This is a genomic window from Psychrobacter urativorans (genome assembly GCF_001298525.1).
Taxonomy (GTDB): domain Bacteria; phylum Pseudomonadota; class Gammaproteobacteria; order Pseudomonadales; family Moraxellaceae; genus Psychrobacter; species Psychrobacter urativorans_A.
In genome coordinates this window covers 749,730-807,400 of sequence record NZ_CP012678.1, presented here as the reverse complement: position 1 = coordinate 807,400, position 57,671 = coordinate 749,730, and the positions used below count along the sequence as shown (strand labels likewise).

Below are 57,671 nucleotides of genomic sequence, written 5' to 3'. Positions count from 1 at the left end.
GAAATAACGCTTGAGCAATATTGCTGGTCGCACCATGCATACAGTCAATGACAATCGTGATATTGAGCTTAGATAAAGGTTGAATACCATGGGTTATTTGCGTATCACTGTTTCGCGTATTACTGTGCTGATGAATACAAGAAAACACTTCTGCAATCGCTTCAATATAAGCACCCACAACCCTTGTAGTAGGTAAGTGATTAATACGGTTGGCAGATATAGTAAGTGGTTGTGAGGAGCTTTTTAGACCGTGGTTATTTTCAGAGCTATTATTAGAATGAGTATTGATTGAGAGACTGTTTTGAAAGTAGTTGGCTTTGGCATCATAAATAGCTAATAATTTCTGATACAAATTTTGAATGTCTTGGCTACTGGGAGAAGCGTTAGCTACTAACCATTTGACCCCTAAGGTATTTTTTTCTGAGTGGCTAGCGGTGACCATAATGCCATGACCGCCATATTGCTCAGCCCAAAATGCCATCATCGGTGTGGTAATGAGACCTAAATTAATCACGGTCAATGCGTGACTACTTAAAATATTGGCAAGCGTGTGCGCAATCGTATCACTATTACAGCGCACGTCGTAGCCAATAACGACAGTATTGTTACGTCTAGCGGGTGGCGTAGAATGACGGTTAGGAGCTGGCTGATGATTCTCTATATGAGTGTTTTTTAAGCGTTTATCTTCTATACCGCAACTTTGTATCTGATAAAGCTGGGCGAAGGATTTACCCAGTGCTTGTATAAATTCAGAGGTAAAAAGCTGCCGCGCACCGCGCACATCATAGGCACGAAATAAGGATTGCTGCGCAGAAAAATGCGTCATTACTTTATTCTCCTTATCAGCGCTATGAATGGTCGTTAAATGAGTTTACGCGACCGCATTTTTTGTAAATATAGATAGATAAACTTGGGTTACTGACGACCTGAATGACCAAATCCACCTGCACCGCGCGCGCTTTCGTCACTGAATTCATCAACGATTTCAAACTCAGGGCGGGCAATCGGTACGACAATATACTGTGCCATACGTTCGGCAGGATTAAGCACGAAATCTTCTGTGCTGCGATTCCAAATACTGACCATCAGCTCACCTTGGTAGTCAGCATCGATGAGTCCGACCAAATTACCCAGTACAATGCCATGCTTATGCCCAAGCCCTGAGCGTGGTAAAATCATACCCGCATAATTAGGGTCTTGAATATAAACGGCTAAACCTGTTTTTACCAAATGCGTTGCACCCGCTTTGACTATCAAAGGCTCATCAATACAAGCCCGCAAGTCAATACCTGCTGAGCCATCAGTGGCACGTGTGGGTAGAGAGAATGCTGCATCTTGAGTAATTTTAGGGTTTAAGACTTTAACTTGTACCGCTTGCATAACAGGCTCACTTAATGATTTGGCTATTTTTATTGATAGCTTTTTATATAGAAAAGAGGAATGTAATCACAACATCTTAATACGTGCCGTTTTACATTTAAAGCTGCATTTAAAAATTTATACTGCGCACATTCTAAAGCAACAGGATACTTGCCAGTCCGAGAAACGACATAAAACCTACAATATCAGTCACGGTAGTTAAAATCACGGAGGCGGATAGTGCTGGGTCAATATTCATGTTTTTTAACATCAATGGGATGGTAATGCCCGCGACATTTGCAGCTGTCATATTAATCGCAATAGCACAGCCAATCACCATACTAATCTTAGCATCATGAAACCACATTTGTGCAATTATTGCCATAATTATCGCCCAAACGATACCGTTTATCGCGCCAACCCACAGCTCTTTGTTAAATAACCACCAGCGGTTAGACCCACCGATTTGTCCCATCGCCATACCACGAATCACCACAGTCAGTGTTTGTGAGCCTGCAATACCGCCCATACTTGCCACCACCGGCATCAGAATGGCAAGCGCCACTACTTTTGCGAGCACCGCTGCGAACTGACCAATGACGATGGCGGCTAAGAGTGCAGTACATAAATTAATACCGAGCCAAATACTACGGCTTTTAGCACTGGTTAAAATAGGCGCGAACAGCTCTTCGTCTTGACTGACACCGGCTAGATTTTTCATGGTGCTGTCGATATCGTCTTGGATAATTTCCATGATATCTTCCCCATTTAACTGTCCAACCAGCTCACCGTGACTATTAATGACCGGCGCAAAGCGGATATCTTCTGAACGAAAAATCGCAGCGGCATCTTGAATATCTAGGCGGTCGTTAATAGTAATGGCGTTATCAATAAAGCTCGATACTAACGAATGTTGGTCGTGTTTAATTAAATCAACGAGACTCAGCAGTCCTAATAATTGCTGGCTTTTATCAACCACCAACAGCTCTTGGCTTTGGTCATCCAGTAAATCAACATGACTGCGCAGCCATTCTTGTACTTCTAGCAGACTGATATCGTCATGTACCTGAATAATATCCGGATCCATATAGCTGCCAACTTCCCAATCGGCATACGTATCAAGCTTATTCACTTGGATACGAATATCTTCATCGAGCGTTGCCATGACCGAAGTACGCACCGTTTCAGTAACGGTATCTAAAATCTCTGAGATATCCTGCGCATCAAGGTCTTGGGTAAATACAGAAACTTCTGTTGATGAGAAGTTTTCCATTAATGGCTGGCGCGTATCAAATTCTAGCTCAGCTAGCACTCGACCTTTAATAGGTTCGGCAACTTGCGCCCAAATCAGCAGTCGATCTTGATTAGGAAATGACTCCAGCAAATTAGCAATTTCGTATTCAGACTGCTTGGCTAAAAATTCAGCAATGGCAACCGTTGCCTTATCCGCCACCAAATCCTGCAAATACAGCAGCTTATATTCAGCCGTATATTCTAGCGGATTATAGTCTCCCAGCTTGAAAGAGCGTTCAGAGCTAGGCGTGGCGGTGGGCATAAGCATTCCAAAATGAGGGCAAAGTTAATATTAAGTAAATGTTAAAAGAGGATGTAATAAAAATACTCTTTCATTGATAAAAGGTAGTAATTTAAGTCTATTTTTTTAAAAAGTTGCATTAAAATTGAAAAAACTGCATTAAAAAAAGCGGTACTAATGTTTGCCTAATAACGCGCGAATATTGGCTAAATACTCATCAGCAACAGCTTCTGGATCTTTTATCGCTTTTTTCTTTTTCGCTTTGGCGGGCCAATCAATATGATCTTCAGGCAGTTCTTCTAAAAATCGCGATTCTGAAGTCACGCGCATCTGACCTCCTGAGCGTCGCTGCGTTGCCAGTGTTAACGTCAGCTCACGACGCGCACGGGTAATGCCCACATACATCAGACGGCGTTCTTCTTCGACCGTTTCACTCATAATGGAGTTACGATGTGGCAGCATTTCTTCTTCTAGCCCCATGATATAAACGTAGTTAAACTCCAAACCTTTGGCAGCATGTAACGTCATGAGGTTCACTTTATTGGTATTTTCTTCTTCTTGCTGCTGCTCAAGCATATCGAGTAATACCAGTTTGCGAATAATAGTATCAATAGTACGATCTTCATCTTCTTCTGCGCGATTAATAAGCGACTGAATACTGGTATATAGCACCTCAATATTATCAATACGATTTTTTTCTTGCTGTGGCGTTTTAGCATCCTCGCGCACAAAATCAATATAGCCAGTCTCATCAATCATTTGGCGCACGATAGGCACGGGGTCAGGATGCTGATCCAACTCGCGCGTGTAATGCTCAATAAAATCACCAAACGCTTTTAAAGTACCGTACGCTTTCGACGGTAAAACATGAGCAAGACCCGCATGGGTACACGAGGCAAGCAGCGAGATGCTATGTTCTTGTGAAAATAGACCAAGTTTTTCAAGGGTTGCCGGACCCATTCCGCGCTTGGGCGTATTGATAATACGTAAAAAAGCACTGTCATCTTCAGGATTTAATATTAAACGCAAATAGCTCATGATGTCTTTGATTTCACTACGCGCAAAAAAGGACTGACCACCGGATAATTTATAAGGTACTTGTAATTGTCGCAGCTGCGCCTCTAACATTCGCGCCTGAAAGTTACTGCGATACAGTACGGCATAATCTTCCCATTCATTACCAAACCGCAGTTTATGGGTAACAATTTCTTTAGCAACGCGCTCCGCTTCATCATCGTCATTACGACAATTAATAATACGAATTTTTTCGCCTTGACCTTTATCTGACCACAGTTTCTTTTCAAATAAATGCTCATTATTGGTAATCACCGCATTTGCCGAGGTCAAAATACGACTGGTTGAGCGGTAATTTTGTTCCAGCATCACAATTTTTAATTTAGGGAAATCCTCTTTTAATAATCCCATATTCTCAGGTTTCGCCCCACGCCATGCATAGATGGATTGGTCATCATCACCAACCACCGTAAAGCGCCCTTGTGGACCTACCAGATATTTAATCATCTCATACTGCGCGGTATTGGTGTCTTGATATTCATCGACGAGCAAGTAACGAATACGATTTTGCCATTTATCCCGCAGCTCCGTATTATCACGTAATATTTTGGTTGGCAGGACAATTAAATCATCAAAATCAACGGCATTATAAGCGCGTAAATTACGCTCATACAGGGCATAAAGCGTCGCAAAAATCATATCTTCGGGATCGTCTAAGGTATCCATTGCCTTATCGGGATCAATCAGATCATTTTTCCAATCGGAGATAAATTTCATTGCTTTACCGACCAGTTCACGACTCTCAGCGCCACTTAAGTTATCGCGCATCATCAATTCCATCAATAGGCGCTTGCTGTCCTCGCCATCCATAATAGAAAAGTTGCCTTTGAGTGGCGTATGTATCAGCTCATAGCGTAAAAATTGTAAGCCAAATTGGTGAAAGGTCGAAACGGTCAGTCCACGTGTTTTTTCACTGGGTAGTAATTTACTCACCCGCGCTTTCATTTCACGCGCCGCTTTATTGGTGAATGTTACCGCTGTGATACGTTCGGCTGGCATGTTACATTCTTCAATAAGATAGGCAATCTTACGCGTGATAACCGACGTCTTGCCTGAGCCTGCGCCCGCCAATACCAGTAGCGGACCTGATACATAGAGCATGGCTTCTTGTTGTTTGGGATTAAGTTGACTCATAATATGACCTGTCAGGCAAAAGCAAAAAAGAGGGGTGACGCTGTGATGCCATTATAAAGAACAAGGCATCATCATAAATGCAGAAAAACGTATCAGATAGGGTGATTAGGCGTAGGAAATTAGGTGCACTATTATAAAGCAAAATGCGCATTATTGGGGAGGAGATAGCGGTAGGTTCAAATACAGATTAATCTATAAAACTTAAATGATTATTTCCTTGCTATCATTCTAATGAGACAGAAACCAAAAAATCATCAATATATCAGGAATATAAATCTATGAGAGTTCACTTAGTCTTTAGTTTAATCATAACAATGGTAGTTCCAGTCATAGCAAGGGCTCAGCCCTCTAACCTTGAAGCTGGATTATTAAAATCAATGACCATTAAGCTTGATAATGAAGGTGATATCGAGCGAGATGAAAGTTCAGGAGTAGCCATTAGAAACTACAAGAGAAATAATTATATAAAAGCAGCACCTGATTTTCGCTATGATTATATTGATAATTATTTACTACTTAAACCTGCAACTTTCTTAGGGCATGATTTGAAAGTAATTGAAGAAGAGTATATGTCAGCATATATTGGTTGCTGTGTGAGTCCGGGCGTAGGTGTTATCATTAAGCAAAAAGGCAGTCTAAATAACGTAAAGGATTTTGCAAGAAAAAATAGATGTTCAATTGAGCCAATCAATTTTAATGCTCATCTCAGAGAACTTGGTATCAAAAAACCGCAAGCACCGACAGGCAACTATTATGCATTGAGCTGTCGTGAAAGAGATATAGAGAGACACGAGTAACTGTGAGAAAACGGCTGTTTTAACTGCTAGCAAGATATTAGTAATACAGCCGTTTAAGGTAATTAAAATTCAGTCAGCTAAGTTTTAATTACCATAAATTTAATCAATAATTTTAAGCATTAATTTTAAGCATTGTTTAACTGACGCGCAGCTTCTAACGCAAAATAGGTCAAAATGCCATCGGCACCAGCACGGCGGAAGCCAATTAGGGACTCTAAAATTACCGCATCCGTTAACCAGCCATTTTGAATAGCTGCCATATGCATGGCATATTCACCAGAGACTTGATACGCAAACGTTGGCACCCCAAAGGTATTTTTAACTTCACGAATCAAATCTAAATACGGTTGACCGGGCTTAATCATCACCATATCCGCGCCCTCGGCAATATCCATCGCCACTTCATGCAATGCTTCTGCGCGATTACCAAAGTCCATCTGATATTGTTTTTTATGACCGCCTTTTAAGTTGCCCGCACTACCAACGGCATCACGGAAGGGACCATAATAAGCAGAGGCATATTTTGCCGAATATGCCATGATAGCGGTATTGACAAAACCTTCGGACTCCAAAGCGTCGCGCATCGCTTTAATGCGACCGTCCATCATATCGCTCGGTGAGATAATATCCGCACCTGCTCTAGCATGTACCAATACTTGCTTGACCAAGACCTCAACAGTCTCATCATTAACGACATAACCATTGTCATCGAGCAGACCATCTTGTCCATGAGAGGTGTAAGGGTCTAAGGCAACATCCGTCATCACGACCATTTCTGGCACCGCGTCTTTAACGGCTTTAACGGCACGGGCACTTAATCCGTTTTCGTCATAAGCAGCGCTACCGTTCGCAGTTTTTAAAGCGTTATCAATCACCGGAAAGATATCGATGGTGGTTACGCCTTCTGCTAATAACGCTTTGGCATGCTTGATCAGCAGGTCAATCGATAAACGCTCAACCCCTGGCATACTGTGGATAGCTTCGCGTTGGTTCTGACCTTCTAATACGAATACCGGCGCAATAAAATGCTTAGGATGCAGCTCAACTTCACGAATCATCGCGCGTACATTATCGTTATAGCGCAAGCGGCGCAGGCGCGTAGCAGGGAATTGGCGATTGAAGGTGTAAGTCATTATTATTCCTTATGGTTTACGAGATAGATAGTGATATCAGTGTGGGTTATAAAAATCGCTTTTTAAAAATTAGTGCGCTATACCGTATGACTACTATAACCAAAGTTAGTCTCTAAAAGCAAAAAGCCCCACCAATTTGGCAGGGCTGATTGTAGGCTAGTCATTGATTATTTAAACGCTAAACTAAAGCTTAACGTTTAATAATTGGCGTAACTGGCACTTGTTCAACCGGTGTTTCTTCAGTAACAATACCGACGGTCGCGTCTATTTTGCCATCTTTATTCACATCAACGACTGCCGTTGGGTTGAATTTAGCCGTTGCTGGTGTTTTTGATTGTTTAATCGTGACCGCTTCTTGCACAGTAGCTACTCGTGCAGAGCTGGCAGCATCGATAGCATAAGCTGCTTTTCCTTCGGCGCTACTATTACTGGCTTTATTACCAAGTTGCGCCACATTCGTATATTGCGGTACAGGAATAATGGCTGGCACGTCAAGATTTGCACCGCCACCAAGCGCTTGATAGAGCTCAATTTGGCTAATGATTTTTTGTAGCTCTAAGTCAAGAATACCTTGCTGAGTTGAGAACAACGAGCGCTGCGCATCTAGAACGTCTAAATAATTGGAGATACCCGCTTTGAAACGCGCATCGGCAATTTGATAGGTTTGCTCAAAGTTATCTTGCAGACGATATTGTGACAGGAGCTGATCACCAAGCGTGGCACGCGTTGCTAACACATCTGAGACTTCACGGAACGCGGTTTGGATAGATTTCTCATAACCTGCTAGCGTTTGCTGACGTGCAATCTTCGCCACATCATAATTAGCATCTAAAAGTCCACCATCAAAGATGGGTACACTCACACTAGGTCCAAAGGACCAACCCACTGCGCCACCTTTAAACAAGTCGTTCAAGCTGCTACTGCCAAGACCGATACTACTGGCAAGACTGATAGAAGGAAAGTAAGACGCCCGTGCTACTTCAATATTCGCGCCTGCTGCCTTTAGGTTATATTCTGCTTGTAAAATATCAGGACGGTAACGTAATAATTCGCTTGGTAGACCGGCACTAAAGATTTGATGGGTAGTAATATTACTGACGGCAGGCGTTGGCTCTAGACCACTTGGAATAGGTGCACCGACCAAAAATTGCAGCGCATTACGTGACTTTAAGATACTGCTTTGGGCACGTAATACCGCAAGTTTGGCACTTTCTAATGAGGCACTGGCTTGTAGGGAAGGTAGTTTTGGATCAATACCTGCCTCAAAGCGCTTATTGGCAATAAACAGCGATTTATTACGACTTTCAACGGTTGCTTCCGCCAGTTTCAGCTGCGCCAAGCTATAGCTTAAATTGGCATAGCTTTGCGCAATATTACTGATTAAGCTGATTTGGGTGGCATCTTTTGCCGCAGTCGTTGATAAAAAATTCTGCAATGCTTGGTCTTTTAGACTGGAAATTTTGCCCCAAAAGTCGAGCTCATAATTGGCTAGACCTAAGTTTACATTATAGTTATCGCCCGTTTGATTCGCCCGACGTTGACGAGCATAGCCCGCTGTACCATTAATACTTGGTAAGTCACGAATATCGGTAATTTGATATTGCGCACGCGCTTTTTCAATGGCTAAGCGCGCATTTTCAAAGTCTTTGTTATTTTCAAGACCGAGGGCAATAAGACCTTTTAAACGCTCGTCGCTATAGAAATTCTGCCAGCGTTGACTGGCAAGGCTTTGTTGTTGGGCGCTACTCACAGTCTCTTTGTCAAAAGCACCGTAAGCTTGCTCAATCGGTAAATTAGGTTCAGCAAGTACCGGACGCATATCCGCTTTAGGGATGGTATTACATGCTGCCATGCTCATGGCTAATGCCGTTAAGCCTAGCAAGCGCCCTGATTTACCAGCTCTTGAAGTTGCGGTAAATAGTGCCGTTGTCAGCATTGTGCTTGTATTTGGGCGTATGCTAGCAGTAGAGCAGTCTACTGCTTTGATGGCTGAGTTAGGGGTAAAAAAGGAACGAAAACTCATTGTATATTATCTCCAAAGCTTACAGGCTGATAACTCTCAGAGGGAGTTGTGTTCTGTCGCTCATTGGTTGGCATATTTGGTGTGTCATTAGGATCAGTCGGTTCATTGCCGTCATCTTTATTAGGCGGATTCTTACCATCGTTACCTTTATAAGGGAACATACTACGCACCCAAATATAAAACATGGGAATAAAGAAAATCCCTAATAAAGTGGCACTGACAACGCCACCAAGAACACTGGTACCGATTGCGTTTTGGCTACCAGATCCGGCACCGGTTGCTATGAATAATGGCACAACACCAAGACCAAAGGCAAGTGAGGTCATGACAATAGGACGCAAACGTTGCCGCGCTGCGAGCATGACTGCCTCTTTTAAGGTATAACCTTCCTCTTGGTGATCCCTCGCAAATTCGATAATTAAGATGGCATTTTTGGCAGAAAGTCCCACTACCGTGAGTAGACCCACTTGTAAGTATATATCATTGGAGAAGTCTCGGAACCAAGTGAATAGCGCCGCTCCCAAAACACCCAGTGGAATAACCAATAATACTGAGAATGGAATCGACCAACTTTCATACAAAGCAGCAAGACATAAGAATACTACTAAAATAGAGATGGCATAGAGCATTGGCGCTTGAGCACCTGATTTTTGCTCCTCTAATGACAGACCTGTCCATTCATAACCGATGCCTTCCGGTAGTTTTTTGACCATCGCTTCCATGGCACTCATTGCTTCACCCGTACTTAGACCAGGTGCGGCGCTACCTTGAATATTCATTGACGCTAAACTGTTATAGCGCGTGAGACCCGGTGAACCGGTTTCCCATTTACTACTAGAGAAAGCATCAAATGAGATCATCTCGTTGCTGTCATTACGGACATACCATTTACCGATATCACTAGGGTTAGTACGGCTACTTGGCTCACCTTGTAAGAACACACGCTTGATACGACCACGATCTACGAAGTCATTGACATAACTTGAGCCCCATGCGGTTGAGATGACGCTATTAATATTTGCCAACGATAAACCATAAGCAGCGGCTTGTTCTTGGTTGATATCCACTTTCAGCTGCGGTGCATCTTCTTGTCCGTTTGGACGCACACCGGCTACTTGATCATTTTGAGCCGCCATACCGAGCAGCATATTACGTGCTTCTAGTAGGCCTTCATGACCAACGTTACCAGTATCTTGGAGCATCAAGTCAAAGCCACTCGAGTTACCAAGTCCACTAATGGCTGGTGGGATAATATTAAAAACAGTTGCTTCGTTAATTTGGGTAAAGAAGTAACCTTGTGCCCGATCAGATACTGCTCGCGCTGTGTTTTCTTTACCTTTACGATCCGCCCAGTCATTTAATTTTACGAAGGCGATACCGACGTTTTGTCCTTGTCCCACAAAACTAAAGCCTGCGATGGTAAACGCTGACGCCACATTATCTGGTTCTTGGCTACTATAATAAGCGCTCACTTTATCAAGTACTGCTTGCGTCTCATTCAGGGTCGAACCAGCCGGCAGCTGTACTGCGGTAAACATAATACCCTGATCTTCTTCTGGTAAAAATGAGCCGGGAATACGTAAGAAAACTATTGCCATAATACCGATAATGGCGACATAAACGATGAAGTATACCCATTTAAGACGGAAGCTTTTACCAACGAAGTTTTCATACGAACGACTGGTTTTGGCAAAAGAGCGATTAAACCAACCAAAGAAACCTTTTTGATGCTCGCTATTGCCTTTTTCATGGCTCTTGCTACGTTTGAGCAAGGTCACACAAAGGGCAGGGGTAAAAATAAGGGCAACTAGAGCCGACAGCACCATGCTAGTGATAAGCGTGATTGCAAACTGACGATAAATCACCCCAGTTGAGCCACCGAAGAATGCCATCGGTACGAATACCGCTGATAAGATAAGCGCGATACCCACAACGATTTTACTAATCTCACCCATTGATTGGATCGTGGCATCTTTAATAGAGATATGAGGGTCTTCTTCCAAAATCCGCTCAACGTTCTCTACTACCACAATGGCATCATCCACCAGTAGACCAATGGATAATACCATCGCAAACATGGTCAGTACGTTAATACTAAACCCTGCCGCATATAGAACTGCAAAAGTACCAAGCAATACAACGGGTACGGCAAGTGTTGGAATAATCGTCGCGCGCCAGTTCTGTAGAAAGACGAACATGACGATAAATACTAATATAATCGCTTCAATTAAAGTCTTAACGACTTGTTCAATAGACAAGCGTACAAATGGAGTAGTGTCGTAAGGAATGACTGATTTTAGACCGACAGGGAAGTTGGCTTCTAGCTCGGCGACTCGAGCACCGACCAATTCGCGGGTTTCAAGCGCGTTCGCACCACCTGCTAGTGAAACAGCAAGACCAGCGGCTTCTTTACCATTAAATAATGAAATAGTACTATAGTTTTCACTACCAATTTCAACCTTGGCAACATCGCCTAGACGGACTTGCGCGCCTGAAACATCGGTTTTTAATAGAATATTTCTGAATTCGTCAGGGGTTTTTAGATAGCTTTGTACGGTAACGGTCGCATTAATAACTTGTTCATCGACATTAGCGGGTGCTTCGCCGAGTTGACCTGCGGATACTTGTGCGTTTTGCGCGCGTATGGCATTGGCAACATCAGAGGGCACCAAGTTATAACCACGTAAACGTTCAGGATCGAGCCAAATACGCATGGCGTACGCGGCACCGAATGCTTGTACTTGACCAACGCCTTCAACACGGCTGAGCTGATCGACGACATTAGAGTTGATATAATCACCGATATCGGCACGATCCATACTGCCATCTTCGGAGACAAAACCTATAACAACCAAAAAGCCATCAGAGGCTTTATTAACGTTGACACCTTGACGCTGCACTTGCTCAGGTAATGAGCTCATTGCCGCCTGTAATTTGTTCTGAACTTGAACTTGCGCTGTATCGGCATTTGTACCGTTCTCAAAGTAAAGCTGTACTGAAGCGCTACCGTTTGAAGCACTCGATGACTTCATATACATCAAGCCATCAAGCCCTTTCATACGCTGTTCAATAATCTGTACCACTGAGTTTTCAACGGTTTCAGCGTTAGCACCAGGGTAGCTGGCGCTGACCGAAATGGTTGGCGGCGCAATCGCTGGATACTGCTCAATCGGTAAGTTGATAACAGATATTATCCCGATGAGCATGACTAAGATAGCCATCACCCATGCAAAAATAGGGCGATCAATAAAAAAACGTGACATAGTAAATCCCTAAGTCTTCCTAGCTTTGAATGGAATTATTTGGCGGCTGATTGTGCAGCTTGCTGCGGTGTTTTGGCAGCAGCATTAGCAGTAGGTTTAGCAGGAGTACCTTGGTCAGAAGGTGCTGCATTTGGATTTTCCAAAGGCTTAGCGACCACTTCTTGTTCAGGTTTCACTTTTGCACCACCGATAACCACCACTTTATCACCACTCTTTAGACCGTCAGTGACCACCCACTGGCCTTTATAAGTACCATTAATAGTGACAGGGCGTACCTGAATCTTATTCTTTTCATCAACGATATAAACTTGTGTTTCGCTTTTGGTCGAGCGCATCACTGCACTTTGTGGGACTAAAGCGGCATTAGTAATGACGCTTTGAGTCAAGCGTGCGCTGACATACATACCCGGTAGTAATATATCACTGTTATTTGGGAATACCGCGCGCAGGGTAACCGCGCCTGTAGATTCGTCCACTTTAGCTTCTGCCAAGGCGAGTTGTCCGCGTACTGGATACACAGAACCATCTTCTAATACGAGCTCAACACTATTCATGCCAGCTTGGGCTTTACCTTCAGTAATTTGTTGACGCAGCTTAAGTAGCTCAGATGATGATTGACTGATATCGACATAAATAGGGTCTAAGCGTGAAATGGTCACTAGAGGCGTTGGTTGACCGGAACTGACCAACGTACCGGCGGTGACGCTTGATCGATCACTACGACCTGAGATTGGTGCGCGCACAATCGTACGATTGAAATCTAAGGTGCTGGCTTGTAACCCTGCTTTTGCGGTTTGAATACCGGCTTTTGCACTTTCAATACCGGCTTGTGATTGACCGATAGCTGCATTGGCACTTTCGACTGCTGCTTGTGCTGTACGAACAGCTGTTTGGGCTTGGTCATATTGCTGCTTAGAGATAGCATTAATAGCCACCAGACCTTGCAGACGTTGTAAGTCATTTTGTGCTTGAGCTAGTGATGCTTGGCGACTGACCAGCTCAGCTTTAGCATTGGCATTATTAGCAACCGCTGTCTGATAGTTGGCTTCCGCCTGTTGGATAGCTGCTTGACCACTGGTGATAGAGCTGGCGTAGTTATCAGTATTGATACGATATAAAGGCTGACCCTTTTTCACGCTGCTGCCTTCACGGAATAGCACTTCGTCAATAATGCCATTGACCTGTGGGCGCACGTCTGCAGTTTCATAAGCCGTTGTACGTCCAGAGAACGTCTGCTCTTGAGGTACAGTCTCAAGAGTTACCGTTTGGACGTTGACGACGGCAGGCGGCATCTGCTGCTGTGCGGCTTGCTCACCAGCGGCGTCCTCTTTTTTGTCACAGCCAACCAGTACAGCTCCAGATAGTACAGATGCTATTACAATCGCAAGATAAGAGTGCTTCATCAATGTCCTCGGTAATAATATAATAGTGATACAATATAAAAAGTATGGTGATAAATTTGAGCGTGATAGATATAAAAAATAGTATTCATTCATGATGGCAAACAGCTGACAGCAGCTGGATGTGCATCAATAGAATAAATAAATTAATTTAATCACATATTATAAACTATAGGGTCTACCCCACAGTCAAGCGCCAAAAAGCCTATGTAGTGCTACTGAACCTACTTTTGATGTTTATGATGTGTAAAAAACACCGACAACACAAGCGTTACATGAAGAAACGTATAAGAAACTATACAATAACTTATGAGTGAGAAGATTGTTAAATTTTGTTGTATAGATGAGTTTGAAGAAAACTAAATAAGAAATGACGTATAAATACGATAAAAAGGTGAGTGATGCAGAAAATTAGGGCTTTGGCAATAATTAAGTAGAAACATTGATTTTGCAACGCTTATAGGTTGTAGGTCATGAAGAGTGGTTTAAAAAATGATGTCTTCTAAAGTGCTTGTTTTAAAAGTGACTGTTTTAATAGCCTTTAACTTTTAATCACAGTCGTCAATCACAGTCGTCAATCACAGTCGTCAATCACAGTCGTCAATAACAAGTGAATAAAGCAAGCAAAAAGGGAGGTGGCTTTGTACCGACCTATCTTCTTTGCTTGCGTCCCAAACTTCGTTTTTGTATTTTCCTGTTTACATAGAACATTAACTATTCTGTTGAGAACCTGAAGTCGTAAGCATTTACAACGTCAAATGGGTTCGCTCACATTATATTAAGCGGGCGCTGGCAAGCTCAGTCAATTGGTATAATCCTTGACGATAGCGGTTGTCGGGTAGGGTGCTTAGCGCCTGCTGGGCAAGCTTGGTTTCTTCTAAAGCACGACGCTTGCAATATTCAAGTGAACCAGAATCGCGCACTAGCTCAATCAGTTGTTCCGCATTTGGCGTTTTGCCCGTTTGTATGGCAATACGTAGCTTGTCATAACCTTCTTTATCGGTATCTTTTAGCAGTTCAAGCGCTTTAATGGTAGGTAGCGTAGGCTTACCTTCGGCAAGATCATCGCCCAAGTTTTTGCCCATAATTTCGCTATCACCACTATAATCGAGCACGTCATCAATAATCTGAAAGGCATTACCAAAATGCTGCCCGAAATCTGCTAACGCCTGTAAATATTGCGTTTGTTCCTGCAAGATAGCCGCGCCTTGGGTTGCCATCATAAACAGTCGTGAAGTTTTACCATCAATAATATTTAAATAATCATTTTCTGTCGCTGCTGGATTGTGCTGATGTTGCAGTTGCAACACTTCACCTTCAGCAATATCGCACGTACCGTCTGAGAACAGTTGTAATAAAGGCAAACTTTGAAAGCCAACCAACAAGTTAAAAGCGCGAGCAATCAGATAATCCCCGACTAATACCGCAGTCGCATTGTCCCATGTGGCATTCGCCGTTGGTTTGCCACGGCGCTGATTGGACTCATCAATCACATCATCATGCACCAAGGTTGCGGTATGCAGCATTTCAGTAATCGCTGCTAAATGCATCGCTTGCTCTGATGGGGCATCATTTAACATCCGCGCACATAACAAAGTAATGAGTGGGCGCATACGTTTGCCACCAGCATTGATAACATGCTGTGAAACGCTCATTACTAACTGCACTTTTGAATCCAGACTGCCAAATACTTGCTTATCCATAATGTCAAAATCAGTAGCGACAATACTTTGGATATCGGCGTAGTTTAGCGTAGAGGATAATGAGTTCGCAGCGTTAGACAAAGGAGTACTGGTCATAGTAAATAGTCGTATTTTAGATGAGAGTAGGAGAAAGGGCTTTATAGTTAACCGTGATAAGGTCGTTAATACCCTTATAATAGCATAGCTTATCATGCAAATCGGCGATTAAAGCGTGACAGCAGACAGGCGGTGCTATTTTAGATTTAAAATTTTGCCTCAAAAACATCATGCAAAAATTACTCATGAAATTGGTAAGGATGGAAACGCATTGATAAAACATTGTAAGTTGCTGATTGCATAAGCTATAATAACGTGGCTTAAATACAGACTTATTAGTATTACTATCTTTTATAAACTGGATGAGCGGCTTGCTTTTATAGGCAAAAAGCCGTAAAATCTTGCCTTTAATTTTTCCCTGTCGTGTTCGTTGACGAAGCGTTGGTATGATGCCAGCCACGGCACACGGGTTAAGCGGAGTTAGACAATGTACGCAGTAATCAAAACTGGTGGTAAACAGCACCGTGTAGTCGTCGATGAATTGCTTAAAGTTGAACTACTAAAAGCAGAACAAGGCGAAACCATCACATTTAACGACGTATTGATGGTTGTTGACGGCGAAACCGTTAAAATCGGTCAGCCTGTTGTTGATGGCGCAAGCGTAGAAGTCGAAGTGATTGAACATGGTCGCGGCGAAAAAATCCGTATCGTCAAGCACAACCGTCGTAAGCATTATCACAAAGAGCAAGGTCACCGCCAATGGTACACCTTGTTAAAAATCAAAGCCATTAATGCATAATTAACGATTATCAGTTTATTGATAATTAATAACGCACTAAATGCTTAAGAGTTATCGCATTAGCGATAAGTCACATTAACAAGGAGATTTTCTCATGGCACATAAAAAAGCTGCCGGTTCAAGCCGTAATGGTCGTGATTCAAACCCAAAAATGCTCGGCGTAAAAATCTTTGGCGGTCAAGCCATCGTTGCTGGTAACATCATCGTTCGTCAACGTGGTACAGAATTCCACGCTGGCGCAGGTGTTGGCATGGGTCGTGACCATACTTTATTTGCACTAAATGACGGTGTAGTGAAGTTTGCGACCAAAGGTAAATTTAACCGTCGCTACGTGATGGTTGAAGAAGCATAAATACTGCGTTGCTACTGACTTAAAGTATATAAATTTATTTAATACTCATTAAGACAGTCTAGCCAGTATCGAAACCCCCATTACTCATTGGTAATGGGGGTTTTTTTGTGCTTGTCTTTTATTAGCTATATGACTGTAATTAAAGAAAAAAATTAACATTAGCTATCAGGTTTTTGAATTATAGAAATAAAGAAGGGTAAATGTAATGGTTACAAGCGTGTATGGCAGCCGTAGTATTGATTGCAATTCATGACTAGGCGCGTAATAAAAAAACTGGCACACTGTGCTCATCAGTCAATAGCACTGTAATAAAGCAGCACTGTAATAAATAAATACGCCGCCTTTATATTACTGATTTAGGCAATAGACGTAAAATAAGTAGACGTAAAATAAATAAGAATAATATTTAGCCTTAATGAAGATATGGCTTATTTGAAAAACATATCCATTAGAAAATAGACTTATTAATTGTTATTCTATTTTTATACTAAAATTTTTATACTGAGAGGAAATATAATGACTTTATCAATACGAGTAAAACCAACCCCTACTGTAAAACAAAAGATGATGAGTAGCGCGTTAACTGGTATCTTAATGACCACGCTTGGCGTCGCTGCACCGATGGTAGCATTGACGCAAACTGCTCAAGCTGCACCTGCAACAAATATAGTCGCCGCCCAACGTTTAAATAAACTGTTAGCCAATACCAAAAGTATGACCGCTAATTTCACTCAAACAACCACGGGTGCCAGTAGTGGCACGTTTAAAGGTGTGATGAGTGTACAGCGTCCAAATAATTTCCGTTGGGAGACCAAGTCACCATCAGAACAGCTGATTGTGGCGAATGGTAGCTCGCTATGGATTTTTGATAAAGATTTAGAGCAAGCCACGAAGCAGAATGTTGATAACCAAGTGGGTAATACGCCAGCGCTATTATTATCTGGTGATCCGAGTAAAATCGATAAGAATTTCAAGATTACTCAGCCTTACAGCACTAAGAACTACTATGTACTCTATCCTAAATCCAGTAGTGCCAGTTTCAAAAGCTTATCAATGAGCTTTAATGGCGGCAAGCCAGTGATGATGGTGCTGAACGATACTTTAGGTCAGACCACTACGATTAAGTACGATAATATTAAGTTGAATCCAAGCATTAATAGCAGCCAGTTTAAGTTTACGCCGCCAAAGGGTGTGGACGTTATTAATCAGTAATTATTAATGAGCAAGTGGATTTATAAGTGCTAGCACGATGTTAAGTCTAAATGAGCAATAAAAAAGGCAAGCCGAGATCTCGGCTTGCCTTTTTTATTGCTCACTATTATGGAGTGAGGGCAGACTATTATTATTTGTTGCAAGTAGTCACAGTGATAGGTTGCAATTAGCCATATTTGGTTTACAATATGCGCTAATTTACCGCGTGTATTATAAGTAAGCGTCGTTAACCCTTATTTTGAATGGCTCATAGACTATTTGGGTATTTTCAATGGTTAGCGATATGCTTATAGGTTGTAAAGTCAGCGATAACTTAGGGCTCGTGCTATAGCGCAGTTGTTAGCTTCATATATATGTTTTTTAATATATATAAATCTCTCAATATCGTTGAGAACTGGCTTTTAACCCTTGATAAGCGTATAGTAAATAACCTGTTTATGCCAGTTATTATGATATTATTGACCACGTATAATGAGTTATTAAATCAATTAAATGATTGAGTATAATATTGATTTAATAAGTTTATTTTTCGTTGCAAAAAGATAAGATTAATGACCAGCCACTAGCTAAGCCACCTTTATTTTATACTGATGACGTATCATGAGCTACTCGGTCTGTAGGTTCTAAATTTACCTTTAGAGCGCTCATACTATATTAGTAACCTCGCGCGTTTAGATAAAGTGATGGTTAGTGTCGTATTACACTATCTTTCTTCAATAATCTTGATAATTGGTCATTACCAACACAAATTTTTGTGTTTTCGTCTGCGTCAGTTACGCCGCTATGCTATCACACGATAATGATTGATAGTCAAGCGATGCTTATGACACTCGATTGGGTGAGGAGCACGTATTATCATGTCTGCCTTTAATTGGTCAGCAGTTGCCTTTATTCTAGCTGCAATCGGTCTGGTTGTGTTTATGTTGACCGTTCCGCGCTTACTTGGCGGACGCTCTCATGGCTTACAAAAAGAAGAGATATTTGAGGCAGGTGTTGTCGGTGCCGGTAACGCCCGTATTCGCTTGTCTGCTAAATTCTATCTAGTAGCTATTTTCTTTGTCATTTTTGATTTAGAAGCGCTGTACTTATACACTTATGCTGTTTCGGTACGCGAAACTGGTTGGGCGGGCTTTATTGCCGCCACCACATTCGTTATTGATTTGCTGATTGGTCTGGTCTATGCGTTAAGTTTAGGTGCTTTAAACTGGGCACCTGCAGATAAAATGCGTAAAAAAATCCGTCTTTATGCCGCACCTGCTGGCTTTAATTTAGCCGATATTACAAAGTTTGATGGTGTTGATGAGTTGATGGTAGACCCTACGGGTAAGATACCGGCGCAATCTTCTGGGCAGATTAATGTCTCAAATAATATTGAGGCCAATCGTCGTCATCTACAAAACATTGATCATATCAATACCACAGGTAATATTACGTCTGTGGATTTTGCTGTCTCTGCTCAACATACGAATGCTGAGCGCAGTCATTAGTCTATGAATAGTAAGTACATCGGGCATTAATGCATGGTTTATCACTAGATATCATATTTGCAAAATTCGTAGCAACTATATTATTAGTAGGATAGCAAAACTATGATAAGTAGTGTCGCTATCATGCTAGGTACAATTTAAAGGTTGAATGTTATGAAATATACCTTAACAAAAGCCAACCCTGATGCAGAGGTATATCCTGCTCAGACTCGCCAAACGGTCAGCGATCCTCTTGAAGATGAAGTCAATAAAAATGTCTTTATGGGTCGTCTAGAAGACCTGGTTCACTCAACTGCTAACTGGGGTCGTAAGCACTCATTGTGGCCGTTTAACTTTGGTACTTCTTGCTGCTACGTAGAATATGCGACGACCTTGACGGCTGTGCATGATTTATCACGCTTTGGTGCCGAGGTGATTCGCGCCTCGCCACGTCAGGCGGATGTGATGATTGTTGCCGGTACATGCTTTATTAAAATGGCACCAGTTATCCAGCGTCTTTATGAGCAAATGCTTGAGCCAAAATGGGTTATCTCGATGGGCGCCTGTGCCAATTCAGGTGGCATGTATGATATTTACTCAGTCGTACAAGGGGTGGATAAAATTATTCCTGTGGATGTTTATGTACCCGGCTGTCCACCGCGCCCTGAAGCGTTGATTCAAGCTTTAATGTTACTACAAGAGTCGATTACTAAAGAACGCCGTCCATTAGGTATTCATGTGAATGATCAGGGTATCTATCAACCACAGATGACTCCTGAACGTGACCGTAAGCAAGCGGATCGTATCGCGGTGAAAAATTTGCGCAGTCCAGACAGTATTTAAGCTTATACATTTAGATTCGCAGTAGCAGTAATAGCCTTAACGTTTTATGCGCTCATCACAGTCTAGTTATGATGAATCAGTTATGATTAATGAAGGAAGACGTCATTCATGGTCACGGTAGTCGAAAATACAGATCCTAAGATCAAGCCCGTACCAGCAGTCATTCAAGAGCTGGAATATAAGTATGCTGGCAAATTTGTCGTGCAGCAGACTGTCGATGAGATTCCGACAGTTTGGGTGGCGCGTGCTGATGTGTTAGATGTACTCATGTATCTGCGGACGCTACCTCAGCCTTATGTCATGTTATTTGACTTATCGGCAATGGATGAGCGTTTGCGTCAACATCGTGAAGGGCTACCTGCTAGTGACTTCACGGTCTTTTATCATTTGATGTCTCTTGAGCGTAATAGTGATGTGCGTATTAAAGTGGCACTCAGTGAAGAGGACTTAAATCTCCCTAGTGCAACCAAAATTTGGCCAAACGCCAATTGGTATGAGCGCGAAGTGTGGGATATGTTCGGTATTGTCTTTACCGGTCATCCGCATTTAACCCGTATCCTGCTACCTAAATATTGGGAAGGGCATCCACTGCGTAAAGAGTATCATGCGCGCGCGACTGAATTCACCCCTTATTTTTTGAATACTGCCAAGCAGCAATATGAGCAAGAAAATTTGCGTTTCGTGCCTGAAGAATGGGGTATGAAACGCTCAGGGCGCGATGAAGACTTTATGTTCTTGAACATTGGTCCTAACCATCCCTCCGCTCACGGTGCATTCCGCTTGGTACTACAGCTGGATGGTGAAGAGGTCGTTGACTGTATTCCAGATATCGGCTATCACCACCGCGGTGCTGAAAAAATGGCAGAACGCCAAACGTGGCACTCGTATATTCCTTATACCGACCGTATTGATTATCTCGGTGGGGTAATGAATGAGCTGCCCTATATCATGTCAGTTGAAAAGCTTGCGGGTATTACGATTCCTCCTCGCGCTGAGACCATACGCGTGATGATGAGTGAGTTTTTCCGTATTACCAATAACTTGCTATTTGTCGGTACTTTTATTCAGGATGCGGGTGGTATGACACCGGTATTCTATATGTTTACCGATCGTCAAAAAGCCTATGACGTGATTGAAGCGGTAACAGGCTACCGTATGCATCCAGCATGGTTCCGTATCGGTGGCACAGCGATGGATTTACCGCGCGGATGGCAGCGTCTGGTGCGTGAGTTTTTGGATTGGATGCCGAAGCGTTTAGATGAATATGTTAAAGCTGCATTGCAGAACAGCGTGCTTAAAGGTCGTACTCAAGGTGTTGCTCAATATGATGCTAAGCAAGCATTGGCTTGGGGTGTGACCGGTGCGGGTTTACGTGCCACTGGTGTAGATTTTGATTTACGTAAAGCACGTCCGTATATGGGCTATGAAAACTTCGATTTTGAAGTGCCTATTGGTCATAACGGTGATGCCTATGATCGCTGTATGGTCAAAGTTGAAGAGATGCGTCAATCGCTGCGTATTATTCGTCAATGTATGGACAATATGCCTTCAGGCCCTTATAAAGCTGACCATCCATTAGCCGTACCGCCACCAAAAGACCGTACTCTTAATGATATTGAAACTTTGATTAACCATTTCCTCTCGGTTTCTTGGGGTCCGGTCATGCCAGCAGGTGAGTGCGCTACGATAGTAGAGGCGACTAAAGGTCTCAATAGCTATTACATCACCTCAGATCGCGCCACTATGAGCTATCGTACGCGTATTCGCACACCGACGTTTGCACATATTCAGCAAATGCCATCGGTGATTAACGGCTCACTGGTATCCGACGCTATTATGTATCTGGCATCCATTGATATTGTAATGGCTGACTGTGATCGTTAATGTTTAATTTTATATAACGTCAAATTAATCAAAGTATGAGCGCCAACTAGCACCCTAAATCGCAGCAAATGTGTGACAATCACACGATAAGCGGCGTGATGAGTGAGGAAAGAAAAAGATTATGAAAATTGTTACCGATAAAGCGCCAAAAGTAGATGTGGCCAGTATCCTAACTGCCGAAGAAATTGCGGCAATTCATGAGTTTATGCACCATTACCCACATGCGCGAGCTGCTTCATTAGATTCACTAAAAATTGTGCAAAAGCGCAATGGTTGGGTGGATGACGCACAGGTAAATGCGATTGCAAATATGTTAGATATCCCTGTTACGGATCTTGATGGGGTGGCAACTTTCTTCAATCGTATTTATCGTCAGCCCGTTGGTCGCCATGTGATTTTAATTTGTGATTCCGTGGCGTGCTACCTAACTGGTTATGAGGCGCTGTCGACCGCTTTGCGCACTGAGCTGGGTATTGAGTATGGTCAAACGACTGCCGATGGTCGTTTCACGCTATTACCGATTTGCTGTTTGGGTAACTGCGATAAAGGACCTGCGGTATTGATTGATGAAGATACCTATGGTCCTGTGCAGCCTGATGAAGTTACTCAATTGTTGGAGCTATACGCATGAGATTAACCGTTTCAGAGCAGATTGCTCTTCGCAGCCAAGGCAAAGCACCAAGCCAATTAAACAATCAGCGTATTGCCATTTACGGTGATAAGGCGACCGCTACCAGTGAGACTAAACCCTTAACGTGGCGCTTGGCACATCATGATGCGGTGCTAGATTTAGCCACTTATGAATCCCTACGTGGTTTTGAAGCGCTCAAGATGGCTTTGAAGCAACCACCAGAAGCCACGTTAACCACCATTAAAGAAGCCGTGGTTAAAGGTCGTGGTGGTGCAGGTTTCCCAGCGGGTATTAAATGGTCATTGATGGCACCACCCGATGGTGGACCGCGCTACTTAGTATGTAACGCAGATGAAATGGAGCCAGGTACATTCAAAGACCGCTTGCTTATGGAACGTCTGCCGTTTCAGCTTATCGAAGGAATGCTCATATCTGCCTATGCCATTGGAGCAAATGCAGGTTATATCTTTATTCGTGGTGAGTATATATTAGCAGCAGAACGCTTGAATGCCGCAATTGAAGAGTTACGCGCCAATAATTTGGTGGGTGATAATATTTTAGGCACAGATTTTAGCTTCGATTTGCATGTGCATACTGGCGCAGGTCGTTATATTTGTGGTGAAGAAACGGCGTTAATTAACTGTCTTGAAGGTCGCCGTGCGAATCCTCGTACCAAACCACCTTTTCCACAAGTGGCAGGCGCATGGGGTCGACCAACGGTTGTTAATAACGTTGAAACCCTCCATAACGTGTCAGCTATTATTTTGCATGGTAGCAAATGGTATCAAGATTTGCCAAAAGCCAAAGGTGTGGTTGAAACTCCAGGTACTAAGTTATTCGGTTGTTCAGGTTTAGTGAATGATCCGGGTTTATGGGAGTTACCATTTGGTTACACCGCGCGCGAGATTATCGAAGATTTTGCTGGTGGTATGCAAGAAGGTCGCACACTTAAAGCTTGGTTACCAGGCGGTGCCTCTACTGACTTTTTAACTGCCGAGCATTTAGATACGGTAGTTGATTTTGATACCATTCAAAAAGCGGGTAGCCGTATGGGTACGGGGCTGATAATGGTCGTTGATGAAGAGCAAGATATGGTGCCACTGGTACGCAATCTTGAAATCTTCTTCCAACGTGAATCGTGCGGCTTTTGTACACCATGCCGTGATGGTTTGCCGTGGGGTGTGAAATTACTCACCGCTATTAATGATGGCGAAGGGCAAGTAGGCGATGTAGAAAAGCTTGAAGGCTTGACTCGTGACTTATGGATTGGTAAAACTTTTTGTGCCCATGCACCCGGTGCTATGGAACCACTTATGAGTGCAATTAAATATTTCCGTCCTGAATTTGATCAAAAAATTGCGCAGGCGGTTGGTGTAGAGGTCATTGATGCTGCAGCCAACCAACAGCTAGACGTGAAATAAGGAGAGTGGCATGGCAGTCATACATATTGATGGAACCACTGTCGAAGTAGATAGCGCGGACAACTTGCTACAAGCGTGTTTGTCACTCGGCATTGATGTGCCGTATTTTTGTTATCATCCTGCTCTCGGCTCGGTAGGCTCGTGCCGTCAGTGCGCGGTTAAGCAATACATGACCAAAGAAGATATGGAAGCGGGTCGCGGTCGCTTAGTCATGTCATGTATGGTCGCACCTAGCAATGATATGTATATCTCGGTCACCGATGACGAAGCAAAAGCATTCCGCAAATCTATGGTTGAGCTATTGATGACCAACCATCCGCATGACTGCCCAACCTGTGAAGAAGGTGGGCATTGTCATTTGCAGGATATGACTTATATGTCTGGTCATAATACTCGCCGTTACCGCTTCACCAAGCGTACCCATCATAATCAAGAGCTTGGTCCTTTTATTGCCCATGAAATGAACCGCTGTATCGCTTGCTATCGCTGTGTGCGTTTTTATAAAGATTACGCCGGTGGCGAGGATTTAGGTGTTTATGCCTCTAATAATCGTGTTTATTTTGGTCGTGATAAAGATGGTCAGTTTGAAAGTGAGTTTTCAGGTAACTTAACCGAAGTATGCCCAACAGGTGTGTTTACGGATAAAACCCATTCTGAGCGTTATAACCGTAAATGGGATATGCAGTATGCGCCAAGCATCTGCCATGGTTGCTCAGCGGGCTGTAATATCTCAGCGGGTGAGCGTTATGGCGAATTGCGCCGTATCGAAAATCGCTACAATGGCGAAGTAAACCGTTATTTCTTATGTGACCGTGGTCGTTTTGGTTATGGCTACGTCAACCGTGAAGACCGTCCAACTCAAGCCCTTGAGCGTATCAATGATAAACACGTCGAAATTAATATTGACTACGCACTGGATGAGACGACGAGACGCCTTAAAGATAAAAAGGTTATTGGTATTGGTTCACCACGTGCCAGTCTTGAGACTAACTTTGCCCTAAAAAATCTGGTTGGCTTTGATAACTTCTCCACTGGTTTAAATCATCAACAGCAAGCTTTGGTCAATAAATGTATCGAAGTATTAAGCACTGAGGGTATTTATAATCCCGGTATGACTGACATTGAAAGTCATGATGCGGTGTTGATTTTGGGTGAAGATATTACTCAAACGTCATCACGAGTGGCATTGTCAGTACGCCAAGCAGCGAAAAACGAAGCGCTTAAAATGGCGGCGGCAGTTCAAACCCAAGCGTGGTTAGCTGAACCGGTACAACGTATTGCCCAAGGTGCGCTCAGCCCTGTTTATATTATTGATGTTACTCAAACCAAGCTTGATAATATCAGTAAAGTCAGCGTGGTCGCGACTCCCGAAGATATCACCACACTGGGATTTAAAGTCGCTGATGAAATTGCCAGTTTAGCTGATGATATGGCACAAATTGTCGCGCCTAATACAGAACAAAGTGCCGATACTGACCCGATGCAAGCGCTTGCACAGCAAATTGCTTATGACTTGATTACAGCCGATAAGCCATTGGTGGTATCAGGTAGCAGCTTATCTTCTATTGCTTTAATAGAAGCCGCTGCGCAAATTACCCAAGCATTGACGCAAAAACGTAGCGCTATTAAAGCGACTGAGCAGCATCAAGTTGAAGCGCATAATGCAAAAGTTCGTGCTGCACAACAGCAAGCTGAAGCGCAACCAGTTGATGATCAAGAGCTTGCTGCAAAACCTGAAGTGAGCGTTAATGCCGATACGCAAGATAATGTTGAGCGTAAACCTGCAACGCCACTAGAGCTAAAACATGAAAATAACAATTATCATGTCCAAGCAGGTATTTATCTTGCGGTAACAGATGCAAATAGTGTCGGTGTTTGTCTGCTCGGTGGCAAGTCGGTAGAAGAGCTGTTAGCTACTGATTTTGATGTCGTGATTGTGGCGGAAAACCAGCTAACAGATGCTATTGATGGACACAAGCTGACACAATTACTGGCAGATAAAACCGTGATTGTGCTTGACCATCAATTGTTTGATTGGCATAAAAATGTAGATATCGTATTACCAGCAGCAAGTTTTGCGGAAGCTGATGGTACTTTGGTCTCTGCCGAAGGTCGTGCTCAGCGCTTTTTCCAAGTTTATGATAATAGCTATTACCATCCGCTTAGCAGTATTAAAGAAGGTTGGCGTTGGTTGCATGCCGTGCATAGCAGCTTGCTGGGTAAAGATGTTGACTGGACACAGCTTGATGATGTGATTGACGCTTTAATAGCGACGCATCCGAAGCTTGCCGGTATTAAAAATGCTGCGCCTGATGCTGATTATCGTATTACCGGTCTAAAGATTGCTCGTGAGCCGCGTCGTTATTCAGGTCGTACGGCAATGCGTGCACCAATTTCTGTACATGAGCCCATGCAACCCAAAGATTTAGATACCGGTTTGACCTTTTCAATGGAAGGTTATAGCGGTACGCAGACGCCAAGCTCAATGATTCCATTTGCGCAATCGGCTGGTTGGAACTCGCCTCAAGCATGGAATAAATATCAAACCAAGGTCGGTGGTAGCCTAAAGAACGGCGATCCCGGTGTACGTCTGTTTGATCAAGTCGCACGTTTAGCAATGCGTCAATATATAGCGCCACAAGTAACGTCATTGACGACGACTGATATACAACAAGGTCAGGCGAAACTGGTGCCTATCTATAATATTTATGCCAGTTCAATGATGGCATCGCGTAGTCCGGTTGTCGCTGAGCAATTGCCTGTGGCCAGTTGGCATATTGGAATGGACGACGCTAAAGAGTGGGGTGTCTCCACTGGTGACTATTTAGCGATTAATATTGATAAACAGCAAATAGTATTACCTGTGCAACTGGTACATTATCTAGCAGAAGGTTGTATTGGCTATCCGGTCGGACAGGTGAGTATTATCCATCCATCGATGCCAGCATCCATATGTAAAGTGGCTGCACCGATTACGATGTCTGATGCAATGGAAGTTGATATGGCTTCAATGGCGAGCGCTAACGCTGATTTTAATATTGACAGCGTCACTGCTGCTCCGACCACCACACAGGAGGTGTAATATGTCATTTACTCGTATTATTCCTGATGTGCCAAGCTTTTTGGCTAATATGATGACCTTTGAGACGTGGTCAATCCTATTTATGGTTGTACAATCCATTGTCATTTTTTTGGTGGTTGTGATTGTGGCTGCTATGATGATTATTTATGAGCGTCGTATGTTAGCACTGTGGCAAGACCGTTATGGTCCTAACCGTGTTGGTCCTTTTGGCTCATTACAATTAGTCGCTGATATGCTCAAAATCTTCTTTAAAGAGGATTGGACCCCAAATTTCACTGATAAATTTATCTTTACATTGGCGCCTGCAGTTGCCATGTTCACGGCATTGGCTTCTTTTGCTATTATTCCGGTATCGCCAACACTTGGTGTGGCAGATTGGGACATCGGCATATTATTCTTCTTTGCCATGGCAGGTATCGCTATTTACGCGGTGATGTTTGGTGGTTGGGCGTCCGCAAATAAGTTCTCGCTACTGGGTGGACTACGTTCTGCCGCGCAAACCATCAGTTATGAGGTCTTTTTAGGCTTGTCATTGATGGGTGTAGTGGCGTTGACAGGCTCATTTAATCTACGTGAAATTGTCGAAGCTCAAGCCGATGGCTGGTATATTATTCCGCAGTTTTTAGGGTTCTTAACCTTTGTCGTGGCGGGTGTTGCGGTTACCCATAGACATCCGTTTGACCAACCAGAAGCAGAACAAGAGCTTGCTGAAGGCTATCATGTTGAATATTCTGGCATGAAATTTGGTATGTTCTTTATCGGTGAGTACGTCAACGTGGTTCTGATTTCAGCGTTAATGACTTGTCTGTTCTTTGGTGGCTGGCTTGCCCCTTTTAATTTAAATATTCCATTTGTACCACCTGCTTTTTGGTTCATGATTAAGACTCTGTTCTTTATGACCATGTTTATTTTGGCTCGTGGTTCGCTCATGCGTCCACGCTATGATCAGGTGATGAATTTTGGTTGGAAAGTTTGTCTACCGGTGACCTTGATTAATTTATTGGTTACTGCGGCAGTCATTTTGATTTTCTCTCCAACGCTGTAAGCTCGCGGATGATCTAGAGTAATGCTGATAAGGATAATAATCCCATGTTTACTACGATAAAAAAGACTGTCATTGGTGTATTTACCATTGTTCGCAGCATGTGGATGGTCAATAGCCACGCGATACGACCACGCGATACCATATTGTATCCTGAAGTACCGGTACCGGTACCACCACGGTTTCGGGGACGCATCATATTATCTCGCGACCCTGATGGCGATGAGCGCTGCGTCGCTTGTAACTTATGCGCGGTGGCATGTCCAGTGGGCTGTATCTCGTTGCAAAAAGCGGAACGTGAAGATGGGCGTTGGTATCCAGAGTTTTTCCGTATTAACTTCTCGCGCTGTATTTTTTGCGGGTTGTGCGAAGAAGCGTGTCCCACGACTGCTATTCAGATGACCCCTGATTTTGAGATGGGCGAATATGTGCGTCAAGACTTGGTCTATGAAAAAGAACATTTGCTTATCTCAGGACCGGGTAAATATCCTGATTATAACTATTATCGCGTATCCGGTATGGCGGTGGCAGATAAACCGAAAGGCGCAGCACAAAACGAAGCTGCACCTATTGATCTAAGGAGCTTGCTGCCGTGATGACTATTTTAAACAATCCTGATTTAGTAGGGTTTTACGCACTCGCAGCAGTGGCTATTTTTGCCAGTCTGCGCGTCGTTATTCATGCCAATCCCGTGCACGCCATCTTATCGATGATTGTGTCGCTACTGGCAGTGGCTGGCATCATGTTTGTGCTGGGTGCACCGTTTGCAGGGGCACTTGAGATTATTGTTTATGCTGGTGCGATTCTAATTCTATTCGTCTTTGTAATTATGATGCTCAATTTAGGCATTAGAAATGAGCGCCAAGAAGAAGGATGGCTTGATGCTAAAACGTGGGCAGTGCCAACTGGACTGACGATTATTATTGCTGTGATACTGTATGCCCTGATTGGTCTCAATCATGATGAGGCTGCTGTTATTGGTGGTGCTACTATTCCCGCGAAAGCAGTCGGTACGGCATTATTTAGTAAGTATATGATGTTGGTTGAAGTGGCGGCATTATTATTACTGGCAGCATTGGTAGCCGCTTATCATTTAGGTAAAGAATCACTAAATGATGAGATTGATTATCAGCATAATGTTGATAGACGAGATGATGGCGTTAAAAGATATCTCCATGATACTAATGAGAATAACGAAGCTGTTAATGAGATAAATGAACCTTATGAATATAAGGCTGTTGATCCCCATGATTATGTGGGTATGCAGAAAGTCACGCGCAAGGAGTCTGACTGATGGTACAAGCAGTGAGCGTGGCACAACAGGTGTCAACTGCGCCGTTTGCCCACGAGGTAGCAGGCTTAGTACAGCCTGTGACTGACGCACAAAATATACTGGGTATGATACCGATGAGCCATGGGTTGATATTGGCGGGTATTTTATTTGCGATTGGTCTGGGCGGTGTGATGGTTCGGCGTAACTTTCTATTTATGCTGATGAGTTTAGAGATCATGATGAATGCCGCTGCGTTAGCATTTGTGGTGGCAGGCAGTCGCTGGATGGATCCAGATGGACAAATTATGTTTATCTTTATTTTGACCTTAGCAGCCGCTGAAGCCTCAATTGGTTTGGCTATATTATTGCAGTTTTATCATAAGCGTGGGCATCTTGATGTCGATAGCGCCAGTGAGATGAAAGGATGATGTCATGAATTTATTACCATTAACCTTTATATTTCCGCTCATTGGCTTTTTGATTTTAGCCTTTATGCGTGACAAACTCAGTGAGCAGGTAGCGGCAATAGTGGGTGTGGGTAGCATGTTGCTATCATCACTATGTACATTATTCGTCAGTTATACTTTTTTAACCACTCAGCCTGCGGGTACGGTGGTTGAAGTTCCTATGTGGACGTGGATGCAAGTTGGTGATTTTGCGCCAAGCTTTGGGTTAAGTTTTGATGGCTTAGCCTTAACGATGATCGGGGTTGTTACCGGAGTCGGCTTTTTAATTCATCTTTTTGCCGCTTGGTATATGAGAGGCGAAGACGGCTTTGGGCGCTTTTTTAGCTATATGAATCTGTTTGTCGCCAGCATGTTGTTATTGGTGTTAGGCGATAACTTATTATTATTATATCTTGGCTGGGAAGGCGTTGGTATTTGTTCTTACTTGCTGATTGGTTTTTACTTCCAAGACCGTGCCAATGGTCGCGCGGCGATCAAAGCGTTTACGATCACTCGCATTGGTGATGTATTTTTAGCATTTGGATTGTTTTTATTATTCCGTGAATTTGGGACGCTTAATATTCAAGAGATTATTACTCGTGCGCCTCAAATATTCGATATGAATAATCCGACCATGATTTTGACGACCATGATGTTGGTTGGTGGGGCAATGGGTAAATCGGCGCAGCTACCGCTACATTCGTGGTTGGCTGATGCAATGGCAGGTCCTACGCCAGTTTCAGCGCTGATTCACGCGGCAACGATGGTGACAGCAGGCGTTTATTTAATCGCGCGTATGCATCCGTTATTCTTATTAACCCCAGGTGTTTTATTGTACTGGGTTGGTGCTGTTGGGGCGTTGACATTAGTGGTCGCTGGACTTTGTGCATTGGTGCAGACTGACATTAAGCGTATCTTAGCGTATTCAACCATGAGTCAAATCGGCTATATGTTCTTAGCGTTAGGCGTTGGTGCATGGCAAGGCGCTATTTTTCACTTGATGACACACGCTTTCTTTAAAGCGTTGTTATTCTTATCGTCAGGTGCGGTTATCCTTGCGGTACACCATGAGCAAAATATCTTTAAGATGGGTGGTTTGCGTAAGAAGATACCATTGGTGTTTTGGTGTTATATCGTCGGTGGCGGTGCATTAGCGGCGATACCTTGGGTGACGGTTGGTTTCTACTCAAAAGAAGCGATTCTTTGGGAAGCCTATGCAACCGGTCATCAATTCCTGTTTTATATGGGTGTGTTTGGCGCGTTCTTAACCGCTATCTATACGTTCCGTATGATTTGGATTATCTTCTTTGGCGAAGAAAAGACACATGCACATAAATTGTCTGGCGTGTCGTATTGGTTGCCACTTAGCGTATTGTTAGTGTTATCAACGGCAGTTGGGGCATTCATTACACCACCATTACAGGGCGTATTGCCAGAGAGCGTTGGACATTTATTAGAAGTTGCCAATCAAGCACATGATAAGCATACGGCTGAATTTATTGCGATGGGTGCCATGCTTGCGGGTCTTATTATAGCGGCATTATTATATGTGGTGGATAAGGGTCGGATGCTGACAAGCTTTAAGCAGACACGTATTGGTTCTGCGCTATATCATTGGTGTTATAACGGTTTGGGCTTCGATGCGCTATACGATATCGTTTTTGTAAAACCCTTTTTACTCATTGGTCGCTTATTCAAAGCTGACCCTATTGATAAAATGTGGAATATATTGCCAATGCTGGTATCAGCGGGTAATAAAGCGTTGTCTGCGACGCAAACGGGGTCACTTCGAGGCTATGCTACAAGCTTTGGCTTGGGTGTCGCTGTGCTGTTGGTGCTGGTAATTATGACGGTGGTATAAGATGATAGAGTTACAACAAACGTGGATGCTACCAGCATTAATCGCAGTGCCGTTTATAGCGGGTCTGCTATGTTGGTTAGTTGAGCGGGTTAATAAACGTCTGCCGCGCTGGATTGCTTTGATCGGTATGATACTGACCTTTGCGCTATCGATAGCGTTATGGCAGCTTGGTGATTTCTCAGGCATGAGTAAACAGGTGATAGCACCTGATGCTGCGGTGCCATGGGTTGCTCAATTTAGTGTGCCGTGGATACCAAGCCTTGGTATTAGCTTCCATTTAGCGATGGATGGTTTATCGCTATTGATGGTTGGATTGACAGGACTATTAGGGGTTGCTGCGGTTGCTTGTTCGTGGAATGAGATTCAACGTCGTGTAGGGTTTTTCCACCTGAACTTATTGTGGAGTTTGGGCGGTGTTATCGGTGTTTTCTTAGCCATTGATATGTTCTTATTCTTCTTCTTTTGGGAGATGATGTTGGTGCCTATCTACTTCTTGATTGCCATTTGGGGTCATGATGTACCGGGCAAAACCAAAGAATACGCGGCGACCAAGTTCTTCTTATATACCCAAGCGTCTGGGCTTATTATGCTTATCGGCATTTTAATCTTGGTGATTATTAATTACACCTATCGCGGTGCAGTTAGCTTTAATTATAATGATTTGCTCGGTACGCCTCTTGGCGGCTGGGAATATCCGATTATGCTGTGCTTCTTTATTGGCTTTGCGGTTAAGTTGCCGATTATTCCCTTCCATGGTTGGTTGCCTGATGCGCATGCGCAAGCACCAACAGCGGGTTCGGTGGATTTGGCAGGGGTACTGATTAAGACCGCGGCTTATGGTTTGATTCGCTTTGTGTTACCGTTGTTTCCAGCGGCATCGCATGAGTTTGCTCCGATTGCTATGACCTTAGGTACGATTGGTATCTTTTATGGCGCATGGCTAGCCTTTATGCAAACCGATATGAAACGTTTGCTGGCTTATACCAGTATTTCGCACATGGGGTTTGTGGTGTTGGCGATTTATGCCGGAACTTTACTAAGCTTACAGGGTCTGATGATTCAGATGTTGGCACATGGTTTAAGCTCAGCGGCGCTATTTATTATGGCCGGTCAGCTTTATGAGCGTCTGCATACTCGCGATCTGACCTTGATGGGTGGTATGTGGGGGCAGTTCCGTTATTATGCGCCGATACTCATGTTCTTCTGTGCCGCGTTATTAGGTATACCGGGTACCGGGAACTTTATCGGCGAGTTTATGATTCTGTTCGGCTCGTTCGCTGACTATCCAGTATTTGTGGTATTGGCAACGTTCAGTTTGATTTTAGCTGGTCTGTATTCGCTTATTTTGATTCATCGTGCGCTCTTTGGGGCGAACAATATTAAAGAAGTGGCGTTACATGAGACTAAGTCACACGGTTTACCTGAGCGTCGCCTAAAAGATTTGGGCAAGCGCGAGTTGTCATTACTGCTCTTGTTAGCGATGGGATTAGTATGGCTTGGGCTTTATCCGCAGCCGTTCCTTGATACGTCAAGTCATGCGATGCAGTGGATTAATAATGCGTATGTTAATAGTCAGGTGACACAAGTAGATGCGTCGCAGTTACTTGATGCAATGGAGGCACGTTAAGTCATGAATGAATTTACGATGAATGATTTGATGAGGCTGATGCCTTATGCGCCAATCATTGCGGTAGTCATTACCGTGCTGTTAGTCATGATTGCTATCACGATTAAACGCTCCCATGTGGTCACTGGCACCATTACAGTGGTAGGGCTGAATATCGGTCTGTTTACGCTACTGGCGCAAATAGGTGGGGTTATCAGTAGCGGTTCAGCCGTACCACAAGCTGAGCAGTTATTTGTGATTGATAACTTTGCTCAGTTTAATATGGTAGTTATTTTTATCTGTGCGCTGGCGTGTTGTACGCTGTCGTACGCTTATTTGATGAACCTAAAAGACAATAAAGATGAGCTGTATTTGCTCATGCTGTTATCGACCACTGGTGCGTTGTTAATGGTATGCTCGCAGCATATGGCAGCATTCTTTATGAGTTTAGAGCTGCTGTCGGTACCGTTATATGGTCTATTGGCTTACACCTTTTTACGCGACCGTTCGCTTGAGTCGGGGCTTAAGTATTTAGTATTATCAGCGACGGCATCGGCGACATTATTAATGGGTATGGCATTTATATATGCGCAAGTGGGCTCATTAAGCTTTAAGCAGATTAGTGTACAGCTAGCGACTATGTATGAGTCACCGCTATTAATAGTGGGTGCGGCAATGATGATGTTTGGTATTGCCTTTAAGTTATCGGCAGCGCCGTTTCATACGTGGACGCCTGACGTTTATGAAGGTGCACCTGCTCCTGTTGCGACTTATTTGGCATCCGTGACTAAAGTGGCGATGATGGCACTGGCTATTCGCTTCTTAATTGATAGCGCGCTGCTAGCGTTACCATCGGTACAGATGCTCATTATGGTCATGGCGACCTTATCTATTCTCATCGGTAACGTATTAGCCGTACGTCAGACCAATCTTAAGCGCTTACTCGGTTACTCTTCTATTGCCCATATGGGTTATGTGATGGTGGTTATCGTCAGTATTGGCAGTGCCGCTGATAGTATCTCTAGTATGTATATGGCGGTTTATGCCTTTACCTCTATCGGGGCATTTGGTGTCGTGACCTTGATGTCGAGCCCTTATCGCCAGTCAGGTGAAGCGGACGAATTGGTACATTATCAAGGGTTATTTTGGCGCCGTCCGGTATTAACAGCGGTGCTGACCATTATGCTGCTGTCATTAGCCGGTATCCCACTAACGGCAGGCTTTATTACTAAGCTATTTGCCATACTTGCAGCAGTTCAAGGCACCAACTGGTTCTTAGTAGCCATGATTATCTTAGGTAGTGCTATTGGTTTGTTCTATTATCTGCGTGTGATGTTAACCCTGTTTAAACGTCCAAAAGAGTTTATTGAGTTTGACGTTACTGGGCAATGGGGTATGCGTATGGGCGGTATCATGGTGATTGCGGTGACAGTCGTGGTTATCTTATTTGGTATCCTACCTAATAGCTTAATCGTGTGGTCAAATATGGCTCGCATTTGGTAAGGTTGACGTGATAACTGATAGATAATTTACTGTGAATAAGCGCTCTTATTGAGCGATTACGGATAGAAAACCAAGATGCGCCACGTTTATGATAAACTTGGCGCATCTTTTTTTATGTAATTTTCTTATAAACCTTTGATTGTTTTTCTAACAAAAATACAGATTCATACCTATAAGTGACTAATTATTATGAGTGATACTATTCAAACGGTAACCGTGCTCAGTAAAACCACATGGACGCCCAATCTTTTTAGTTTTACCGTCACGCGCCCCGATAGCTTTAAATTTACGGCTGGACAATTTGTACGCTTGGGCGTGAACCCAAGTCGCTTAAAGTATCATCAGCACCAAGACACACAAGAATCAGAACACGCACCGGATGAAGATGTTTTTCGGGCTTATTCTATTGTGTCATCGCCTTTTGATGAGGTGCTGGAGTTTTTCTCTATTGTGATTCCTGATGGCGCATTTACTTCACAGTTGCAGCACTTACAAGTGGGCGATGAGTTATTGCTCAATACCATGCCATTTGGATTTTTGACTTTAGCGCGTTATCAGCAGCCGCTGCCCAAAGATTTATGGCTATTGGCTACCGGTACTGGCTTAGCGCCCTTTTTATCGATGTTGCAAGATTTGCAAACCTGGCAAGATTATGGGCATATTGTGTTGGCATACAGTGCGCGAACGGCTGATGAATTGGCCTATGTGGATAAAATTAAGCAGCTACAAGATGATTTTGGCTTACTGGTGGACAATCCTGCACGCTTGATTTTTGTGCCCATTGTCACACGAGAACCCGTTGACGGTGCGTTAGGCGCACGTTTGCCCAAGCTATTATTAGAAGGAACACTGCAACAACAGGCTGGCATTGCGCTGGAGATTGATAGCGCTCATGTGATGGTGTGCGGCAATCCCGAAATGGTTGATGACACTAAAGAGGCGTTAAAAACGCTTGGCTTGGTGATGAATCGCCGCGGTGAGGGCAATATTGCCGTAGAGAATTATTGGTAAAGTCAAGAAAATAAAACGCCGCTATCGAATGAATCTTACGGTTACGGCGTATGAATGGAGAGAAGCCATCTTTATAAGCACTATTTTTGATAGACACTATTTATGCTTGGTTTAAGCTTGACTGGGTTCTGTAGCATCACCTAGAGGGTTGATTGGACCTTTCATCAATTCTGGCTCATCATCATCGTTGATGATATTTTCACCGCTGCTTGTACCTAAGAGGTCTCGATAGTTTACTTGGGTTTTAAGGATAAGTTGTTCTTCTTCAACCTCGCCATAGTTCACTTGCACTTTATGTAACGTGCTCATAATCTTTTGGTTCTTTTTTAGCCAGCGATGAATGTCTAGATAAATGATGTCTTCTTTAGCACGAGCGATATTGATGTAAGTTAAAATAACGCCTAGTGGATCCTTTTTAAGGACACTATGATAAAACCAAATCGCCAATTTGATACCTTGGCGCTTGAAAAAAGATTCACAGCGCAAGTTGAGCACATCAGTATAAGTTAATTGCCCAAAGACAAAGCGTTGCACATTACGATCAAGCTGGGCATGAACGAGCCTAAAGTTACTCGCAACCTCAACATAAATGCCTGCAACGTTAATAGTGCAATACAGCCGAAACCATTGTTCATGCAGCTCAACACGTAGCTCTAAAATAGCTTTTACATTGTCAGTGACAAATTTTTGCAACGCGTCATTGACATATTTCTGCGCGACTGGCAGCCGAATTTCATCATCAAGTTTATCAGTGGTTTTGTTATATAGTTTTTTTATGGTCTGGGTTAGGCTATCCCAGCCTTCACTAAAAGACTCGCTAAAACGGTAGTCGAGATTATCAAAAAAGTCTTCAAAATCACTCAAACTTATGATCCTTATATATGATTACAAAATGTTAGGTTATCGTCCCTGATAAAAGATGACATGTCAAAAAAAGTCATTAAATCCATAGCTTACAAAGTAGCTAAGAAAAAGAGTATATAGCAAAATAGTTTGGTGCAAAACGGATAGGCGCGTATTGTAGCAAATAACCTAAATAACTTACTTATAAACATATTTTATAAGATATACCACGTTTAAAACCCATTTATACAAAAGATAGAACAACGAGCTATTATGGAATTTTTAGGATTTACCCTTGATGTGGCAACACTCACCGAAAATGGCTTGAGCTTATTATTTAAAGTCATTATTGCGTTGCTTATTTTTGTATTTGGGCGCTGGCTGGCTCACAAAGTGGTCAATTTTGCCAATCGATTGATGGTGCGTAGCCGTATAGAACATACAGCCGCGAACTTTTTAAGTCGATTGTTATACGGCATATTATTGGTCATCATTGTCCTTGCCGCGCTGAATAAAGTTGGCGTACATACCACTTCAGTGGTTGCGATTTTGGGCGGTGCTGCGGTTGCGATAGGACTGTCATTAAAGGATCAACTGTCAAATTTTGCAGCGGGTATTATGATTGTAACCTTTCGCCCCTTTGTACGTGGCGACTACGTGCAGATTAAGGAATTTACGGGCACGATTAAAGAGATTACCTTAGTCAATACCCATATGACGACGGTTAATAATCATGACATCATCATTCCGAACAGCAGTATCACTACCTCAGCCGTTATCAACTATACGACGCTGCCCAATCGCCGCGTCGATATTACCATTGGTATTGGCTATGATGCCGATATAAAAACCGCAAAAAATATCCTACTGGAATTGGCGAATAGCAATGCCATGTCACTTAGTGAACCTGCGCCCATTGTTCGGGTAACCAATTTGGGCGATAACTCCGTTGATTTGACCCTCAATGTTTGGACGAGCAATGATGACTGGTGGAGTATGCAGTGTGATTTGCTTGAGCAGTTTAAATATGCATTGGATGATAATAAAATCGATATGCCCTTTCCGCAGCGCAGTGTTCATGTTAAAGGGTTAGAGCAGCTGGTGAATAAAGAGCAAACGCCCAAGCCACCGCTGGATAATTTGCATAAAGAAAAGTGACTGTTATAAGCAATTAATGTAAGTCACAAGCATAAGTCAGAAAAATGAGCAGGATTAAAGGTAAGGATTAGGCAAGTTTAATTGCGCTAAAATATCAATTTCAAAACTTTCCATTTCATCCTGCTCAGCTTGTCCAAGCTCATGATCAAAGCCCAGTAAATGCAAAATACCATGCACCAATAAATGGCTAATATGCTGCTCAATAGTTTTGTCCTGTTCAGCCGCTTCGCGTACAACGACCTCGTGACAGATAATAAACTCACCTAACGGTAATGTGGACATCAACTCAATAATGCTTGCCGGCATCTCGCTTGGATACGATAAAATATTGGTTGGATAGTCTTTGCCACGTGCCTCTACATTGAGCTCACGCCCTTCCACAGCATCAGTGATATAAATATCTAAGCCTTTTACTTTTTCTGCCCATATTGCGTTATCAATATCCGCAAAGTAGGGCAGGACAAGACCTGTATTCATACGCTCAGCTATATAGTCTAACGTTGCGCCTAATACAGAGTAGAGAGTTTCTTCTGAATAGAAGCTATTAATCAGCTCAGCATCGATACTATCGGCGGCACTAATCGTAATCTCATATAAGTCTAAATTGTTCGTATCGGTATTATTCATATTATAATTTTCATTATTAGATTGGCTCATTATTATACCCTTTGGTAATGTCGTTTATTTTATTAAAATAAAACCATAAAAAACCGAATATGATATCCGGTTTTTTGTTTTTACAGTGAGATGTTTAACATAGTGGCTTTAACAGTATGCGCTATAACTTAGCAGCGGCATCTGCTATTGCTTTCTTGCGCGCTTGCTCAGCAATAAAGCGTTCTTGTTTACGTTTTTCGTTGAGAGTTTCTTCTTTTTCATCAAACGCATCGTATGCTTCGACAATTTTTTGTACCAATTGATGGCGTACCACGTCTTTTGAGTCAAACTTAGTAATACGAATTTCTTCAATATCACTCAAAATTTCCATCGCTTGCGCTAATCCTGACTTGGTGCCGCGTGGCAAGTCGACCTGTGTGATATCCCCTGTAATCACGGCACGTGAGCCAAAGCCTAGACGCGTTAAGAACATTTTCATTTGTTCAGGGGTGGTATTTTGCGCCTCATCCAAAATTACGAAGGAGTTATTCAGCGTACGCCCACGCATATAAGCGAGCGGCGCAATCTCAATCTCTTGGCGCTCAATCATTTTGCCAACTTTATCAAAGCCTATCATCTCATATAGTGCATCATATAATGGACGTAAGTAAGGGTCAATTTTTTGGGTTAAATCACCGGGTAAAAAGCCCAGTTTTTCGCCTGCTTCAACCGCTGGTCGTACTAGCAAAATACGCTCAATCTCATTACGTTCAATCATATCAACCGCGCAGGCAACCGCGAGATAGGTTTTGCCCGTACCGGCAGGACCAATACCAAAGGACACATCAGAGGACAGAATATCTTTTACATAACGTTGTTGATTACCGCCGCGTGGGATGATTTTACCTTTACGAGTACGAAGACCGATTGGGGTAAAGTCAGTGGGCGCATCTAAATTCTCTTCATCGCTCATGTCAGGAGTCGGTAAATCATCATCGACATCTTTATCACGTGCAAGGCTTGATTGGATAATCAGGTGCAGCTCTTCTGGGCTAATATTCTTTGAGTTTTGCGCTTCATCGACCAGTTTATATAAGATAAGTTCGCCACGCTCAACGTCTGATAAATCACCGCTTATAGTGAAATCTCCTTGGCGTTGGCTGATTTTAATATCGAGACGCTCTTGCAGATATTTTAAGTTGTTGTTGTATTCCCCAAGTACCGTTTTTAGCTGGGCTGGAGTTAAAAATTCGATTTTTACGTGGCGGCTCATGGAAGCAGTCAAGTGATTATCCTTTTATTAAATGCCCTATGTCATCGATAGTAAGTATTGTTTGATAAATGACATAATTAATGGGCTGAATAGAGAGAGTGTTTGATACGCTATTATTAATTTCAAAAAGTTATTACATTTAAAAAGGCTAATGGGTTTAAAAGGCTAATAAATTGAAAGTTAACGCTGTATTACTATGTTTTTTAAAAGAGGACAAAATTTATAGCGACATTAATAGTGGATTGGAATTAATAATGACAGACAGATAAGCATTTACTTTATTATGGTTGATAGTTTTTAAATTTCAAGCCATTGCCGCGCTGGACAGGACGGTTTTTGTATGTCGATTGCAACCACTTGGCAACCTGATTTTTCCTTAGTTTCTAATCGTTGCCGGTTATACTCGTCAGTATAGGGAGTGGACAATAATTTGTGGTAATCTGTTGAGTTATTATTGGCAATTTAAGCCGTCATTTCTTCAATATCAAATCCATACACATAAAAAATATAAGCTAATAAACCGTTGTACGCGGTCATAAATGGCGTTATGAAAACGCATTAAGCCACGCATCATAGGAAACATAAGATGATAAATATCGCATCAAATGCAGCAAGTGATCAGCAGTCTTCTAATCAATCAAACTCTACTCATGCAGCAGCACTCACGGATCAGCATGTGCTTATTGTTGGTGGTGGACATGTGGGTTTGTCCTTTGCGCTACTGTTGGCACATCATGGTATTGCTAGCACTTTGCTGGAAAAGAACAGCTATCCGACGATTAGCCCCAATGACGATGAAACACGCAGCCACTATTTAGACAGTCGTAATACTGCGCTATCACGGCGCACGGTGCAGATTTATCAAGAGATTGGTTTGTGGTCAGCATTGCAAAGCCATGCTTGCCGCATTGATGCCGTACAAATTAGCGAGCAAGGTAGTTTTGGGCGTGCGCAGTTGAATAAAGTAGATGAGCAAGTTGAATCCTTTGGGCAAGTGATGGAAAATGCGTGGCTTGGGCGCAAACTATTATTAGCCGCGCAAAATGATGCGCTGATTACGATTATCGATCATGCCAATGTCACTGCGGTTGAGCAACAAGCGACTGGGGTCAAACTGCGCTTTAATTATTATAATGAAGAAGAGCATGAGCAAGAATTGCAGGCAAGTCTCTTGGTTGCTTGTGACGGTCGTGATTCTACGGTGCGTCAGCTTCTTGATATCGGTACAACAACTTATGATTATCAGCAAACGGCGATTGTCGGTGTGGTTCAAACCGATAAACCACATGAACATAGTGCGATTGAGCGCTTTAGCCCCGCAGGTCCTTTAGCGGTATTACCATTGACCGATCCAGAAGGCGATGGTAATGATGACTATCAACAAGGTTACAGACGCTCAGTAGTTTGGGTATGTCCGACAGGCGAAGAAACGCAGTATTTAGAAAATGATGAACATTTCTTACAGACTTTGCAGCAGGCATTCGGGCAACGCGCAGGCACGTTTGTTGCTGCTGGTCGTCGCGGTGCGTATCCATTAACGCGTGTATTGGCAGACAAACAAGTACAAGGACGCTGCGTCATTATGGGCAATGCAGCGCACACTTTGCATCCGGTCGCGGGTCAAGGCTTTAATCTTTGTATGCGTGATGCGCACGTACTGGCGCAAATGATCAGCGCCCAAGTTCTAAAAGGCGCTGACATTGGCGACCCAACACTACTAAAACGCTACGAGAAATCACGGCAATCAGACCAAAAACGCGTCATTCGCTTTTGTGATGCCGTCGTCCATGGTTTTACCCATCCCAATCCGGCAATTAAGCTGGCACGTAACGTTGCATTACTGGCCTTTGATAAATTACCCAATATTAAGCCGCTAGTTGCTAATTATGCGATGGGTTTAAAATCTTAGAGCTTTGATAATAATGAACGTTGTAAAAAATGATGACTGCTTAAAAAAGGTCGGTTTAATAGCTGCTTACGATGCTCTCTATAAAGTCTAATTAATAAAGGATATGTTATGCAAAATAACCATACGCTAATTATTGGTGGCGGTATTGTTGGCGCAAGTTTGGCATTAAAACTGGCGCAAGCCAAGCTGCCCGTAACCTTAATTGATGCCCATCCAAAACGCAGCGAAAAGGATTGGGTAGATAAATTGCAGCAGCGCGATGCACGGGTCTATGCCCTAAGCTTAGCCAGTATTAGGCTCCTCGAAAATATCGGTGCATGGCAAAAAATTGCGACATCAGGGCGCAAAGCTGACTATACGCAAATGCAAGTATGGCAGCGTGATGGTATTGGTGAGCTACTGTTTGGTGAAAATGAGCTTGGTGAACGTAATGATAATAATGATGGCGATGATAAAGCCAATGTTACGTCTGAATTATTGGGTAGCATGGTTGAGCCAGCCGTTATTGAGTACGCATTGTGGCAATGCTTGCACGACCCAGCTATCAGTGAATACCTAACCGTCATTGCTGGGCAGAAAGTAGTGCAAATGGATTGGCAAGGAAGTCAGCACGGTTACCGTGTCACTTTGAGTGACAATACAGTTATTACCGCAAAATTACTCGTCGGTGCGGATGGGCGTGGCTCATTTGTACGTAGGCAAGCAGGCATTGAGCTGGATACCTTAGATTATAAGCAAACGGCAATTTGCTGCGCCATTCAAACTGAAAAGCCGCACAAGGCAACTGCCCGTCAAGCTATGTTGCCAACAGGCACGCTTGCATTATTGCCGCTTGCCGATATCACCGATGCGGATAAAGCCCAGCCACAACATTGGCAATCTATCGTTTGGACACTGCCACGCAATCAAGCGTTGGATTATTTAACCGAATCACCGCGCACGATTGCTGATAAATTGGCGGCTGCCAGCAGTTATGAATTGGGCGCTATCAGCCAGATAGAATCGATTGACAGCTTTCCATTAACCGCGCAGCAAGCGAACAGCTATATCTCGGATAATTTGGTTTTGATTGGTGATGCCGCTCATGGCGTACATCCATTAGCGGGGCAAGGATTGAACTTGGGTATGCTTGACGTAGCAGTATTAAGCGAGCAGCTGTTACATGATTTTGCCCGTAGTGGCGGTACGCTTTGGGGTGCCAATCAAACCTTACGACTGTATGAGCGTCTACGTCGACCGCACAACAGTTTGATGATGCATAGCTTTTCGGCCCTTAACTGGCTGTTTGCTGGCGAGCTGGCGCAACTGCGTCCTATTCAGCAGATACGTAATGAAGGTATGTATCGAGTAAGCAAAATTAAACCATTAATGCGGCTATTTACTAAAAAGGCTAGTGGGGTTTAAAAATGAATGATCTAATAACTAAATGAATAATAACTGTCGGCTTAGTTCGTGGACTATTTACAAATAATATGAGTAAGATTAAGAAAGAGATTGTATGAAAACTAGAGTAGAAATGATTATTGAAACGCTTAAAGAAAATCCTGATCGTACTTTTACTGCTCGTGAGCTTGCTGAGTTTTTTATAAGTCGTTATCCGGCTGAAATGAAAGAAAAACAAAAAAATCCACGGTATAAAACTTACAATGATCTTGTAACTCAATTGGCTGCTGAAGTTGGTGGAAGTCGAACACAAACAGCTAAGCAACAGTGTTCGAATATAGCTACTCAAGATAGACCAAGACCGAGATTATATTATTGGTCAGAAAACCCAGTTATTATTAATGATTCAATACAACAAACCACACTTGATGTGCTAAACATTCAGACGAAGTCTGAATGTAAAATTGCTAGTAATCTCGTCCCTGATTTAAATGAGCATGACCTATATCCATTATTAATTAAATTCTTGGCAGAAGAAACAGGTTTGTTCTGTAGACGAATTGACGAAAGAAAATCGCGAAATACCCAAGGTGCAGGTGGAAACCACTGGCTACATCCTGATATTGTAGCGCTAGAAACGTTAGATAAAAATTGGTCTAGTGTTGTGCGAGATTGTGTACGTAATAGTAATGATGCTTTTGTAAGGCTTTGGTCGTTTGAGGTTAAAAAAGATTTAAACAAAAGTAATGTACGCAGAAGCTTCTTTCAAGCAGTTTCGAATTCTAGTTGGGCTAACTATGCTTATTTAGTTGCTACAGGATTGGATTCCTCAGTAGAGAGTGAACTACAAATGCTCGCAGGTTTGCACGGAATTGGCGTATTGATATTGAATACGCAATCGTTATTCGATAGTCAGATATTGATTCCAGCTCGTGAGCGTACTAATATTGACTGGTTATCTATTAATCGAATCACTGAAGAAAACAAGGATTTTGAATCTTTTATCGATCAAGTTGGTATTTATATTCAAACAGGTAGAATTACTAAAAGTTTGTGGAATGAGTAGCAGAATCAATGAAAGCTACTTTAAATTTTAGATAGTTTCTTACAGTAGATTAAATCCTCATCCCAACGCCGAAAACACTACCATCAGCACTGGCGAGACAATATTGATAATAAAACCAAAGCTAATCGCAAGCGGTACGACAATCAATCCACCGGATTGCTGTATAACAGGCAAGGTAAAATCAAGACTGGTTGCCCCGCCAAGCCCCACCGCTGAGGTTGGATATTGACGCATAACAAGCGGTATAAATATCAGCGCGAAAAACTCACGGATTAAGTCATTGAACAGCGCCACACTGCCCCAAATCGCGCCATAAGCGTCCGTCATTACAATCGCCGATAGCGAATACCAGCCAAAGCCTGACGCGAGTGCTAGTCCTTTTGTCCATGACACATTGGTAAATAGCATCGCAAACATCAAACCGCCCACCAATACCGCAACCGTAAAGACGACACTCATCTCTACGCCGCGTTTATTCAGCATCACCTCTTTTAAGGTAATGCCTGAACCTTTAAGCCCAATACCAACGAGTAATATGAGCAGCATTAGCATTACCGTCATGGTGGAATCATGAGGCAAATAAGCAGTCGGCAAAAAATGCCCAATGATAAAGCCAACAATGACGCAGCTGAGTTGTATCAAACTGCCGCGGATGCTGACCGGATGATGTTGACCTTTAACAGCGGTTTTCTTGGCATGCCAAGGGCGCAGTCGGTCAAATAGCATTAGCGCTAACAGACCTGTACCGATAGTGAGCACCGACAGCACCGCCACATACAGTATAATCTCGCCCAACTGACTGCCAAGCCCCTGCACTTGCGACAGCTCAATACCGATAAGGGTCAAGATAACAAATACCAGATACGTTAAACCTTTATCAGCAACCTTACTAAGATACGGATGTGAAGGGATAACAAAGCCGATAAATAAAGGCATTAAGACAAGAACTAAGGTGACTAGGTTTTGCATGGTGGCAGGCTCGTAACAGTGGTACTAACATGGTACTAAGCCTGCGATTGTAACATAACAAAGGTTAAAAACTGGAATTGCTAAGCACAACTCGTTACTGGAAAGGGTGTGGATAACCACGCTGAGGTAGCATTTAGGTGGGTTGCTTTATCCGTGACAGGTTCAATGACACTAATCATCGGTTTATTGGCTAAATCAGGATAATCCTTTCGGTAATGCCCGCCACGACTTTCATAGCGCTGATACGCTGATTGAACAATGAGCGTGGCTAATTGTAGTTGGCGCTCTAACCGAAACTGAATCAGATGGTTAGGCGTGGTTGTATTATCTACGCTGTCTATATTGCTTAAACCCGTTAAATCATCTAAACCTGAAAGTCGAATGCTTTCTTGCCAACCTTGTATTTGTTCGAGAGCTTGTACTAATAACTCAGCGCTGCGAGTGATACCCATATTCTGACTCATTAAGGCTTTTAGCTTGGCAGTAATGTCATTAATATCCTCAATAGTACTGATAGTAGATTGAGCTTTACCATTACTATTATAGTTATGCTCAGTCATTAGGCTAGACGAGGGTAAGTGAATCGACTTAGTATTGGTAAGTTCTACAGAGTCCCAATCAGCAGAGCGCAGATATGTTGGCAAGTGCGCGGCGATATTACGACCGATAACCACGCACTCTAATAAAGAGTTACTTGCCAAGCGATTTGCGCCATGTAGACCGGTATAAGCGACTTCGCCCGCTGCGTATAATCCTTGCACATCGGTTAAGCCATTGGTACAAGTCACTACGCCACCGCAACTATAGTGCGCTGTAGGTGCAACAGGAATAGGATCAATAGTGATATCAATGCCAAGCGCTAATAATGTCTGATAAATCTGCGGGAAATGCTCACGCAAAAATTCTGCTGGCAAGTGGCTGACATCAAGATGCACATAGCCTAAGCCGTTATTATGAATTTGCTCAGCAATGGCACGCGCCACAATATCTCGTGGGGCAAGTTCTGCTCGACTGTCAATATCTAGCATAAAGCGCACGCCTGATTTCGGGCAATATAGGTGACCGCCTTCACCGCGCAACGCTTCTGAGATTAGAAAGCTGCTATCGCCTAATGCCAAGCCTGTCGGATGAAACTGCACAAACTCTAAATTGGCTAGGCGGCAGCCTGCTTGCCATGCCATCATGACGCCATCGCCCACACAAACATTGGGGGCGCTGGCACGTTGAAACAATTGTCCTAAGCCGCCACTTGCCAATATGACTGCGCGACTACGAAAATTTAATTGACGTTGATTGTGATGGTCAAAGACAATCGCACCTTGGCAATGCTTATCTTTTAAGTCACTTGTTATTTGCGTTTTAGTATTAGCATTTGGTTCGGTCAGCAAACTTAGCGCCTCAAGATAAGGCAATATGGTGATATTAGTAGACGTTTGCACTCGTGCCGAAAGCGTTTGCATAATATGACGACCTGTTGCATCGTCTGCATGTGCAACGCGTCGGCAGCCATGACCGCCTTCTTGAGTTAAATGTAAATCAGCCGTTTTTAAATCAGCGCTAGAATTTACTGCATTGAGACTTTGATGAGTATCACTTAGCGGAATTTTGGTAAAAGGTACGCCTTGATCGCATAACCATTGTACTGCCTGTTGCCCAGCACTTAAAATTTGCGTGGTATTATCAATAGTACATAATCCTGCACCGGCAGTTAAGGTATCGGCCACATGGGCAGCACTGGTATCATTTTCATCCAAGCTTGCTGCGATACCGCCTTGGGCATAGTGACTGGAACAACTCTCCAACGCAGCTTTGCTTAATATCGTAATATTTAATGACTTTGGCAAACATAATGCGGTACTTAATCCTGCCAATCCTGCACCGATAATCAAAACGTCAGTATCAATAGATGTACTGCTATTATCTGCCAATAGCGCCTTCATATTACGCAGCTCCGACATTGGTAAATAAAGGACGGTCAGTGACCAAATCACCACTTGTAGCGACTCGTTGTTGGTTGTCTTTAGCAAAATCAAGCATACGCTGTAATGGTTTTCTAGCCGCATCTGCCGTTTCAGGTGTCAGAGTGACCTCACCACTATTGTTAATCAAACACTGCTCAATACCTTGCAATCCATTCATCGCCATCCATGGACAAAAGGCGCAGCTTTTACAGCTGGCACTTTCGCCTGCGGTCGGTGCGGCTAAAAAGCGTTTATTCGGTGAGCGTTTTTGCATTTCGTGCAAGATACCCAAATCCGTTGCTACAATAAAGGTGTCCGCGTCCATCTCGTAGGTTGACTGGAGCAACTTACTGGTTGAGCCGACCACATCGGCAAGCGCCACCACACTATCAGGCGATTCAGGATGTACCAAGACTTTAGCGGTTGGATATTCTGATTTTAATTGCAGCAGTTCCGTGGCTTTAAATTCATTATGCACCATGCATGAACCTTGCCATAACAGCATATCTGCACCCGTTTCGCGCGCAATATATTTTCCCAAATGTCTATCTGGTCCCCAAATAATGGTCTCGCCTTGCTCATGTAAATGGCGCACGATATCAATACCCACTGAAGAGGTCACTACCCAATCCGCGCGCGCCTTGACTGCCGCACTGGTATTGGCATAAACAACCACCGTCCGCTCAGGATGCGCGTCACAAAAAGCAGAAAACTCTTCGATAGGACAGCCCAAATCCAGCGAACACTCAGCTTCCAAATCCGGCATCAATATCGTTTTTTCCATACTGAGTATTTTTGCCGATTCACCCATAAAGCGTACGCCTGCAACCACTAAGGTTTGCGCACTATGCGCTTGTCCAAAACGTGCCATTTCTAGTGAATCACCCACGCAGCCACCCGTTGCCAGTGCTAAATCTTGAATAAACGGGTCAACATAATAATGTGCCACTAGCACCGCATTATTATCTTTTAATAGCTGCTTAATGTTCGCTTCAACTTTAAGTCGCTCAGAGCGTGGCAAATCTGCCGGCATCTTAGCTTTGGCATATTCAATGTTCATCTTAATAGCAATACGATTGTCAGTGCTTAAAATGGGCGCGTCATAGGGATAAGTTTTCATAGGTGTAAGCCTCTGGTGCGTTAGCGATAATCAATGAGCCACTAAAAAATAAGTCAGCTAAAGCAGAGTGAAAGAGTAAATAAAGGTAAGATAATTTCATTATGCTCATTTTGAGCATAACTACAAGTGATTTTTTATATTATTTATGACTTAATATCAGTTTTTGTCATACTAATAACGGGTGATGACGATGATAGAACCGCATCCAAAACCGCTTTCACGCTATACTGATTTTTATTACGAGCATGCTGTTTTATAACAGCATGAATCAATTAGTAGATATAAAGGGTAATTACGGAATACTATGACTTTGTCTTATTCGCATGCGCATCAGCAGGGCAGTGGCACGACAGAAGTGGTCGCGGTGCTTATTGCTATTACCGACCATACGGCGCGTGTTTTAACAGTTGATCAAGGTAAGCTTTTACCTAATGGACCTTTGATGCCATTGCATCGCTCGTTACAGGCGGGTGTACGCCAGTGGGTGGAAGAACAGACGCAGCAGCCTTTGGGTTATTTAGAGCAGTTATATACCTTTGTCGATACCAGTCGGCGCAATATTGATGGTCATGCGTTGGTGTATGTCAGCTATTTAGGTCTCGTGCAAGAAACACAAACGACTAAGCTACAAAGCCAAGCATTATGGCGCGATTGGTATGACTATTTTCCGTGGGAAAATCATTTAACTGGCACGCCTGATATCATTACACGTTTGATTTTACCGGCGTTATTGGCGTGGGCAGAGAGTGCTAATGATGAGGCAGCGCAGTACCGTCGCAGGCAACGTATTCGCTTATGTTGGGGAATGAGTTCGGAGCCGATAGACACACGACAAGAAGATGACGCTGACAAGAGTAATTATCAGGTAGTGCATGATAAGTGTTATAAGGGTGAAGCTACTGAGTGGGTTGCAGAGCATGTGCTTCTGCGTTATGAGATGCTTTATGAAGCAGGCTTGATTCCAGAAGCGCCAACGTATCAGCCTAATAAATTACCTATGGATTGGTCACAGATGATAGGGGTGCCGATGTATTACGATCATCGCCGTGTGATTGCTACCGCCATCTCGAGGTTGCGGGCAAAAATAGAGTACCAACCGCTTATTTTTGGCTTGATGCCTGATATCTTTACCTTGTCGCAGTTACAGCAAAGTGTTGAAGCATTATCCGGCGTACCTTTGCATAAGCAAAACTTTCGCCGTCTGCTGGATTCCCAAAATTTAGTCATACCAACAGGTGGCAGTAGTAACGCTCAACGTGGTCGCCCAGCGAAGTTATATCGTTTTCGCCATGATATTGAATTACAAAGCTTACTGATGGATAGCAAATTGCCCAAACGTAAATAGCTTCACGTAATTAGTTTTGAATAGAATATTATTTTTTATACTGATGTTCAGATAGTGAGAAGATATAAATAAATGATTCTCTTATCTTGCGAGCTACTGCACTTTACGTTATATTTATGCTCATTTTGAGTTTAAGTAATTAATATTAATAAAGAGCCGAAAAAGGGTCAAATATGACAGATAAAGTACAGCCCGCATTGGATGAGGTATTACTCAAGCCGTTAGTGGAGGTGGCATTACTTGAAGACTTGGGTCGGCGTGGTGATGTGACCTCGCAGGCGACGATTCCAGTAGAGATGCAAGCAAAATTAGAGATTAAAGCGCGGCAAGCAGGTGTGATTTGCGGTATGGACTTAGCACGTTTGTCATTTGCCTTAGTTGATGCCCATATTGAGTTTGTGGCTGCGGTTAGCGATGGAGAAACAGTCGCGGCAGACACAGTATTAGCAACTGTCCGTGGTAATGCGCGTCATCTATTGACCGCCGAGCGTACTGCATTGAATTTTATGACGCATCTGAGCGGTATCGCAACGGCTACACGGCAAATTGTGGATAGTGTGGCAGATTATCCGGCACAAATTACCTGCACCCGTAAGACCATTCCGGGACTGCGCACCGTCCAAAAATATGCGGTACGTTGCGGAGGCGGACGCAATCATCGTTTAGGTTTAGATGATGCCATTTTAATTAAAGACAACCATATCGCTATTGCTGGCGACATCAGTACCGCTATTAAGCAGGCGCAAAAATTTGCGGGACACTTGATACCAATTGAGGTCGAGGTAGATACTTTAGCGCAATTAGAATTGGCACTCGATACAGGTGTTAGTTTGGTATTATTGGATAACATGCCGCCTAAATTATTGCGCCAAGCGGTCATTATGTGTCAAGGTCGAGCGAAGACAGAGGCGTCAGGTGGGATTACGCCAGATAGCGTTCGAGCCGTAGCCGAAACAGGCGTTGATTTTATCGCGATGGGTTATCTGACTCATAGCACGACTGCGCTTGATATTGGGCTTGATTTTAGTGCGTAACTTTAAAATTACTTCTATCGGAAAAGTGGGCAAAAATCATGTGAAGTTAATGATTTAATTAGGTTATCTGCCTATGTTACAATGCCACTGCTAACAGACTACTGGGTCATCGCTGCACACGCACGATGACCTTATCTTTTTGCCGATGAAAAAGTGAGCGTCAGATGGATACTGAGATTATCAAAATTATTCTAGCCTTTATGGTACTGATTAATCCGTTTGGCGCGTTGACGCTGTTTTTAGATTTGACACGCGGTTACTCGATGACCAATCGACGTAAAGTTGCGCGTATTGCCTGTTTAACTATTTTTATTACCATCAGCTTTTTTACCTTAGCTGGCGAGTCATTGCTCAAAGTATTGGGTATATCGATTGGCTCGTTTCAAATGGCAGGTGGTATTCTGGTATTTCTAATCGCCATTAATATGATGAATGGCGAGGGCAATCCAGTCAAACCTGATCAAGAAAATTTTGATGTGGGTAATATTCATGACCAGCCGCCAAGTACTGCAGCAGCAGTCGTACCACTTGCGATCCCGATGATGATTGGCCCGGGCGGCATCTCAACGGTGATTATTTATTCTTCGCAGATATCCGGTGTCCTGCGCGTTTCCGCGGTGATTATTGCTGGTTTACTGATTAGTATCTTTTGTTATTTAGCCTTGATGGCAGCAGGGCGTATCAGCCGCGTGCTTGGTGATACGGGGCTGAATATCATGAGCCGGATTATGGGTATGCTGCTAGCTGCGGTTGCCATTGAAATTATTGTTAGTGGTTTACGCACGCTATTCCCTAATTTAGTGTAATTTTTTCTATTATTCCACGACTACATGGTGAGCGTATCAGGTCTGCTGTGACGAAGTATTTAATTGATAATTTACAAAAATAATATCAGCTTTGATATAAATGCCATGCCAAGTACAGCATCAGTACGCCGACCAGTGCATCCAGTATATTCCACGCTTTTGGCTTTGCGAACAGCGGTGTTAATAGCCTTGCGCCATATCCCAATGCAAAAAAGAAGAAAAATGAGGCGCTGACGGCACCGCTGGCAAACAGTAATTTGCTACCTGCTCCCGTTGAAACCATGCCAACCAGCACCAAGGTATCTAAATAAACGTGCGGATTTAGCCATGTAAAGCCAAAACATAATAACAGTGCTTTTTTTAAACTGGTGACAGCTTGTCCATCAGCGCTTAGCGCGTGGGAGAAGGTAATACTGGTGTATAAGCTTAGCAGGCCGTAGCCAAATAAAAATAAGCTTCCAGCAATTTTTGCCATATCAACCACGTGTGGATAGCGTGCCGTTACCGCGCCAAATCCTGCTACACCTGCTGATATTAATAAGGCATCACTTACCGCACAAAATAAGCAAATTAAAAAGACGTGCTCGCGCCTTAACCCTTGCTTTAGGACAAAAGCGTTTTGTGAGCCAATAGCAAAAATCAGCGACAATCCAAGCAAGAAGCCGGAAAAATAATCAGTAGCAAGCATAAATTTTCATCTAATGGGTAATTATTAGTAATGGATAAGCACTAGGGCATAGGATAAATGTGATTTGATGGTGATGGTTTAACATAAGCACTGCAATGTATAACAATATAAGGGTTTAACTTACCTCGATTTCTTTGTTTAATAAGCGCATAGTGCGTGATTAATAGCACTCAATAACTATAATAAAGAGAACTCAGTAATGACGCCTCAATAATAAGGAAACCCGAATGACCCAAATAACCGCCATGCTCGTGATGTTTGTCTTATATGGTGTGCTGCCCGCTGCGGGCATCTATCTGGGTTATCGTGGCATCAAAAAAGTTACCGCACCGAAAATGCTAGAATATAAAGCCATGCCACAATTGGGATATATTCCCGAAAAAGGCTTACCAGAAGCCGTAAAAAATGCACTTGCCCAAATCAATCAAAAAGGTGAGAAGCTACGCGTGATTTATGGTGATACCAATAATGATGGTCAAATTAATGACAAAGATGCGGTCACCGAAACTTATATCATGATTCAAAATTTAATGGATAAACATATTCCGCAAGCAGTCGCTGACTATCGCCGTCTCTATGATTTAGAAGGCGCACGCGCTGACAATACGAAGATTAAAAACTCTGATGTCACGGGCAAAGAAGCGCTTTTAGAAGTACTGGGGACGATTAATGCGCAGTTCGATGATCTGCTCGATGCTTCTTATCATCAAGATGGACAGAAGCTATTGGTCACCAATCGTTATTTACAGCAGCGCTTTGATAATCCAATCTCTGAAGACAGTCATGTATAAATTACATAGCGTAAGGAGCGATCAGTAAGCATGATTACACTGCTTGGTATGATAGTAATAACCACAGTTACGGTTCTATACTTGGGTAGAAAAGGCTGGCATGCGCTGCATAAAATAGTCGGTATTACTCCTGGTGTGCTTATTTATCAAAATCCTAATCAGCCATTATCGTTAGCGACTATAACCTGGCAACAATTAACGTTAAACACGCAGCATTTAAGCGTCCTACCAGAGCGACAGTTACGTCAGTTGCAGCGCATTGATAAAAAACTGGCTACCTATCATAACGACCAGCAAAGTTTAGAATTGCAAAAAATAACACCAGTACTGAGCGAAGAGCAATTTTTACTGCAGAAGCTATTATATACACGGTTGCCTGAGATGTTAGCCAGTCACAATCGTTTGCTCGGTTTTAATAACCGTTTATTAAATGTTAAAAACAATACAAATTCTGGTTTTACGACTGAGAATGTTAAACACACTGAAGCCAGCCAATTGTTACAAGAAGCTCTGGATACTATCGAAGGACGCTTAGATCGTCTATTAGAAAAGCTTGAAACACAGAGTTTAGAAGAATTACGGGTGATGAAGAACTATTTAAATAGTCATAATTAAATACTAACTTTATGAAATGAAAGTCTAGTGTGTACAATAAAAAGCTACCAATGATAATTTACCATTGGTAGCTTTTTTAACGAATCATTTTAAGACTTAGCAATCAAGTACTATGCAATGAAAGACTATGCAATCAAGTACTAACGCTGCGTGTTACGATCACGAGTGTTGCGTGAGCCGCGGCTGGCAGGGCTAGCGCTACTCTTAGGTTTCGCTGTACTGCTACGCGTATTTTCACTACGGCGCGCTTTTAAAGGCTTCTCTTTAATACGTTCTTGCTTACGTTTCGCAGCGCCATGTAGACCTGTGCCATAACGTGGACGTAAACTTACCAAATCAGTCAGAATATTGATGTCTTTTCTATCTAACTCTAAGAAACGACCGGTGCGCAACTCTTTTGGTAGCGCGATATCTCCATAGCTGGTGCGTAATAAACGGCTGACTTTAAGACCTTGTGACTCAAATAAACGGCGTACTTCACGGTTACGCCCTTCTTTAAGTTTGACATGATGCCACTTATTAACGCCTTCACCGCCGCCTTCTTTGATGTCATCAAACTTGGCTAAGCCATCTTCTAACATCACGCCTGTAGTCATCGCCCGTGCCATAGCTGGGGTTACTTCACCCAATACCCGTACGGCATACTCGCGTGTTACTTCACTTGATGGATGCATCAAACGGTGCGCCATCTCGCCATCATTAGTAAATAATAATAGACCAGTAGAATTGATATCCAAGCGTCCAACCATCACCCAGCGATCATGGGTAAGTTTTGGCAGGCGCTCAAATACCGTTGGACGACCTTCTGGATCATTAGCAGAACAAACTTCACCTTCAGGTTTATAATAAGCCAACACGCGGCGACGTTTTTCATTTTCAGCCGTATATTTAATTTGACGACCATCAACGCGAATCTCATCGCCTTGCTCGACACGATCACCAATAGTAGCAGGCGCATTATTGACGGTTACGCGACCTGATTTGATGACTTCTTCCATCTGACGGCGTGAACCAAGACCCATACGAGCGAGGGCTTTTTGCAGTTTTTCATCTTTCATAATGATTTCCTTGAATCGGTTAGGGATACATTTCTCAATGTATAGATATAAAAAAGGAATATTATACGCTATTTAGTACAAATTATAATTTAATTATCCTGTTTCCTAAGAAAAAGAAACTGGCTGCGTGTTGTGAGCTTCCTTAAGCTATAGAGGAAATTCATTTAAATCTTACGATATAAGTAATAATACTGTTTATAAAGAGTTAAACAAAATTTATAAGCTATATTTTTGTCTATAAAGTATTTTTCTTCTGAAAAAATCATACTAAGATGTAATTTATAGATTAAAGTTGATTTAAATATAAACAATAAGTTAGAAAAGCGCTTTTTATGCAGATGAAACGTAAAAAATGATTAATTTTAGGCAACTTATGTTATAATATCGATTATTTTTGCTATTAATGTAATTATAAAGTTGTAAATGAATTTACTATTTATTTACAACTTTATTGTTCATGGGGCTCTTTGCTATGCGACTCTCAAACAAGCTCTTAAGTGCAGCATGTTTAATACTCATCAGCCTGCTTTCTGGTTGTACAGCTACTCTTAATTCTGGTCTTCATTCTGGTGCATTGCCGCCTAGTGGCTCTTTCACAGCTGATAATGGCATTCAGTTCAATGTACAACCATTAACTTTGGCAACGCTACCGCCTAAGCAAATAGTTCGCCCTATTAACGACTTGTCGCGATTAATTAAGATGTCTGCTCGAACAGATTACCGTATTGCTCAAGGTGATGTTCTAAGCATTATCTTAGTTGGTTATCCGGATATCACATCTGCTGGTACATCAGGATACCCCGTAGATCAGCAGGGTTTTATTCAGTTTCCGCTGATAGGACGTATTAAAGCAAGTGGGGTCAGTGTGCCGCAGTTTACCGCTAACCTACGTGGACAGTTACAACGCTATCTTAAATACTCAGACCCACAAGTAAAGATTACTGATTATCGTGGCAATAAGTTTTTTATTGATGGTGAAGTCAATAAGCCTGGAGAATTTAGCATTGCTGATGCACCAGTCTCGTTATATAGCGCAATCTCTATGGCAGGCGGAGCAAGCCCAACTGGCGATTCAAATAATATTGTACTAAACCGTAAAGGCGTTAATTATAATATAGGGTTGCAGTCATTAAGACAAATGGGATCATCAGCTAACCAAATTTATTTGCAAGATGGTGATTCCATTCATGTTAATAGCCAAAGTCGTAATAAAGTTTATGTATTAGGTGAGTTTGGCAAAGTGGAACCTGTACCTATTCTTGAGCAAGGAATTAGTTTGGCGCAGGTCTTAGGTGAGTCGCGAGGTCTTGACTCCAGAACTGCGAATGCCGCTAAGATATATGTGGTTCGTGATAATCCTAACTCTCAATATACCAATATTTATTACGTTGATATGCAAGCAATCACCAGCTTTGCACTCGCTAATCGTTTTGAGATGCAGGCAAACGATATTGTTTATGTTGATCCCACTGGCTTAACCCGTTGGAATCGCGTTATTAGTTCATTACTACCATCTACATCTGCAGTTAGAAGTTTATCAAGTCTATAGGTAGCAATATATATTATGAGCTTTACTAATATCTTAGTAGTATGTGTGGGCAATATATGTCGTAGCCCAATAGCTGCGGCCCTTTTAGAGCGTCAATACCCACAAAAGCATATTGATTCCGCTGGTCTTTCTGCAGTGGTTGGTCATCATGCTGATGCCAAGGCAATGGCAGTTATGGCAGCAAGCAATATATATATGAGTGATCATATTGCTAAACAAATCAGCGAAGAGCTGGTAGTGACAGCAGATTTGATTTTTACCATGTCAATCAACCAAACTAAATGGATTGAAGATCAATGGCCACATTGTCGAGGTAAAACCTTTAGAATCGGACACTGGATTGACATAGATATTGCCGATCCTTATGGGCATAGTGAGTCAGCGTTTGAGACGGCCAAACAAGATATTATTGATGGCTTAGATCAGTGGTTTAATAAAATTTAAGTAGTGACTATTTATGAATACAGAATCAAATAAATTTTCAAAGCCTATTGCCGAAAATGATAACGATGAGATTGACTTATTAGCTTTACTGCTAGGTTTATTACGCGGCTGGAAGACGCTATTACTTTTTGCGTTTTTAGGGCTGGTTATAGGTGTGTTATATAGCCGTTATCTGAATCCTGTTTTTAAGTCAGATGCTCTAATACAGATTGATAATAAGTTTCAAGGAGTGTCGGCATTAGGCTCAAATATTTCAGATTTAGTGTCGCCAGATGTGAGTCCTGCTCAGACAGAAGCAGAACTAATAAAATCACGTATGATATTAAAACCCGTAGTTGACTTACTACACTTAGATATAAGATTAAATGATCCTACCATTAATAAATTAGATAGAATAAAAAATAATCGTACCGATACGCAAGTGAATAGTCCTGAAAGCGTGATACTTGATACCGAAGATGGACCAGTGCAAATAAGACAATTTAATGTGTCGCAAGCGTATTTAAATCAGTCTTTTACCTTAGTGAAATCTAAAACAGGATTTATACTTAGTAACGGTTTTGATGATTTTAAGGGACAACTGAATCAACTGAATCGCTTTATAGGTTCAGATGGTATCATCCAAATTACTGTCACTGACCTGCCTAATGATAATCACCCTATTACTATTACTAAACAGTCATTACAGAACACAACCGATGCCATAAACGGTGCTTTAATTGTGAAAGAACTTGGTAATAAGACCGGTATTATTCAGCTATCTCTAACAGGTTCAAATCAGCAGCAAGTGAGCTTAATATTAAATCAAATTATTTTATCTTATGTAGGTCAGAACCAATCGCGCGGATCTGAAGAAACTACTAAAACACTTACCTTTATGGAAACGCAAATTCCAGCGTTAAAACAAAAGCTTGAAGCTTCCGAGAAAGTATTTAATGAGTTCCGTGAGAAATATGGCACAATCGACATTGGTCAAGAAGCTGGACTATTACTCTCCGAAAACTCTAAAATTGATTCTCAGATTAATGATTTAAAGCTTAAAAAAGCAGATTTAATCACTTATTATACAGAAGATCATCCACTAGTTATTCAAATAAATGAACAATTAAAAGTCTTGAATAATAAAAAACAAGAAATAGACGATAGAGTTACAAGGTTACCAAATATACAAAGA

At 42.7% G+C, this 57,671-nt stretch carries 47 protein-coding genes (2 of these 47 cut by a window edge); 30 read left to right on the top strand and 17 right to left on the bottom strand.

Annotated elements, in window-relative coordinates:
* From AOC03_RS03380 to AOC03_RS03365, 4 genes are all read right to left on the bottom strand, one after another.
* On the bottom strand, positions 1 to 826 hold the beginning of the coding sequence (locus AOC03_RS03380; RefSeq protein ID WP_062533605.1) for a phosphomannomutase. Its footprint begins 1,151 nt before the window's first position; only the first 826 of its 1,977 coding nucleotides appear in the window; it begins with the start codon at positions 824 to 826; the stop codon falls past the left edge of the window.
* Positions 827 to 915: 89 nt separating this feature from the next.
* A complete protein-coding gene (gene dut / locus AOC03_RS03375) occupies positions 916 to 1,380 on the bottom strand; it encodes a dUTP diphosphatase (protein WP_062533604.1) in 465 nt (154 codons plus the stop codon).
* 133 nt (positions 1,381 to 1,513) lie between these two features.
* Entirely contained in the window at positions 1,514 to 2,914 is a 1,401-nt protein-coding gene (locus AOC03_RS03370) for a magnesium transporter (RefSeq protein ID WP_062533603.1), read from the bottom strand.
* A gap of 153 nt (positions 2,915 to 3,067) precedes the next feature.
* The gene (locus tag AOC03_RS03365) at positions 3,068 to 5,101 is read right to left on the bottom strand and encodes a UvrD-helicase domain-containing protein (RefSeq protein ID WP_062533602.1); all 2,034 of its coding nucleotides are present in this window, start codon (positions 5,099 to 5,101) and stop codon (positions 3,068 to 3,070) included.
* A gap of 278 nt (positions 5,102 to 5,379) precedes the next feature.
* Between AOC03_RS03365 and AOC03_RS03360 the strand changes: the two genes are divergently transcribed.
* The gene (locus AOC03_RS03360) at positions 5,380 to 5,898 is read left to right on the top strand and encodes a hypothetical protein (RefSeq protein WP_062533601.1); all 519 of its coding nucleotides are present in this window, start codon (positions 5,380 to 5,382) and stop codon (positions 5,896 to 5,898) included.
* Positions 5,899 to 6,023: 125 nt separating this feature from the next.
* On the opposite strand, the gene hemB is transcribed toward AOC03_RS03360, so the two are convergent.
* The 5 genes from hemB to AOC03_RS03335 all read right to left on the bottom strand — a co-directional run bounded on the left by hemB (position 6,024) and on the right by AOC03_RS03335 (position 15,516).
* Entirely contained in the window at positions 6,024 to 7,031 is a 1,008-nt protein-coding gene (gene hemB, locus AOC03_RS03355) for a porphobilinogen synthase (protein ID WP_062533600.1), read from the bottom strand.
* Between the two features lie 190 nt (positions 7,032 to 7,221).
* Positions 7,222 to 9,054, bottom strand: a complete 1,833-nt coding sequence (locus tag AOC03_RS03350; protein WP_062533599.1) for an efflux transporter outer membrane subunit — start codon at positions 9,052 to 9,054, stop codon at positions 7,222 to 7,224.
* Positions 9,051 to 12,317, bottom strand: coding sequence for an efflux RND transporter permease subunit (locus AOC03_RS03345; protein ID WP_062533598.1), 3,267 nt, complete (start codon positions 12,315 to 12,317; stop codon positions 9,051 to 9,053). The genes AOC03_RS03350 and AOC03_RS03345 overlap by 4 nt, the downstream gene beginning before the upstream one ends.
* Before the next feature lie 35 nt (positions 12,318 to 12,352).
* Positions 12,353 to 13,720, bottom strand: a complete 1,368-nt coding sequence (locus AOC03_RS03340; protein WP_062533597.1) for an efflux RND transporter periplasmic adaptor subunit — start codon at positions 13,718 to 13,720, stop codon at positions 12,353 to 12,355.
* Between the two features lie 770 nt (positions 13,721 to 14,490).
* Positions 14,491 to 15,516: a polyprenyl synthetase family protein gene (locus tag AOC03_RS03335; protein WP_062533596.1), complete on the bottom strand. Its 1,026-nt coding sequence runs from the start codon at positions 15,514 to 15,516 to the stop codon at positions 14,491 to 14,493.
* A 427-nt stretch (positions 15,517 to 15,943) separates the two neighbouring features.
* On the opposite strand from AOC03_RS03335, the gene rplU reads away from it, so the two are divergent.
* The 17 genes from rplU (at position 15,944) to AOC03_RS03250 (ending at position 35,888) form a co-directional block, all read left to right on the top strand.
* Positions 15,944 to 16,255 carry a 50S ribosomal protein L21 gene (rplU, locus tag AOC03_RS03330; RefSeq protein ID WP_062533595.1) on the top strand — a complete coding sequence of 104 codons (312 nt, stop codon included), beginning with the start codon at positions 15,944 to 15,946 and terminating at the stop codon, positions 16,253 to 16,255.
* A 94-nt stretch (positions 16,256 to 16,349) separates the two neighbouring features.
* Positions 16,350 to 16,607: a 50S ribosomal protein L27 gene (rpmA, locus tag AOC03_RS03325; protein ID WP_062533594.1), complete on the top strand. Its 258-nt coding sequence runs from the start codon at positions 16,350 to 16,352 to the stop codon at positions 16,605 to 16,607.
* A gap of 516 nt (positions 16,608 to 17,123) precedes the next feature.
* A complete protein-coding gene (gene lolA, locus AOC03_RS03320) occupies positions 17,124 to 17,819 on the top strand; it encodes an outer membrane lipoprotein chaperone LolA (protein ID WP_062533593.1) in 696 nt (231 codons plus the stop codon).
* Between the two features lie 857 nt (positions 17,820 to 18,676).
* A complete protein-coding gene (ndhC, locus tag AOC03_RS03315) occupies positions 18,677 to 19,306 on the top strand; it encodes an NADH-quinone oxidoreductase subunit A (protein ID WP_062533592.1) in 630 nt (209 codons plus the stop codon).
* Between the two features lie 153 nt (positions 19,307 to 19,459).
* A complete protein-coding gene (locus AOC03_RS03310) occupies positions 19,460 to 20,128 on the top strand; it encodes a NuoB/complex I 20 kDa subunit family protein (protein WP_062533591.1) in 669 nt (222 codons plus the stop codon).
* Between the two features lie 108 nt (positions 20,129 to 20,236).
* A complete protein-coding gene (nuoC, locus tag AOC03_RS03305) occupies positions 20,237 to 22,012 on the top strand; it encodes an NADH-quinone oxidoreductase subunit C/D (RefSeq protein ID WP_062533590.1) in 1,776 nt (591 codons plus the stop codon).
* A 121-nt stretch (positions 22,013 to 22,133) separates the two neighbouring features.
* Positions 22,134 to 22,643: an NADH-quinone oxidoreductase subunit NuoE gene (gene nuoE / locus AOC03_RS03300; RefSeq protein WP_062533589.1), complete on the top strand. Its 510-nt coding sequence runs from the start codon at positions 22,134 to 22,136 to the stop codon at positions 22,641 to 22,643.
* The gene (gene nuoF / locus AOC03_RS03295; RefSeq protein WP_062533588.1) at positions 22,640 to 24,064 is read left to right on the top strand and encodes an NADH-quinone oxidoreductase subunit NuoF; all 1,425 of its coding nucleotides are present in this window, start codon (positions 22,640 to 22,642) and stop codon (positions 24,062 to 24,064) included. Before nuoE ends, nuoF begins: the two co-directional genes overlap by 4 nt.
* Before the next feature lie 10 nt (positions 24,065 to 24,074).
* Entirely contained in the window at positions 24,075 to 27,146 is a 3,072-nt protein-coding gene (gene nuoG, locus AOC03_RS03290; RefSeq protein WP_062533587.1) for an NADH-quinone oxidoreductase subunit NuoG, read from the top strand.
* Positions 27,147 to 27,195: 49 nt separating this feature from the next.
* Positions 27,196 to 28,191 (top strand): NADH-quinone oxidoreductase subunit NuoH, encoded by a 996-nt coding sequence (gene nuoH, locus AOC03_RS03285; protein WP_204247938.1) that lies wholly within the window; start codon positions 27,196 to 27,198, stop codon positions 28,189 to 28,191.
* A 44-nt stretch (positions 28,192 to 28,235) separates the two neighbouring features.
* Positions 28,236 to 28,784: an NADH-quinone oxidoreductase subunit NuoI gene (gene nuoI / locus AOC03_RS03280; RefSeq protein ID WP_062533585.1), complete on the top strand. Its 549-nt coding sequence runs from the start codon at positions 28,236 to 28,238 to the stop codon at positions 28,782 to 28,784.
* A complete protein-coding gene (gene nuoJ / locus AOC03_RS03275; protein WP_204247937.1) occupies positions 28,784 to 29,482 on the top strand; it encodes an NADH-quinone oxidoreductase subunit J in 699 nt (232 codons plus the stop codon). Before nuoI ends, nuoJ begins: the two co-directional genes overlap by 1 nt.
* A 98-nt stretch (positions 29,483 to 29,580) precedes the next feature.
* On the top strand, positions 29,581 to 29,889 hold the full coding sequence (gene nuoK, locus AOC03_RS03270; RefSeq protein ID WP_062536426.1) for an NADH-quinone oxidoreductase subunit NuoK: 309 nt from the start codon (positions 29,581 to 29,583) through the stop codon (positions 29,887 to 29,889).
* 4 nt (positions 29,890 to 29,893) lie between these two features.
* Positions 29,894 to 31,768 (top strand): NADH-quinone oxidoreductase subunit L, encoded by a 1,875-nt coding sequence (gene nuoL / locus AOC03_RS03265; protein ID WP_062533583.1) that lies wholly within the window; start codon positions 29,894 to 29,896, stop codon positions 31,766 to 31,768.
* Between the two features lies 1 nt (position 31,769).
* Positions 31,770 to 33,395, top strand: coding sequence for an NADH-quinone oxidoreductase subunit M (gene nuoM / locus AOC03_RS03260; protein WP_062533582.1), 1,626 nt, complete (start codon positions 31,770 to 31,772; stop codon positions 33,393 to 33,395).
* 3 nt (positions 33,396 to 33,398) lie between these two features.
* Positions 33,399 to 34,877, top strand: a complete 1,479-nt coding sequence (locus AOC03_RS03255) for an NADH-quinone oxidoreductase subunit N (protein WP_062533581.1) — start codon at positions 33,399 to 33,401, stop codon at positions 34,875 to 34,877.
* A 189-nt stretch (positions 34,878 to 35,066) separates the two neighbouring features.
* Positions 35,067 to 35,888 (top strand): ferredoxin--NADP reductase, encoded by an 822-nt coding sequence (locus AOC03_RS03250; protein ID WP_062533580.1) that lies wholly within the window; start codon positions 35,067 to 35,069, stop codon positions 35,886 to 35,888.
* A gap of 111 nt (positions 35,889 to 35,999) precedes the next feature.
* Here AOC03_RS03250 and AOC03_RS03245 read toward each other — a convergent pair whose 3' ends face one another.
* A complete protein-coding gene (locus AOC03_RS03245; RefSeq protein WP_227514280.1) occupies positions 36,000 to 36,752 on the bottom strand; it encodes a hypothetical protein in 753 nt (250 codons plus the stop codon).
* Positions 36,753 to 37,004: 252 nt separating this feature from the next.
* On the opposite strand from AOC03_RS03245, the gene AOC03_RS03240 reads away from it, so the two are divergent.
* Positions 37,005 to 37,889: a mechanosensitive ion channel family protein gene (locus AOC03_RS03240; RefSeq protein WP_062533578.1), complete on the top strand. Its 885-nt coding sequence runs from the start codon at positions 37,005 to 37,007 to the stop codon at positions 37,887 to 37,889.
* Between the two features lie 54 nt (positions 37,890 to 37,943).
* On the opposite strand, the gene ybeY is transcribed toward AOC03_RS03240, so the two are convergent.
* Together ybeY and AOC03_RS03230 are read right to left on the bottom strand one after the other, a co-directional pair.
* Positions 37,944 to 38,546: an rRNA maturation RNase YbeY gene (gene ybeY, locus AOC03_RS03235; RefSeq protein ID WP_062533577.1), complete on the bottom strand. Its 603-nt coding sequence runs from the start codon at positions 38,544 to 38,546 to the stop codon at positions 37,944 to 37,946.
* Between the two features lie 121 nt (positions 38,547 to 38,667).
* Entirely contained in the window at positions 38,668 to 39,771 is a 1,104-nt protein-coding gene (locus AOC03_RS03230) for a PhoH family protein (protein WP_204247922.1), read from the bottom strand.
* Between the two features lie 574 nt (positions 39,772 to 40,345).
* On the opposite strand from AOC03_RS03230, the gene AOC03_RS03225 reads away from it, so the two are divergent.
* The 3 genes from AOC03_RS03225 (at position 40,346) to AOC03_RS03215 (ending at position 44,117) form a co-directional block, all read left to right on the top strand.
* Positions 40,346 to 41,668 (top strand): FAD-dependent monooxygenase, encoded by a 1,323-nt coding sequence (locus AOC03_RS03225; protein ID WP_062533575.1) that lies wholly within the window; start codon positions 40,346 to 40,348, stop codon positions 41,666 to 41,668.
* 108 nt (positions 41,669 to 41,776) lie between these two features.
* Positions 41,777 to 43,072: an FAD-dependent oxidoreductase gene (locus AOC03_RS03220; RefSeq protein WP_062533574.1), complete on the top strand. Its 1,296-nt coding sequence runs from the start codon at positions 41,777 to 41,779 to the stop codon at positions 43,070 to 43,072.
* A gap of 94 nt (positions 43,073 to 43,166) precedes the next feature.
* Complete coding sequence (locus tag AOC03_RS03215) at positions 43,167 to 44,117, top strand: COG2958 family protein (protein ID WP_062533573.1); 951 nt, start codon at positions 43,167 to 43,169, stop codon at positions 44,115 to 44,117.
* Between the two features lie 57 nt (positions 44,118 to 44,174).
* On the opposite strand, the gene AOC03_RS03210 is transcribed toward AOC03_RS03215, so the two are convergent.
* The 3 genes from AOC03_RS03210 to nadA form a co-directional block, all read right to left on the bottom strand.
* Complete coding sequence (locus AOC03_RS03210; RefSeq protein WP_062533572.1) at positions 44,175 to 45,086, bottom strand: lysine exporter LysO family protein; 912 nt, start codon at positions 45,084 to 45,086, stop codon at positions 44,175 to 44,177.
* Positions 45,087 to 45,166: 80 nt separating this feature from the next.
* Positions 45,167 to 47,044: an L-aspartate oxidase gene (nadB, locus tag AOC03_RS03205; RefSeq protein WP_084785755.1), complete on the bottom strand. Its 1,878-nt coding sequence runs from the start codon at positions 47,042 to 47,044 to the stop codon at positions 45,167 to 45,169.
* Entirely contained in the window at positions 47,028 to 48,167 is a 1,140-nt protein-coding gene (gene nadA, locus AOC03_RS03200) for a quinolinate synthase NadA (RefSeq protein ID WP_062533570.1), read from the bottom strand. The genes nadB and nadA overlap by 17 nt, the downstream gene beginning before the upstream one ends.
* A gap of 304 nt (positions 48,168 to 48,471) precedes the next feature.
* On the opposite strand from nadA, the gene AOC03_RS03195 reads away from it, so the two are divergent.
* The 3 genes from AOC03_RS03195 to AOC03_RS03185 all read left to right on the top strand — a co-directional run bounded on the left by AOC03_RS03195 (position 48,472) and on the right by AOC03_RS03185 (position 51,352).
* Positions 48,472 to 49,512, top strand: a complete 1,041-nt coding sequence (locus AOC03_RS03195; RefSeq protein ID WP_062533569.1) for an NUDIX hydrolase — start codon at positions 48,472 to 48,474, stop codon at positions 49,510 to 49,512.
* 173 nt (positions 49,513 to 49,685) lie between these two features.
* Entirely contained in the window at positions 49,686 to 50,546 is an 861-nt protein-coding gene (nadC, locus tag AOC03_RS03190) for a carboxylating nicotinate-nucleotide diphosphorylase (protein ID WP_062533568.1), read from the top strand.
* 164 nt (positions 50,547 to 50,710) lie between these two features.
* Entirely contained in the window at positions 50,711 to 51,352 is a 642-nt protein-coding gene (locus AOC03_RS03185) for a MarC family protein (protein WP_062533567.1), read from the top strand.
* A gap of 85 nt (positions 51,353 to 51,437) precedes the next feature.
* Here AOC03_RS03185 and AOC03_RS03180 read toward each other — a convergent pair whose 3' ends face one another.
* Positions 51,438 to 52,040: a LysE/ArgO family amino acid transporter gene (locus AOC03_RS03180; protein WP_062533566.1), complete on the bottom strand. Its 603-nt coding sequence runs from the start codon at positions 52,038 to 52,040 to the stop codon at positions 51,438 to 51,440.
* 227 nt (positions 52,041 to 52,267) lie between these two features.
* Here AOC03_RS03180 and AOC03_RS03175 point away from each other — a divergent pair, with 227 nt between their 5' ends.
* Together AOC03_RS03175 and AOC03_RS03170 are read left to right on the top strand one after the other, a co-directional pair.
* The gene (locus AOC03_RS03175; RefSeq protein ID WP_062533565.1) at positions 52,268 to 52,831 is read left to right on the top strand and encodes a hypothetical protein; all 564 of its coding nucleotides are present in this window, start codon (positions 52,268 to 52,270) and stop codon (positions 52,829 to 52,831) included.
* A 30-nt stretch (positions 52,832 to 52,861) separates the two neighbouring features.
* Entirely contained in the window at positions 52,862 to 53,446 is a 585-nt protein-coding gene (locus AOC03_RS03170) for a hypothetical protein (protein ID WP_062533564.1), read from the top strand.
* A 140-nt stretch (positions 53,447 to 53,586) separates the two neighbouring features.
* Here AOC03_RS03170 and rluB read toward each other — a convergent pair whose 3' ends face one another.
* A complete protein-coding gene (gene rluB, locus AOC03_RS03165) occupies positions 53,587 to 54,504 on the bottom strand; it encodes a 23S rRNA pseudouridine(2605) synthase RluB (RefSeq protein WP_062533563.1) in 918 nt (305 codons plus the stop codon).
* A 472-nt stretch (positions 54,505 to 54,976) separates the two neighbouring features.
* Between rluB and AOC03_RS03160 the strand changes: the two genes are divergently transcribed.
* The 3 genes in view from AOC03_RS03160 to AOC03_RS03150 are tightly spaced (at most 15 nt apart) and all read left to right on the top strand, a layout consistent with a single transcriptional unit that may run on beyond the window.
* Positions 54,977 to 56,053, top strand: coding sequence for a polysaccharide biosynthesis/export family protein (locus tag AOC03_RS03160; protein WP_062536424.1), 1,077 nt, complete (start codon positions 54,977 to 54,979; stop codon positions 56,051 to 56,053).
* 15 nt (positions 56,054 to 56,068) lie between these two features.
* The gene (locus AOC03_RS03155; RefSeq protein WP_062533562.1) at positions 56,069 to 56,497 is read left to right on the top strand and encodes a low molecular weight protein-tyrosine-phosphatase; all 429 of its coding nucleotides are present in this window, start codon (positions 56,069 to 56,071) and stop codon (positions 56,495 to 56,497) included.
* A gap of 13 nt (positions 56,498 to 56,510) precedes the next feature.
* Positions 56,511 to 57,671, top strand: the 5' portion of a protein-coding gene (locus tag AOC03_RS03150) for a polysaccharide biosynthesis tyrosine autokinase (protein ID WP_062533561.1). The gene runs 1,065 nt beyond the window's last position; 1,161 of the gene's 2,226 nt are visible here — the first part of the coding sequence; the start codon lies at positions 56,511 to 56,513; its stop codon lies off the right edge, out of view.

Excerpts from the sequence above, each read along its gene's own strand:
- dut (WP_062533604.1), bottom strand. The coding sequence starts at position 1,380 with ATGCAAGCGGTACAAGTTAAAGTCTTAAACCCTAAAATTACTCAAGAT.
- AOC03_RS03370 (WP_062533603.1), bottom strand. The coding sequence starts at position 2,914 with ATGCCCACCGCCACGCCTAGCTCTGAACGCTCTTTCAAGCTGGGAGAC.
- AOC03_RS03365 (WP_062533602.1), bottom strand. The coding sequence starts at position 5,101 with ATGAGTCAACTTAATCCCAAACAACAAGAAGCCATGCTCTATGTATCA.
- AOC03_RS03360 (WP_062533601.1), top strand. The coding sequence starts at position 5,380 with ATGAGAGTTCACTTAGTCTTTAGTTTAATCATAACAATGGTAGTTCCA.
- hemB (WP_062533600.1), bottom strand. The coding sequence starts at position 7,031 with ATGACTTACACCTTCAATCGCCAATTCCCTGCTACGCGCCTGCGCCGC.
- AOC03_RS03350 (WP_062533599.1), bottom strand. The coding sequence starts at position 9,054 with ATGAGTTTTCGTTCCTTTTTTACCCCTAACTCAGCCATCAAAGCAGTA.
- AOC03_RS03345 (WP_062533598.1), bottom strand. The coding sequence starts at position 12,317 with ATGTCACGTTTTTTTATTGATCGCCCTATTTTTGCATGGGTGATGGCT.
- AOC03_RS03340 (WP_062533597.1), bottom strand. The coding sequence starts at position 13,720 with ATGAAGCACTCTTATCTTGCGATTGTAATAGCATCTGTACTATCTGGA.
- AOC03_RS03335 (WP_062533596.1), bottom strand. The coding sequence starts at position 15,516 with ATGACCAGTACTCCTTTGTCTAACGCTGCGAACTCATTATCCTCTACG.
- rplU (WP_062533595.1), top strand. The coding sequence starts at position 15,944 with ATGTACGCAGTAATCAAAACTGGTGGTAAACAGCACCGTGTAGTCGTC.
- rpmA (WP_062533594.1), top strand. The coding sequence starts at position 16,350 with ATGGCACATAAAAAAGCTGCCGGTTCAAGCCGTAATGGTCGTGATTCA.
- lolA (WP_062533593.1), top strand. The coding sequence starts at position 17,124 with ATGACTTTATCAATACGAGTAAAACCAACCCCTACTGTAAAACAAAAG.
- ndhC (WP_062533592.1), top strand. The coding sequence starts at position 18,677 with ATGTCTGCCTTTAATTGGTCAGCAGTTGCCTTTATTCTAGCTGCAATC.
- AOC03_RS03310 (WP_062533591.1), top strand. The coding sequence starts at position 19,460 with ATGAAATATACCTTAACAAAAGCCAACCCTGATGCAGAGGTATATCCT.
- nuoC (WP_062533590.1), top strand. The coding sequence starts at position 20,237 with ATGGTCACGGTAGTCGAAAATACAGATCCTAAGATCAAGCCCGTACCA.
- nuoE (WP_062533589.1), top strand. The coding sequence starts at position 22,134 with ATGAAAATTGTTACCGATAAAGCGCCAAAAGTAGATGTGGCCAGTATC.
- nuoF (WP_062533588.1), top strand. The coding sequence starts at position 22,640 with ATGAGATTAACCGTTTCAGAGCAGATTGCTCTTCGCAGCCAAGGCAAA.
- nuoG (WP_062533587.1), top strand. The coding sequence starts at position 24,075 with ATGGCAGTCATACATATTGATGGAACCACTGTCGAAGTAGATAGCGCG.
- nuoH (WP_204247938.1), top strand. The coding sequence starts at position 27,196 with ATGATGACCTTTGAGACGTGGTCAATCCTATTTATGGTTGTACAATCC.
- nuoI (WP_062533585.1), top strand. The coding sequence starts at position 28,236 with ATGTTTACTACGATAAAAAAGACTGTCATTGGTGTATTTACCATTGTT.
- nuoJ (WP_204247937.1), top strand. The coding sequence starts at position 28,784 with ATGACTATTTTAAACAATCCTGATTTAGTAGGGTTTTACGCACTCGCA.
- nuoL (WP_062533583.1), top strand. The coding sequence starts at position 29,894 with ATGAATTTATTACCATTAACCTTTATATTTCCGCTCATTGGCTTTTTG.
- nuoM (WP_062533582.1), top strand. The coding sequence starts at position 31,770 with ATGATAGAGTTACAACAAACGTGGATGCTACCAGCATTAATCGCAGTG.
- AOC03_RS03255 (WP_062533581.1), top strand. The coding sequence starts at position 33,399 with ATGAATGAATTTACGATGAATGATTTGATGAGGCTGATGCCTTATGCG.
- AOC03_RS03250 (WP_062533580.1), top strand. The coding sequence starts at position 35,067 with ATGAGTGATACTATTCAAACGGTAACCGTGCTCAGTAAAACCACATGG.
- AOC03_RS03240 (WP_062533578.1), top strand. The coding sequence starts at position 37,005 with ATGGAATTTTTAGGATTTACCCTTGATGTGGCAACACTCACCGAAAAT.
- ybeY (WP_062533577.1), bottom strand. The coding sequence starts at position 38,546 with ATGAGCCAATCTAATAATGAAAATTATAATATGAATAATACCGATACG.
- AOC03_RS03225 (WP_062533575.1), top strand. The coding sequence starts at position 40,346 with ATGATAAATATCGCATCAAATGCAGCAAGTGATCAGCAGTCTTCTAAT.
- AOC03_RS03220 (WP_062533574.1), top strand. The coding sequence starts at position 41,777 with ATGCAAAATAACCATACGCTAATTATTGGTGGCGGTATTGTTGGCGCA.
- AOC03_RS03215 (WP_062533573.1), top strand. The coding sequence starts at position 43,167 with ATGAAAACTAGAGTAGAAATGATTATTGAAACGCTTAAAGAAAATCCT.
- AOC03_RS03210 (WP_062533572.1), bottom strand. The coding sequence starts at position 45,086 with ATGCAAAACCTAGTCACCTTAGTTCTTGTCTTAATGCCTTTATTTATC.
- nadB (WP_084785755.1), bottom strand. The coding sequence starts at position 47,044 with ATGTCGGAGCTGCGTAATATGAAGGCGCTATTGGCAGATAATAGCAGT.
- nadA (WP_062533570.1), bottom strand. The coding sequence starts at position 48,167 with ATGAAAACTTATCCCTATGACGCGCCCATTTTAAGCACTGACAATCGT.
- AOC03_RS03195 (WP_062533569.1), top strand. The coding sequence starts at position 48,472 with ATGACTTTGTCTTATTCGCATGCGCATCAGCAGGGCAGTGGCACGACA.
- nadC (WP_062533568.1), top strand. The coding sequence starts at position 49,686 with ATGACAGATAAAGTACAGCCCGCATTGGATGAGGTATTACTCAAGCCG.
- AOC03_RS03185 (WP_062533567.1), top strand. The coding sequence starts at position 50,711 with ATGGATACTGAGATTATCAAAATTATTCTAGCCTTTATGGTACTGATT.
- AOC03_RS03180 (WP_062533566.1), bottom strand. The coding sequence starts at position 52,040 with ATGCTTGCTACTGATTATTTTTCCGGCTTCTTGCTTGGATTGTCGCTG.
- AOC03_RS03175 (WP_062533565.1), top strand. The coding sequence starts at position 52,268 with ATGACCCAAATAACCGCCATGCTCGTGATGTTTGTCTTATATGGTGTG.
- AOC03_RS03170 (WP_062533564.1), top strand. The coding sequence starts at position 52,862 with ATGATTACACTGCTTGGTATGATAGTAATAACCACAGTTACGGTTCTA.
- rluB (WP_062533563.1), bottom strand. The coding sequence starts at position 54,504 with ATGAAAGATGAAAAACTGCAAAAAGCCCTCGCTCGTATGGGTCTTGGT.
- AOC03_RS03160 (WP_062536424.1), top strand. The coding sequence starts at position 54,977 with ATGCGACTCTCAAACAAGCTCTTAAGTGCAGCATGTTTAATACTCATC.
- AOC03_RS03155 (WP_062533562.1), top strand. The coding sequence starts at position 56,069 with ATGAGCTTTACTAATATCTTAGTAGTATGTGTGGGCAATATATGTCGT.